The organism is Streptomyces sp. NPDC088194, assembly GCF_040702025.1.
Classification (GTDB): Bacteria; Actinomycetota; Actinomycetes; order Streptomycetales; family Streptomycetaceae; genus Actinacidiphila.
The window spans coordinates 1-44,374 of sequence record NZ_JBFBIV010000072.1; the positions used below are offsets into that span (position 1 = coordinate 1).

The window sequence follows — 44,374 nt, forward strand, 5'->3', positions numbered from 1 at the left end:
CCCACACGGATCCATCTGCCCTGTCGACGAAGACGGGATCGTCGTTCACCTTGCCCAGGCAGAACCAGTTGTCGCGCTCGAGACCCTCGCGGGCCGGTCCGGGCCACCGCCGGTTGCCGGTGCCGGGGCGCGCACGCAGCCGGAGGTCACCCGATCCAGGGTGCGAGGCCGGCCTGGACGGCGTCCGCGGTGGCCGGGCCGGCCCAGGCGACGTAGCCGTCGGGGCGGACCAGGACGGCATCCGTCGCCGCGCCGCCGTTGCCGTCACCGCCGCCATCGGTGGGAGGGGTGCGACGGGCCACCACCAGGCGGTCCTTGCGGTCGGCGAGGCCCGCCAGCAGGTCGGCCGGGTCGTCGTCGGCCGGGCGGGTGTCCGCGGCGGCGCCGGCTGCCGCGGCTGCGGGAAGGGCCAGGACGAACCGCCCCTCGCGCAGCAGTTCGTAGAGCCGGCCCGCGTCCAGCTCCAGATCCGGGGCGCGCCTGCCGACGTCGCGACCGGCGCCGCGGGGGGCGGGATACGAGTAGCCGATGCCGGTGATCTCGCCGACGGCCTGCCGCGTCACCGGCCGGACGTGGGTGACCACGAGTTTCCGCAGCGTGCGCAGCGCGACCTCCAGCGGATTGTGCGCCATCGCCAGCCGCAGGTTCAGGCCGCTGGTGCGCAGGACGGCCCGGCCGATCGGGTGGCGCTCGCTGTGGTAGCTGTCCAGGAGGGTGTCGTCGCCCCAGCCGCCGAGCACCGCGGCGAGTTTCCAGCCGAGGTTGGCGGCGTCCTGAAGGCCGGTGTTCATGCCCTGGCCGCCGGCCGGCGAGTGCTGGTGGGCGGCGTCCCCCGCGAGGAACACCCGGCCCACCCGGTACCGCGGCACCTGGCGTTCGTCGCTGTGGAACCGGGAGAGCCAGCGCGGGTCGTGCATGCCGTAGTCGCTGCCGAAGGCCCGCTCGATGATCGACCGCAGCTCCTCGAACTCCAGCGGGGAGTCGTCCGGTTGGCCCCGGTGGGCGCGGTCCCAGCCGCCGACCCGCCACCAGCCGTCGCCGAACGGGGCGATGAAGCCGAACGCGTCGCCGGTGCCGTGCACGCGGACCACCAGTTCGGGCTCCTCGGTGAACTTCACGTCGGCGAGCGCGACCGACCGTATGACGACCTTGCCGGGGAAGGGCAGCCCCAACGCCTCGCGCACCGCGCTGCGTACGCCGTCGGCGCCCACGAGGTAGGCGGCGCGCACCGTCGTCTCCCCGCGGGCCCCGCCGGTGCCGGTGTCGCGGCCGGGGTCGGCATCGGCATCGGTGTCGGCATCGGTGTCGGTGTCGGTGTCGCGCACCGAGACGGTCACCCCGTCGGCGTCCTGCGTCAGGCCGTGGACCTCGGTGCCGTAGCGGATCGTGGCGCCCTGCTCCAACGCCCGGCGCAGCAGCAGCTTTTCCACCTCGTACTGCGGGGTGACCAGCAGGAACGGGAACCGCGAGGGCAGTTGGCCGATGTCGAACGGTATGGCGCCGAACAGCCGCAGCTCCCGGATGACCTGTCCGGTGGGGACCAGCTCGTCCGCCAGGCCCCGGGCGTCGAGGAGTTCGAGGGTACGGGCGTGGACGCCGAAGGCCCGGGTGAGGTTGCTGACGCCTTCCGGGCGCCGTTCGAGGACCACCACGTGCACGCCGGCAGCCGCGAGGTCGCCCGCGAGCAGCAGCCCGCTCGGGCCGGCGCCGGCCACCACGACCGTGCGGGAGGGCGGTTCGGCCGCACCCGTGCCGGTGCGGTGCCGAGGTTCCTGGGACATGCGCGACTCGCTTCCTGAAGAGAAGACGGGGCAACGCGTGCCGGCCCGGAGTCGGCGGTGCGGCGGGAGCGCGGCGGGCACCGCGGGCTCCGCGGAACAGGGGGCGCGGGGCCGGCTCGCGACACGTCTCATCCTGCTCCGCGTCTGTGAACCCCGTGCTGCGACGGCATGTCAGCCCCCGGGCTCCGGGTACGGGCCACCACGGGCTGCCGGTCTCGGCGCGGGTCCCTTCGCAGCCGCCTACCGTGCCGCCCGGCGGGCCGCGGCCAAGTCGGTGACCAGGAGCTCCTCGACGGGGACCGAAGGGTCCGAGTACTGGCCCGACAGGCAGACCGGCCCGTGGTAACCGAGCTCGGCCAGTACCTCCAGCGCGGTGGCCCAGTTGGCGAGCCCCTCCTCGCCGGGAACGAACCAGGTGCGCCAGCGGTCGCCGGTGGAGGAGCGGCCGGCTTCCATCGGGGCGTAAATGGCGTTCTTGAGGTTGACGATGCCCAGCCGGTCGGCCGCAAGCGGCAGGGTGACCCTCGGGTCGTCGCCGGCCAGCGCGTCGTGCGCGGCGTCCCAGACCAGCCTGAAGTGCGCGGAGGGCAGGCCGTCGAGGAGGGCCAGCACCCCGAGCGTGGACGAGACGTAGCTCCCGTGGTGAGGCTGCACACCGACCTGCACGGAATACCGCTCGGCGAGCGGCGCCGCCGCTTCGAGCCAGGCGCGTGCGCGGTGTGCGGACGCCGCGTAGCCGTCCGGGCCGAGTGCTGCCATCACCCGGATCATGGGGACTCCCGCGGCGGCGCACGCCGCGAAGAAGGACTCGTCGAGTTCACCGGCGACGCTGATCACTTCGACGCCGTCGTCCTTCAACCGCTGGGTGAGCCTGGGCAGTTCCCGCTCGGCCACGGCGGGCGTCACATACGAGGTGTCCCGCACGGGTACCTCGGCGCCGGCGAAGCCCAGGCCGGCGACGAGGGGTCCGAGCCGGTCGCCGGGGAGTTCGGACCAGGGTTTGGTGAAGACGGACCACAGGAATGTCATGGTTCAGCGGCCTCCGAGTCCGCTCATGGTGATGCTCGTCGTGGGAGGGACCTGCGCCGTCGCCGGCCCGGAAGGCGGCCCTGTTCGGCCCGGACGGCGGTCCCGTTCGGCCGGGACGGCGGCCCTGTTCGGCCCGGACGGCGGTCCCGTTCGGCCGGGACGGCGGCCCTGTTCGGCCCGGACGGCGGTCCGGGCCGGGTCACCCGCGGCTCAGGCTTTCGCTTCGGCGCGGATGCGCTCCTCGTCGACCTCCACGCCGAGCCCGGGCGTGGTGGGCACGGTCGCTGTGGCCGCGGTGACGGACAGCCCTTCGACGTAGAGGTCGGCGAGCAGTTCCGGGCCGTTCAGCTCGGCCGGCAGGGCCAGCTCCAGCTGGCTGAACAGGTGCAGCGCCGCGGCGAACCCGATGCCGCAGTCGGTCAGACCGCTGCCGAGCACTTCGAGCCCGTTGGCCGCGGCGAGTTGCGCGGTCTTGAGGGCGTTGCGGATGCCGCCGGACTTGCAGATCTTGACCACCACCAGATCCGCGGCATCCAGGCGCAGGCACCTGGCCAGGTCCCGTGCGGTGAAGCACCCCTCGTCGATGGCGACCGGCAGAGCGGTCATCTGCCGCAGCCGCCGCATGCCGAGCGTGTCCGTGCTCGGCACGGGCTGCTCCACGCAGTGCAGGGTCGAGATGTCCCGGAGCCGGTCCAGGAGACGCAGCAGCGCGGTGGGACGGTAGGACTGGTTGGCATCCAGCCAGATCGGCTTGTCGCCGGCCACGCCCGCCACGGCCGTGACCGCCGCGGCGTCGGCGACGGGGTCGCCGGCGATCTTCACCTTGTACGCGCCGTAGGCGCGGGATTCCTGGGCGTGGGAGCGGACGGCGGCGGGTTCACCGACTCCGATGGCCGAGCAGAGCGGTATCTCGTCCCGCACCTTGCCCCCCAGCAGCGCGTGGACCGGTTGGCCGGCCAGTTTGCCCGCGGCGTCGTGCAGGGCGATGTCCACCGCGGCCCGCGCGAAGGGGAAGCCGTTGGACACCGACGGGCTGAGCCGGCGTGCGGCCCGGGCGTGGAACAACTCCACGTCGAAGGGCGTGAGTTCCAGCAGGATGGGGGTCAGCTCGCGCTCGATCACCGAGCGGATCGTCTCCGCCGTCTCGTAGCTCCAGCTCGGCAGGGCTCGCTGCTCGCCCCAGCCGCTGACGCCGTCCTCGGTCGTCAGTTTCACGAAGACGACCGAACCCGCCTGGCCGGTGCCGCCGACGGCTCCGCTGCCGAGCACGAAGGGGCGGGCGAAGGGGACGGCGACGGTGAAGACGTCAACCGCGGTGATTCGGGACATGGAGGTCGAACCTTTCGCATCGGGTGCCGGGCACGCGGATGTGCGGACGCGGTACGGTCCGGCGGCCGGCCGGGGACGACTCAGGCCGCGGTGGACCACGCCGCCGGGTCGACCCAGGACGGACCGCGGGCGCCGCTTTCCCACCACGCGGCGACATCGGCCATGACGTAGCCGGTCAGCGCGAGGTGGCCCTCCACCGTGTCGCCCGCGACGTGCGGGGTGAGCAGGAGGTTCGGGCAGCTCAGCGTGTCCGCGTCGAGCACCGGGGGCTCCGCGTCGTAGACATCGAGGGCGGCCAGCAGCCGGCCCGCGCGGGCCTGCTCGATCAGCGCGGACTGGTCGACGGCCGGGCCCCGGGAGGAGTTGACGACGATCGCGCCGTCGGGCATGGCTTCGATGAGCGTGCGGCTCACCATTCCCTCGGTCGCGGGCAGGTTCGGCACGTGGACGGAGACGACGGGACAACTCAGCGCCTCTTCGAGCGAGGTCGTGCGCACGCCGAGCCGCCGGGCCCGCTCCTCGTCGAGGTAGGGGTCGTACACCGCGATGTCGCACTGGAAGGGCGCCAGCAGGGTGATCAAGGCCCGGGCCGTCGAACTGGCGCCCAGGATGCCCACCCGGCGGTGGGCGAGTTCATGGCCCCGCAGCCGAGGCTGTGTCCAGCCGCCGGCCCGCACCGCGGCGTCCAGCTGCGGAAGCCGCCGGGCGAGGGTGAGCATGGCCCCGAGGCAGTATTCGCCCACCGACCACGCGATCCGGCTCGCCGCCGAGAAGACGGCGACGCCCTGGTCGAGGACCTCCCGGTCGAGGAGCTTCTTCACGGTGCCGGCCGCGTGGGCCACCACGCGCGGGCCGTCCGCGCCGGCCCAGATCGACCGGTCCAGGTGGGGCGTACCCCAACCCGTCAGCAGCACGTCGCTGCCGACGGCGAGCCGGGCGACCTCGGCACCGCTCATCCGCGCGCCGCCCCAGACCACTTCGTAGCTCCCCTCGATCTCGCGGCGGAGCTCCTGCCCGCACACGTCGTCAACGCGCTGCGGTGTCATGGCTACGGCCAGTTTCAGCAACCTGAACTCCTGGATGTGGGATGCCTCGTGCTACCGGGCACGAGCCTAGGAAGGCCCACTCATGCGTGTCCAAGGCCGATTTCGCATCGCCCGATACCGTGACGGTATGAACTACTCACTTCAGCAGCTCCGCGGCTTCGTCGCGGTGGCGGAGGAGCAGCACTTCGGCCGCGCCGCGGTTCGCCTCAACATGACCCAGCCGCCGCTGACCCGGCAGATACAGGCCCTCGAACGCACCCTGGGAGTCACCCTGTTCGAGCGCGGCGGCCGGGGCACGCGGCTGACGGCCGCCGGGGCGGTCTTCCTCGACCACTGCCGCCGGGTGCTCGCCCTGCTGGAGGCGGCGCCGGCCGCGACGCGGCGCGCCGCCGACGGGAGCGGCGGCACCCTCCGCCTGGCCTTCACCTCGATCGGCGCCTATGCCGTACTGGCCGACATGCTGAAGCTGGCGGACGCCCATCTTCCCGACGCGGCGGTCGAACTCACCGAACTCGCCAGCCCCGACCAGTTCACCGCCCTGTCGGAACTGCGCATCGACATGGGACTGGTACGCCCACCGATCCCGGAGCAGTACGAGTCGGTCCTGGTGCACACGGAGGACCTGGTGCTCGCGGTCCCCGCCGGCCACCCGCTCGCCGCGGCGGGACCGGTCCTCCTGGCCGACGTCACGCACGAGTACATCGGCTACAGCCCCGAGGGCTCCCGCTACCTCCACGACGTCTGCGCCGCGCTGATCGGCGTCGACCGTTATGCCGTCAGCCAGTTGACCTCACAGGTGCCGACCATGCTGGCGCTCGTGAGGGCGGGCCTCGGCTGCGCCCTGGTGCCGCGCTCGATCATGGCGATGGGCGTACACGGCGTCCGCTACCGCGACCTCGCCCCGGCCGACGCCCACTCCGTCACCTTGCACGCCTGCTGGAGCCCGGACAGCCCCAATCCCGTGCTGCGCCGCCTGGCCGACGTCCTGCGCGCCTCCGGCTCCGGCCTGCCGGCCCTGCCCGACGCGCGCGGCAGCGAGCGGACCGCGAGCGCGTAGCTGCCAGGACCGGGCAGCCGCACCCGGGCGATGCCGACCCGGGCGGCGGCGAGCAGTTCCCCGGCGTCGCCGAAGCGGGCCCGCGCCCTGCCCGGCTACAGCGCCCGGTGCGGGGAGCGGCGCACGGCGAGGACCGCGAGGTCGTCCTGCTGTACCCCCGCGGCGAAGGAGCGCGCGTCGTCGACGAGCGAGCTGGTGAGCCGATCGGCGGTGATGTCGGTGCGCCCGCTGAGGCGCGCCTCCAGCGGGTAGAAGGCGCCGTCGGGCGAACGGGCCTCGGTCAGACCGTCGGTGCACAGCAGCAGCGTCGCCCCGGCGGGGAAGGCGAACCAGGCCACCGTGCGCGGCTCGTCGACCAGCTTCGCCAGACCGAGCGGCACATGCTCCGTTCCCACGCCGACGGCGGTGACGTCGCCGGCGTGCAGCAGATACGGCGGGATGTGGCCGCACGAGACGACCTGGGTGTCGACGGCCCCGTCCACCCCCAGGACGAGCGCGGTGACGAACCGTTCCGGCTCGCCGCGCCCGAGCGCGTCGTCGTTGTGGCGGACCACCGCCCCTTCGAGGGCGTCGACGAGCGAGGTCACCGTCGGCTCGCGGTGCGCGGCCTCGCGGAAGGCGCCCACCACGTCGATGGCCATGCCGATGGCGGGCAGCCCCTTCCCCTGGACGTCCCCGATCAGCACCCGGGTGCCCCAAGGGGTGGCGGCCACGTCGTAGATGTCGCCCCCGACGAGCTTGTCCTGCTGCAGCGGCTCGTACACGCCGTCCACGAGGACGTCGTCGGTGAGCATGGGCAGCGGCCGCAGGATCTGCCGCTGCATCGCGGCCGCGGTCGACCGCAGCCGTACCAGTTCCGCCTCGCGGCTGATCCGCGCGCGGGAGGCGTAGACGGCCAGCGCGCCGAACGCGACGGCGAACAGCGAGAGGACCACCCGGTCGACGATCCGCCCCGTGGGTTGCAGGGCCACCGGGACGATGACGATGGCGCAGACCCAGGTGGAGACCATTGCGGTCTGGCGCGGGCTGCACCGCGCGGCGGCGAACGCCGGCAGGAACACCAGGAGGCCGAGAACGAGTACCGCGGTACCGGTCAGCAGGACGAGGGCGACCGCCACCGCCGTCGACACCACCGTCGTCAGTACGACATTGCGGGTGGGCGGGGTGCCGATGGGGAAGTCCTCGTCGCTGTCCGTCAGTCCTCGTGTCGAGGGCGGCGCTGCGCGGAGCAGACGGGACATGCGCGGTTCCTCCAGCGGCGATCGCGGCGAGCCGGTGGCGAGTCCCGCACCCGGCAGCAGACAGACCGCCCCGATCATTCCCTCCCGCCGACCGCCCGTCGGAAGGCTGGCCGCGACCGCGCCGAAATGGGCCCGTACGGGTGGCGGCACCGCTGTCCGGGTGGCGGGTACGCGCGCGGGCCGGCGCCATACCGCCGGGTCACCGGCCGCGTCATGCGCGCGCCCGCAGGCGTCCCGGACCCGCCCGCCTGCCGGGGGCGCGTCCGTGACACCTGCGGGACGGGGCCTATGCCGCGGGAGCCGCACCCCGGGGGATGCGGCCCACGCGAGCAGCGGTGGTCAGACCGTGCAGCCGGCGCACAGCGTCGTGTCGCAGCAGCTGAACGACCACTCCCAGCTCTGGGCGATCATGCCGCCGTGTGCGACGTCGGCGATGTCGATGGAGCTGACGGGGCTGGAGTCGGGCGTCCCGGTGGGGGTGTATTCCTTCCAGGAGCGCACGACGTCGTTGGCCATGTCCATGTGTCGACCCTTTCTGAGGCGGGCCACGCCGCGGGAGCCGCACCGTTGCGGTGCGGCCCCCGGCCGGCGGTGGTGATCCCGGCAGCGGTGATCAGTGGATGGAGCAGTCGGAGCAGAGCGTCGTGTCGCAGCAGCTGAACGACCACTGCCAGCTCTGGGCGATCATGCCGCCGTGTGCGACGTCGGCGATGTCGATGGAGCTGACGGGGCTGGAGTCGGGCGTCCCGGTGGGGGTGTATTCCTTCCAGGAGCGCACGACGTCGTTGGCCAAGTCCATGTGTCGACCCTTTCGTTCGATTCTCTGGTGGTGCCGGATGTGGTGCCGCAACATCGCCGGGAACTCCCGGCGGATGCGCGCTTGCCGAGCCGCGGGCCCAGGACGGGGACCGTCCGCGGATCTCAAACCGGTGGAGGAGGCGCCAACAGCAGGACGGGGGCCACCTGTTCGGGCGCGGCGATCCGCAGCAGCCCGTGGCCGATCCCGGCCAGACCGGTCATCAGCCCTGGCGTCGCGATGCCGCCCGGCGTTCCGCAGACCGGCCCGTCCCGCTCGATCTGCGCCACCGCGGCCGACGCCTCCCGGGACCAGGCGAGCTGAACCGCGGTGTGGTGTGCGCCATCCGCGCCGCCCGCGCCGCCCGCGCCGTCCGCGCCGTCCGCGCTGACCGACGCCCCCAACGTCCTTGCCGTGGAGAGCAGTTCGAGGTTCCCCAACGCGCCATGGCACAGGCTGTGGTTGCGGTGCCGGCCGAACCGGGCGCTGCTGTCCAGCGCCCGCCGCAGGTCCGCGAGGTTCGCCACGAAGCCGGGTGCCTCGGGGACCCGCGAGTACGCGTGCAGGACCGCGGCCCTGGCCAGGCCGACACCGGGCGCCCCGTGGCACCAGGAGTGCTGGCTGCTCGGCTCCGCCTTGCGGTGATCCGGCCAGTTGCCCGACCGCGCGTCGTACGCGCCGCGTTCGTAGCCGAACGCGCGCAGGCCCGTGGCGCGCGCACCCCCGTCACCGGTCCGCGCGGCGTACGACAGCAGGGCCCAGCCGGCGCCCGCGGCACCGTGGGAGAAACCGAGCAGCGGGCGGTGCGCCGTCCCCGGCCACCCGACACCGTCGCCGGCCGGCACCGCGCCGGCGACGAGCGCCTCGGCGCAGCGTTCGGCCAGCCGGTGCGCGGCCGGCCGGTACGCCGCCCATCCGTGATCGGCCGACAGGGCCTCGGCGACCGCGAGGCACCCCGCGGTGCCACTGATGACGTCGTGGGCGACGTCCTGCGACACGCGCTCCCGGGCCAGTTCGAGCAGCGGCGCGACAAGAGCGCGCGCGGACGCGTCGCCGAGCAGCGCGGAAGAGCAGGCGAGCGCGTACGCCACCCCGCTCATGCCGGTGAACGCCCCCACGATCGCCTCGGCTTCGTGCGCACCGCCGGCGTCGAGCACCTCCGCCGCGTAACCCGCGACCGGGCCGAGTGCTCCCCGGGCGAGGTCGGCGTGGCGGGGCTCGCCCGTGACGTGGGCGAGCTGCGCCAGGAACAGGGCGATGCCCGCGTAGCCGTTGTACAGATCGACGCCCAGCGGCCGCACCGACCAGCGCGACTCCTGCCACAGGTCGAGCCCGAGCCAGCCGAGCCGACCCCCGCTCGCGTACGCCGACGCTTCGAGGCGGTCCGCGACGGACCGCGCGGCGGCCAACGCCCGCTCGGACAGGTCCGGTGGCAGGAGGCCCTGCTCGGGCAGGGCCCGGCCGGACCCGGCGGCGTCGCCCGACGGTCCGGGCTCGGCGCCGCTCGTACGCGTGGCCAGGTGCGCCGAGACGATCCACCGCTGGTCGTCCAGGTCGCGCCCGCCCATCCCGGCCAGGGTGCGCCCGACCAGGGCCGCGCCGGATTCCGGCAGCAGGTCCGCGAGGACCGCGCCGCCGGCCGTGCGCACGTCACGGGAATCGGCGCGGGCGGTGAACAGCGGGACGTCGCCCGCCCACAGATCGGCCACCTCGTGCCGGACCAGCCGGGCGCGGGCCGGATCGGCCGCCGCCCTGGCCCACAGCACGCCGAACACCTGGTCCCGGTCGAGCGCGTCGCGCAGCACGTCCGGGTGCGTGGTCTCGGCGAGCAGCGTGGCGTACTCGTGGGTGGGCCGCGGGATGACACGCGCGAGGTCGCCCGCGAAGGGGGCCAACGGCCCGTCCGGCGCGAGCGGTTCGCCGGACGAGGCGGGCCCCTCGCGCGACGCGCGTGCCTCACGCGTCGGCAACGGCCTTCCTGGGTACAGCAGTTCGCCGCGTCCCGCGGCGATCGCCGCGTATCCCTCGCGGTAACCGTCCAGCAGCGGGCCCGCGTACCGCACCGCGTCCAGGTCCGCGCCGTCCAGCTTGGGCCGGTTGTGGACGCTGCCGAGGACGGGCTGGACCCGGTCCAGGCGCATCGCGTCGGTGCCCGCCCCGGTCCAGTCCACCACCCGGTACGGCAGCGCCGCGTCCTCGTCGCCCCCCATGCCGCCCGCGTCGAACGCCTGCCCGTCGGCGCCGACCACGACGGAGGGCAGCAGGCCGACCCGGCCCACCGACTCGCGGTACGCCGTCACCGCCGGGTCGCCGTCCAGGGTCGCGCTGCCGTAGGAGCGGGGCAGGTCGGCGCAGAACAGCGATTCGAGGTCGATCGGGACGGGCTGGTCGCCGACGGCGATCAGGTTCTCGAAGTGGAAGTCGACGCCGCCCAGGCTGTGCAGGAGCGCGAGCAGCGCGCCCTGGCGGTGGAAGTAGCGGGTCGCGGCGGCACCGTCCGCGCAGGGCGCCGGCGCGACGAACTCGACCCAGCCGTGCTCCCCGCGGTCGACGACGGTCAGGGTCCGCAGCCGGGACGGGCCCGGCAGCCGCCTGTTGTACCAGTCGATCACGTCGTTGAAGTGGCGGTGCATGCTCAGCGGCCGGGGCTTGTAGACCGCCCGGGCGCCCGAGGCGAAGGTGGCGACGCCCACCGAACGGCCGCCACTGTGCGTGTCGCCCTTGGCCAGTTCGACGCGGGCGAGGGGGCCCGGGTCGGCGCCGCCGAACAGCCGGCGCACCAGCTCCGGCCGGTCCTGGACGAGCCGCTGGAGGAACTCCGCGTGGACGGCGGCCACTTGCCCGGCCGTGGCGATCATCAGACGGGCCAGCACGGCGTACTCGTCGAGCAGTTCGGCGAGCGGCGCGGGGCGGCGGAAGTGCCGGACGAAGGACCAGAAGCGCTCCTCGGGCGCGTCGCCGTCGAGCCGGCCGGTGACGCGCAGGACGTTCAGTTCGAGCACGAGCACCCGGCTGGCGAGGCGTACGAGACGGCGGGTGACCTCGCCGCGCGCGGCGTCCCTGACCGCCGCGCGGTCCGCGGCGCTTGACGGGCCGATGTTGTCGGTCGCGGCGTCGAACCGGCGCAGCGACTCGTGCACGAACGGCTCGACGACGAGGGCGAAGCCGCGCTGCCAGCCGCCGAGTTGGCCTGTTTCCTGTTGGCCTGCTCCGTGTTGGCTTCCGCCGTGTCGGGTTCCGCCGTGTCGGCTTCCGTCGGGGGCCGGAGGGCCGGCCGGTGCCTTCGCGCCGTGGTCTCCCGTCACCGACGCCGCCACCCGTTCGACGTCCAGGGCCCACGCGGGCTTGGCCACGCGCTGCGCGAGGCGCTCGGGCGGTTCGGCCAGCAGTGTCCTGAGCTGCCGGGGCGTACCGCCGTACTCGCCCGTCTGGCGGTCGAGCGCGTCCGCGGCGAGGTCGGCGAAGGCGTCGCGCCAGCGCCGCAGCCGGATGTCGGCCACGGCCGCGGCGTCGTCGCTCTCGGCGTCCCCGTCCTCGGCCGGACCCGCGTCGTCGGCCTCCGGCCACCCGGTGGCGGAGCGCTCGTCGAGGCGGAGCGCCCGGACCCACCAGGCCCCGGTCAGGGCCGGCCGGCCGCGACGCTCCCAGGGCATGGCGAGCGGGCGGGCAGCGGTCGGCCGGGTCTTCGACGCCATGGGGGCCTCCCTCGTCGCGATCGGGTAGCTGCCATGAGTCGACCGCGGCTGCCGTCGCACCGCATGCGCGTTCACCACCCACATTCGCGCGTGCGCGCCGGGGCGCGGTCCGGCCGCCGCCGGTCGCGGCCGTCAAGTGCGCCGGGCGGGGCGGAACTTGGGTGCTCAGCACGCATGTCCGTGCCGCGGGCCGCTGCGATCGTCGATCTCGGTCGCGCCGGTCCGGCGCCGGTCCGGTGCCGGTCCGGTACCCGGCCGGAACCGACGTGCCGCGCCGCGACCCACCCGCACGAACGGACGTCGCCGGGTTCACGCGACGAGGGAGGAGGGCCTGGTGACGACAGTCGACGAGAACGGGCGGAAGCTCCTCGCCCCCGCCCGCCCGGCACCGACCGCCGGCCGGTCGAGCGGTGGTCTGCCGAGTCGTGCCCTGCCGAGCGGTGCCCTGCCGGTTCGTCGAAGGCCGCCGGTCGCTGGACGGCCACTGGTCCTCGAACGGCCGCCGGTTCTCGAACGGCCTCTGGCGACAGGGCAGTTGACGGTGCCGGCCCGGGTCGGCACCGCTCCGCGGCCCGCCGACGCGCGGTACGGGGCGCCGCTCCTTCGCGCCGCGCCGGAAAGCGTCACGTCCGCCCTTCCCCTGGAGGAACAGCCATGAGCCTCCCCCCGTTCGCGCGTCGCCTCCTTCCGGCCCGGCGGGTCCCGCTGCGCGTCCAGCTGACCAGGACCGAGTGCGGCGCCGCGTGCCTGGCGATGGTGCTCAGCTTCCACGGCCGGCAGACGTCGGTGCCCGAGAGCCGCGCCCGCCTGGAGATGGGGCGCGACGGGGTCTCCGCCGGCGAGATCGCGCGCGCCGCCGAGACGTTCGGGCTGCGGGTGACGGTGGACACCTCCGACGACGCGTGGGCGCGACCGCAGAGCGGGCCGACGATCGCGTACCTGTCCCGCCACCACTTCGTCGTGGTGGCGAAGGTGTCGCGCTCGCACGTCTGGATCGCCGACCCCGGCGCCGGGCGGCGCCGGCTGCCCCGCGCCGAGTTCGCCGAGGGCTACGGCGGGGTGCTGCTCCGCTTCGTACCGGGCCCGGACTTCGCCCACCGCCGGTCGGCGGTCCGGGACCTGCCGATGGTGCGCTACCTGCGGCAGTTCGTCGCCATGCCGGGCGGGCGGCGCCGGCTCGCGCTCGCCGCGCTGCTCGCCGCCGGCCTGCAGGGGCTGGGGCTGGCCGCGCCTATGGCGACCAGGGCCATCGTGGACTCGGTCATCCCCGGCCACCGCGTGGGCTCGCTCGGCTTCTTCCTCGTGGCCGCGGTGGGCGTCGCGGTGCTCTGCGGGGTGCTCGCCGCGGCCCGCGGCCTGGCGATGCTTGCCCTGCGGGTGCGCGGGGACCAGCGGCTGAGCCGGGAGTTCGTGACGCATCTGTTCGCCCTGCCGCTCGGCTTCTTCGGCGACCGGGGGCGGGGCGACCTGCTGATGCGCCTGGCGAGCGTGTCGTCGACCCGGGAGGCGCTGACCCAGCAACTGCTCACCACCGTCCTCGACGGCTGCCTGCTCTCCGGGTACGTCATCGGCCTGCTGGTGACCGCGCCGCTGTTCGCCGTGGCCGTGGTCCCGCTGTTCGTGCTCCAACTCGCCGTCGTCACGGGCAGCTACCGCAAGACGCGGATTCTCGCGCAGCGCGAGCTGGCGGCCAAGACCGAGGAGCAGGGCTACCTCGTGGAGGCCCTCGAAGCGATCAGCGCGCTGAAGGCCAACGGCGTGGAGCGGCGCGCCACCGCCCGCTGGGAGCGGCTGTTCACGACGTACCAGACGGCCAGCGCGCACCGCGGCCGATGGACCGCCTGGCTGACCGGCGCCCAGAAGGGCCTGAGCATGTTCGGGCCGCTGGCGCTGCTCTGGCTGGGGGCGTGGCTGGTGCTCACCCACCGGATGAGCGTCGGCACCATGCTCGCCGACAACGCGATCGCGCTGTCCGTCCTCAGCCCCATCGAGACGTTCGCCAACTCCGGCCAGATGTACCAGGGCATCAGGGCGCAGGTCGAGCGGGTCTTCGACGTCCTGGACGCCCCGCGCGAGCGGTCCGGCACCGTCCGGCTGCCCGCGGCGGCGTCCTCGGCCATCTCCCTGAGCGACGTCGCGTTCCGCTACCCGGGAGGCCGCCGCCCGACGCTGGAGGACATCACCTTCACCGTCGCCGCCGGGCGGAAGACGGCGATCGTCGGCCGGACCGGCTCGGGCAAGAGCACGCTCGGCGGGCTGCTGCTCGGCCTGCACCTGCCCGAGCGCGGCGAGATCCGGCACGACGGTGTCGCGCTGGCCGACCTGGACCTGCCGGACCTGCGCGCGCACTGCGGCGCCGTCCTGCAGGACCTGACCCTGTTCGACGGTTCGATCCGGGACAACCTGGTGCTCAGCAGACCGGACGCCGGACTCGACGAGATCGTCAGGGCGGCGCGGCTGGCCGGGCTGCACGACGACGTCGCCGCCCTGCCGATGGGCTACGACACGGCGGTGGGCGAGGGCGGCACCGGGCTGTCGGCGGGCCAGCGCCAGCGGGTCGCGCTCGCCCGCGCGCTGATCCACCGGCCGCGGCTGCTGCTGCTCGACGAGGCGACCAGCCACCTCGACCCCGAGACCGAGCGCCGGGTCGACGCGGCGCTCAGCGAACTGTCCATCACCCGCGTCGTCATCTCGCACCGGATCAACGCGGTCCGCAACGCCGACCAGATCATCGCGCTGGAGCGCGGCCGGATCGTCCAGCGCGGCGACCACCGCCGGCTGATCGCGCAACCGGGCGTCTACCGGGATCTGTTCGGCCACGACGAGGCGGCCGGCGCGGACCCCGGCCCGCACCCTGACCTTGCGGTGCCCGCGGGCGGTGCGGCCCCCGACCTGGCGGTGCCCGCTGCTGGTACGGCCCTCGACTTGGCCGCGCCCGCTGCTGGTGCGGCCCCCGATCTGGCGGCGCCCGCCGCCGACCGCCGCGTGGAGGTCACCTCATGAGCGTCGACGTGTTCACCTTCGCCGATCCCGACTTCTACCTGCCGCCGTCCGCGGTCGCGGACCGAGCGCCCCACCTGCGGCCGGGGACCGTACCGCCGGACTGGACCGCCGCCAGGACCGGGTGGTGGACCCAGTGGACGCCCGACGGCGGGCGGCGGTTCGAGGCGAGCGACCTGCGCGTCCACGCCTCCGCGCACCCCGAACAGCTCCAGCCCGTGCTGGACGCCTTCGCCGCGGCCTGCTTCGCGCGCGGCATCCCCTTCCGGCACGTCGCGAACCGTAGCGTCCACCGCCATCTGAACCACCCGCGCGGCTCGCGGGCGCAGGCGGGCAGGTTCTGCGTCGCCGCCCCCGCCGACGCGGCCGCCTCGGAGGACCTGCTGCGGGCGCTGCGCACGGCGGCGGTCTTCGAGGCCGGGCCGGGCGGGGCGGCCGAGGCGCAGTACCAGGGCCCGTTGTTCGTACGGTCCGGCCGTGTCCCCTCCCCGGCCGCGTCCGCGATCCGCCCGGACGGCACGCGGGCCACCGAGGACTACCTGATGGACGGCCCCGCGCCCACCCCCGTGCCGCCCGAGGGCTTCGAGGTACGGCGGCTCAAGGCGGCCTCCACCGCCGGATACTCCTACACGGCGCGCAACGTGCTCGACGGCTCCGAGATCTTCGTCAAGCAGGCGTTCCCGCACGCCGGGCCGACCGAGAACGGGGGCACGGCGACCGATCGGCTGCGTGCGGAGTGGCGGGCCCTGACCCTGATCCACAAGGAGGCGCCCGGCCTGTGCCCGCGCCCGCTGGTCTTCGTCGCGGGGCGTCAATACCCTTACCTGCTGGCCGAGTTGGTGGAGGGCGTGCCGCTGACCTCCTGGGTGGTCGCGAACAGCCCGCTGGCCGACCCGGCCGCGTCGGCGGCCGACTGGGCGCGCTACCACCGGCGGGCCGCGGACCTGATGGCCCGGATCGAGCGCGACCTGCACCGCCTGTGGCTCCTCGGCCGGCCGGTGGACCGCGTCCAGGCGCGCGACGTCCTCGTCGACGGTGACGACGGCATCCGGTTGACCGGCGGTTTCGTCGGCGCGGGCATCGGCAGCGGCCCGGACGCCGATAGCGATAGCGATAGCGACGCCGGTTCCGGTTCCGGTTCCGGTACCGGTACCGGTTCCGCCCGACGGGGGAGCACGGACGGTCCGGCCGCGACCGCCGCCCGCCTGGGGCTGCTCCTGCTGACGCCGCTGGCGCCCTCGGCCGAGCGGAACCCGGGCGCCTTGGCGCACCTCCTGCGCGACCTCACCGAACGCGGCCCGGTGCCGCCGGAGCTGTGGCGCCGGGCGACCCGCTCGGCCGGATCGTCCGTGACCGCGGCGGCCACCGCCGCGCTCCCCACCCCCGAACAGGTCGACGCCGACGAGCGCAAGGCCCTCACCGAACTGCGCGACCGCGTCGCGGCGGGCATCGTGGACGCGGCGGCCGACCGTCCCTGGGGCGTCTTCCCCACCGTCCCGCAGGGCTACGAGACCAACACGCTCGGCGTGGCCTACGGCACCGCCGGCGTGGTGCACGCCCTGCGCAGGTCCGGGGTGGACGTCCCCGACCGGATCACCCGGCGGCTGCGCGAGGACGCGCTGGCGCAGGCCGACTCCCTTCCGCCCGGGCTCTGTTCGGGCCTGGCCGGCATCGCCTGGGTGCTGGCCGACCTCGGGTACCTCGACGAGGCGGGCGCCCTGCTCGGCGCGGCGGACCGCCATCCGCTGACCCGCGACTCGGCCACCCTCGCGTGGGGCGCCGCGGGCGTCGCCATGGCGCACCTGGCCCTGTACGGGCACAGCCGCGACGAGCACCACCTCGACCGGGCCCTGGAGTTGACCAGCCTGCCCGAGCGGCCGGCCGCGCTGAGCGCACGGCTCGGCCCGCACGACATGACCGGCCTGTGCTACGGACGCACCGGGATCGCCCACGCGCTCCAGCAGGTGGCGGCCGTCACCGGCGAGGACCGCCTGCGGCGTGACGGCGTCCGGCTGCTGCACGCGGAACTCGACCGGGCCCGGGAGTCGGGGACCGGCGAACTCGTCTTCCCGGTCTCCGCGAAGGACCGCAGGGGCATGTACTACCTGCACTGCGGCACCGCCGGCTTCCTCACCGTGGCCGCCCGCCACCTGGCCGCCGCACCGGACGAGCGGCTGGCGCTGGCCGTACCGAAGCTCGTGGCGAAGTCGTCGATCACGTACGTGGCGCACGCCGGGCTCTTCCAGGGGCTGGCGGGACTGGGGTTCGCCCTGGCCGAGTGCGGCCGGCTGCTCGACGACGAGCGGGCGCGGGCCGCCTCGTGGAAGTCGGCGCGCACCCTGTTCGCCCACGCGCGGCCCAGCGGCGACGGCGTCCGCTTCCTCGGGGACCTGCGGCTGCGCCACAGCTGCGAGTTGTGGAGCGGCGCGTCCGGTGTCCTGCTCTTCCTCTCGCACCTGCTCGACCAGCGCCCCGACCCGCTCTTCAGCGTCGACTCCCTCGCGCGCGGCGCCGGTTCACCGTCCCCCGCCCGCCGCGCCGGCCGCCCGGCCCCCGCCGCCCGCCGCGCCGTCACGCCGGCCCCGGCGCGCACCCCCCAGATGTCCGCCCGTCACCCGACGGCGCGGAGACCGTGAAGACCCGACAGATCAGGAGAGACCCATGAGCCAGGTGCTGGACCTCCAGGAGATGGAAATCCCGGCCCCCGACCAGCAGCAGGAGGTAGAGGGCAGCTACTTCATCTGCAGCGACGCCAGCTGGTTCCTCTGCGCGTGAGGCACTGCGCGTGAGGCACTGCCGGGGCGGCGCGTCCGTGACACGCGTCGCCCCGGCCCCCCCGCGGGGCGGCCGGCCGCCCGGCCCCCGCGGGGCGGCCCCCTGCTCACCCACGTCCGGGAAACGCGAGGCAGCGATGATCGAACAGACCTATGCGATGGCCGACCCCGACTACTACCGGCCCGTCGAGACGCTCGCGGACCGCGGCCGGGAGTACGCCCCGTCGAAGGTCCCGGACGGCTGGCAGTCCTTCGACCACTACCTGTGGCGGTCCTGGGGGCGCAAGGGCCGGCCGATGCCCGACCAGGGCTGGAAGGTGCACGTCTCGGCCCGCGCCGACCGGATCGCCGACGTCCTCGACGTGGTCGCCGACGAGTGCTTCGCGCGCGGCATCCCCTTCAAGCACGTCGCGGCGACGCGTTTCGTGCTGCTGCTCCAGCACAAGCACGCCTCCCGCACGCAGAGCGGCAAACTCGTGGTCGCCTACCCGGCCGACGAACGGGCCGCCCGGACGCTGATGAGCGCGCTCGCCACGCGACTGGAGTCCGAGCAGGGGCAGTTCATCCTCACCGACCGCCGCTTCGGCGACTCCCAGGTGGTCCACTACCGCTACGGCTCCTTCACGCCCCGGCGCCGGCTCCAGCCGGACGGCACCGGCACGCCGGTGCTGCGGGACGGTCGCGGCCGGATCGTCACCGACCGCCGCGAGCCGAGGTTCCACCTGCCCGAGGGGATCACCGACCCGTTCGCGCCGGACAGCGCGCCCGACGACACGGGGACCGACTTCCACGGCTTCGCCTTCGACCACGCCGTCCGGCACAGCAACGGCGGCGGGACCTACGCCGGCCGCGAACTCGCCACCGGCCGGAAGGTCTTCATCAAGGAGGCCCGCGACCACACCGGGCTCTCCTGGGACGGCCTGACCGCCGTCGAGCGCACCCGCCGCGAGTGGGACACCCTGCGGGCGCTGCACGACGCGCACCCCGGGATCTGCCCCGAGCCGATCGCGTACTTCCGCGAGTGGGAACACGAGTTCCTGGTCACCGAGTTCATCGAGGGCATGACGCTCAACTCCTGGGTGGTCGCCCGCAGCCCGGTGACCCAGGTGGAGGCGCGGCGGCCGGACTTCGACCGGTACACCGCCGACTGCCAGGCGGTCGTCGCGTCGCTCGCGGAGCAGGTGCAGGTCCTGCACGCGCTGGGGTACCTCTTCGGCGACGTCAGCCCCGGCAACGTCCTGGTCGGCGACGGCGACCAGCCGCGCCTGGTGGACTTCGAGGCGGCGCGCGGGCTGCGGGACAAGGGCGTCTCGGTGGCCACCGACGGATACGCGCCCCCCGCCCACCTGGTGCGGGACGACCCGGCGGTCCAGGACGACTACGGCATCTCGGCGCTGGTCCGGCTGATGCTCGGCCCGACCTTCGCCACGGCCGACCGCTACCCCCGCTCGCTGGAGCACCTGCGGGCCGACCTCCAGGACCGGATGACCGTGCCCCCGGCGCTGTGGGAGCGCGCGGTCCGCTACCACCCGGCCGACGGCCCGGAACTGCTGCCGGGCCCGCGGGAGGTGGCGGCCGACCCGGTACGCCACCTCCGCGACCTGCGCGACAAGGTCGTGGAAGCCCTGACCTCGATGGCCGACCCGGACCGCGCGGACACCCTCTTCCCGACCATCCCCGACGGGTACGCCAGCAACACCGTGTGCGTCGCCTACGGTTCCGCGGGCGTCCTGCACGCGCTGCGGCACAGCGGCGTCACCGTGCACGAGGACCTCGTCGCACGCTTCCGCCGCGACGCGCTGGCCACCGCCGGCAGCCTGCCGCCGGGGCTGCACGTCGGGCTGGCCGGCGTCGCCTGGGTGCTGGCCGACCACGGGTACCTCGACGAGGCGCGCGACCTGCTCGCCGCCGCGACCGAGCACCCGCTGACCGCCCGGCGGGCCGGCTTCGCCGAAGGCGCGGCCGGGGTGGCGATGACCCACCTGTCGCTCTTCGAGCACACCGGCGACCATCGGCACGTCGACACCGCCGAGCGCCTGCTGTCCGCACTGCCGGCGGACGGGGAACTGGCCGGACTGCTGGCGCCCGACGACCCGACCGGATGGCTGCACGGCAGGTGCGGCATCGCCTGGGCGCTCCACCCGCTCGCCGCGGTCACCGGGGACACCGGCCATCTCGACCGCGGGGTGCGGCTGCTGCACCACGAGTTGGACCGGGCGATGCCCGCCGGCTCGGCGTCGCCGCACTTCCCGCTCTCCGCCACCGACCGCCGGTCGATGCCGTACCTGTTCAGCGGCACCGCCGGAATCCTGCGCGCGGTCTGCCGCTACACCACCGTCTGCGACGACGAGCGCCTCGCCGCCGTCGAGAGCGACCTCCTGCCGCGGCTGCGCACCACCTACACGGTCATGCCGGGCCTGTACCAGGGCCTGGCCGGGCTGGGCTTCGCGCTCGCCGACCACGCGGCCGTCAGCGGCGACGAGGCGTCCGCCCGCTCCGCGCTGCGCACCGCCCGGGCCCTGTTCAAGTACGCCGTCCCCGGCGCCACCGGCGTCCGGTTCCACGGCGAGAAGCTCAAGCGGTTCAGCGCGGACCTGTGGAGCGGCGGCGCGGGCGTCCTGCTCTTCCTCGACCAGGTGCTCGGCGCGGGCCAGGACCGGCTGTTCAGCCTCGACCGGCTGAGCGCGCGCCACTGCGCGGCCGCTACGGCACCGGCCGCCACCGACGCCCGCGCCGCCGACGGCACGGGACACCACCGACCCGACCCCTCCCACGGAAAGAGCGGACCATGGACCAAGTGATCGCCTTGCAGAGCCTCCCCGACGCACCCCGGCACGACCCCGCCCCCGAGAACGGGGAGATCGCGATCTCCGAGCTGAGCTTCGCGATCTGCGGACCGTTCCCCAGCGAGTTCAGCCTCAGCGTCTGCATCTGAGCCCGCGCCCGCGCCCGGGCCCGCGCCCCCATCGCGGGCCCGGTCGGACGGCCGGCGGACCCTGTGCGGCACCGGAGGCTCGGCCACTTGGCGGGTGGACCCCGTTCGCGTGAATCGCGGGGCCGGATCGCTTGAGGATCGGCGGGGGAGCGTAATTCTCCTGGGAACGCAACCCCCGGACGTTCGTCCGCCGACCGGAAGGCGCCCCCGTGCGTATTCTCCGTCCCGCCACGGGCGCTGCCGCGCTCGTGCTCGCCGCCTGCACCACGCTCACCGCCACGTCGGCGGCCCACGCCACCGCGGTCGACCTGGCCTGCACGAGCACCATCGCCCCGCAGTACACCCCCGGGCTGACCCTCACCCCCGCGGCCGTCACCCTGAACGGGCCCGGCACCCTGGACAACTGCGTCGGGAAGCCGGGAGTGACCTCCGGGACCATCGCCGCCCAGGGCTCCAGCGACTCCTTCTCCTGCACCGCCGGGAGCCTGAAGGTCGAGGGCGACATCAGCTGGAACGACAAGACCACCTCGCACTTCACCTTCACGGCGCTGCGCGTGCTCCAGACCAACGGCTCCCTGGTCAGCGTGAACAGCGGCACCATCACCTCGGGCCCCTTCACCGGGGACACCATCACCGCCTCCTACACCCTCAGCAACCTCCCCTCCGCCTGCGCGCTCCCGGGCGGGGTGACCACCGCGACCGGCACCGGCGTGTACACGCTGTCGAACTGACCCCCGAGGTAATTCCGACAGCCACGGGACTTTTGACGCCGCGGATGTTGACGCTGTCGGCGACAGTTGAGGGGCCGCCGGCGGCGGGCCGCGGGAGGGGCGGTTCGGCAGGCATCGAGGGCTGATCCGGAAGCATGGGTCCGGCGAGGGTGTGCCGCCGTGGTGGCTGCGGTTGCGGCGTACGTGTCGTACGAGCACCAGCGGGCGTTCGCCCTGCGTGGCGGGGCGGATCGGATGGGCGCGTCGCTGTCGCCGTTGTCGCTCGACAGCCTGCTGGTGCTGGCTACTATCGGACCACTGAAACCTTCTGCTCAGTGCGGTCGGCGAGCACGGCTCGCGGTTCGAGCGTCCTTGTGCGTTGGGTCGTACGCCGACGGGTGCGGACCTCGACCGTGCCGCTGGCACCGACAACTACAGCCGGGCGGTCCTGGCCCAGTGACGCCGCACCGGCCGCGTCCCGAATGGCCCCGAGCCGGGGCGCAGGCACACCGGCTGACGGGGGGAGAGCGCCTGTGTTCCCCCGCTTCCGCGAAACCGTCCAACCTTGTGCATGGCGGAACACCCCCGCGCTGGCGGGGCGGACGCACGATGCGCATGATCGAACGCGAGCTGAGCCGGAACACCCCCGCGCTGGCGGGGCGGACACTTGCTGACCTGGGGCTCAGACGGGGCTTTGCAATTGCTTTGCTCTGCTGCTGGGCTGTGGTGCGGTCATGGCAGCACGCTACAACGCTGAGCGGTCGCGGGTAGGCGTTGTCTCGGGTCCGGCGAGGATCGGCTGTTGCAAAAACGCGCGGGTTTGCCGTGGTTGGCTGCCCGCCGTCGATGGGGTGGATTGCAACGGGGCAGGCAGGCGCAGACTCACTCACGCGGATCGGTCACGGCCCCAGGACTGCTTCGCGCGCGGCGCGGGACCAGATGGACTGCTGCCGGGTGGTGAAGCCCATGCGGTTCCAGTGGAAGAGGACATGGCGGGCGAGGACACCGCGGAGGCCGAGAGCCAGCTGGCCCTCGCCCGCAGCGTTCGCGAGGGCTGCGCCACTTCGTTGCAGAGCATCGAGCCAGGGCCGTATCGATGTGAGGGGGCCGTGGGTCAGTAGAGGGTCGGCGTCGGTGAGGAGAAGGCGGCGCAATGGTGCGCGCATGTTCTCGATGCCGTCCAGGGGCACGTTCGCCGTCAAGGGCCGGTGTTGTTCGACCTGTGCCCAGACGTCGCCTTGCTCGCCGAACTCCAGGCGGGCGGCGCGCATCAAGAGCGTCATGGCCAGGAGCGAGGTGGTCTTGGCGCCAGGCAGTCCCGGTTGTTCTTGGGCGGTGCGGTGTTCGTAGTCGAGGATGCCGGCGCTGTCGACGTGGAACAGGTCGTGGGCCAGCGCCATGCCGGCCGGGCCGCCGAAGGCGGTGGTCTCCGGCTCGTACGGTCCGTGGCGCCAGTTCTTGACCGCGCCTCGCGTGACGGCACGGTCGAGGGCTTTCGCGAGGTGGGTGGCGGCGTCCTCCGTTGCCGCGTCCGCGGCGGGGTGGACGCGGAGGCGCCACTGGGGGTGCTTCCGCAGGAACCACCAGCTGCTGACGGGTGCTGTGGTCAGGGCGGGGAGGAGGTGGACGTGGAAGGAGGCGGCAGCTGTGGGGTAGTGGGTGAACTGGATGTTCAGCTGGTGCCAGCCGCGGGGGTGGGTCTCCAGCGCTGCGCGGCCGGCGGCTCGGTAGCGCTCCAGGTTTTCCGCGAGGTGAGTGGTGGGGATGCCGGTATGGCGGGCGGCGTCCTCGATCGTTGTCCCGGCGAGGACGGCCAGGACAGCTTCTTCGGCCTGGTCGACGTCACGAGCGGCGGCTGACTCTGTCATGACAGCAGGAGGCAGGCGTCCCACTGCCCTTGGAGCGGGGCGGTCGAGCCGCCGGGTTCGGCGTCCTGGAAGGCCAGGGCGGCTCCCGTTCTCCCTTCGAGGAACCCGCTGTCCTCGGGTGGGCCTGCGGTGAGGAACCTGTTGGCGAGCAGGCCGGTTCGGGCGGTGAACGCGGCAGGGTTGGCGGAGTCCTCGGCGACACGCAGCACCGTGCGCAGGATGCCGCCGTATCCGTGGCACAGGCCTCGGTGGGCGATGCGGTCGAGCGTGGTGGGGTCGGTGATGCAGTGGAGCAGGGCGCGTTCGGCCATTCGCTTGCGGTCGTGGTCTTCGGTGACGATGGCGGCGAGTTGCTGGGCGCGGGCCAGGCCGGGTGTGCCGTAGCACCAGGAGGGCGCGGCGGGGTGGGCCGGTGCGGAGCCGTGCTCGTTGATCCAGCGGGGCCAGTGGGTGCCCTGGTGGTCGTGGGTCCGCATTTCGTCGAGCCAGCGGCAGATGCGCAGGATGGCGGTCTCGTGGTGGTCGACGGTGGTCCCGGCGCGCAGGGCGAGGGCCAGGAGCGCAAGCGGGCCGGTGATGCCGTGGGCGAGGCCGGCGTTGGCGTGGCCGCCGGGCATGGTGGCCTGGTTGGTGGTCGGGGCGTGGTGGACCCACCACCCCGGTATCGGTGTGCCGTGGGCGGTGATCGGTTCGGTGAGGCGGACGAGGTAGTCCAGGACGGCTTTCGTCTCCGGGCCGCTGGGTTGTCGTTGCAGGAGCAGGGCGCCGATTCCGGTGAGGCCGCGGAAGAGGTCGTACTCGGCGAAGGTGGTGGCGCGGCCGGCATTGATGCGGGCGTGTGCGTCGGTGAGACGCCGGCGGGTGTGGGCGGCCACGATGCCGTCGAGCGTGTGGAGCGCTCCGGCGTACCGTTCGGTCCCGCCTGCGGCCTGGTGGAGGACGAAGGTCATGGCGGGGGCGCCGAGGTAGAGGCCGGCGTCCGGGCCTTCGATCAGGGGGCCGAGGCCGGACAGGGCGCGGTGCACGTTCTCCCAGGTCTCGGTGCCGCGCCGGGCCCGTTCGATGCTGAGCAGGGTGGTTCCGAGGGGGCCGTGGGCGAGGGACTGCCGGACCGATAAAGCACTTTCGGTGAGAGGGGCTGTGGTCACCACGGGGCTCCTTTCAGGCGGACGGTCCAGGACAGGGCTGCCGCGCGGGCGGTGCGGCGGCAGGTGGCTTCGGCTGCGGGGTCGATACCCGCGGCGCGGTTGTGGTGCATGTGGAGGAGGGAGGGCAGCACGTCGGCCGGATCGGTTCCGGAAGCCTCAAGTGCCAAGCGGTACTGCGCAAGCGCGTGCTGTCGCGCTTCCCACGCGTCTGTCAAGCCCAGCTCGATGAGCCCGGAACGGGCGTCTCGGCCGATGAGTCGGACGGCGATGGCCTGGGTGTGCCGGGGTGGGGCCTGGCCGTCGGTGCGCGGCAGGTTCCTGATCATCCAGCCGAGGCCGGCTTGCCGGGAGCCGAGGAGGCTGGTGGCGATGTCCACGAACGAGGCTGCTGCGGCGGCCGGTTGGTGGTCAGCGGGGTCGAGCAGCATCTGTGCGCGAGCGGCGGCGGAGTCGGCTGCGAAGTACGCCTCGGCGGCGTCCAGCACGGCGCCGGTGCCGTAGCGGCCGGTCTCCGGTTGGTCGGTGTCCCAGGCGATGCGCTGGATCAGGCCCTCCTCAAGGAGCTCGGCTGCCCATGCCGCCACGCGCTGTGCTGCTGCGCCGAACCCTTCGGGGCCGGGAAGGAGCAGCCGCAGACGGACGTGCGGTTCGGGGTCTGCGTAGCGGACGAACCACGCGGCCGGCTCGGTATCCCAAGCCGCGAGCAGGCCGGGCAGGTGCGTGGTCAGCAGTTCCGGGACGCGGGCCGGGTTGCCGTAGAGCTTGAGGAAGGCGCGGCCAGATCCGCCGGGCAGGCGTACGGCCCCGCGCTCCACCATGCGGTCGGCACGAAGTGCGGGAGCCGGGGCGGGTGGCTGGTCGGAGGCGCAGGGTAGGACCACTTCGTGGGTGTGGCCGATCCAGCCGAAGGCGCTTTCGTCCGGTGCCTCGTGCAGGACGACGGCGCGGTGGCGGTTCAGTTCGTGCCGCAGGAGATGGCGGTGGGCGGCCAGGTCGAGGTCGAGCCGGAGGAGTTGGTCACTGGAGCCGACGTAGACGGTGCGCGGGACGCCGTACTGGACGCGCCAGTTGGTGAACCTGAGAATCCATTCCTTCCCGTCGCCGAGGTCTTCCGCGCGCAGCCGCCAGCACGCGGCGGACAGGATGGTCCGGCCGTAGCGGACCTCGGGCAGGAAGGGCAGGCGGGCCGCGGCACCCCAGGCGAAGGGGATGAGGATCGCGGCGTGCGAACGGTGCACCTCGCACAGGAACCGCACCAGGGGATGCGTGGCGTGGCTCAACTCGACGGCGTTCATCACCGACGGTTCGATGACGCGCCCCGTGGACAGGGACACCAGGTACAGGCGGCGAGCGTCCGCGACGACACCGAGGTCGTTCAAGTCGAGGGTGGCGGCGGGGTTGTGCTCCCCGAGGGCCAGCACCTCGGGAGCGACCACGGGGGCCCGGGCGACGTTGTACGTCTGCCGCTTCATCGGGGGAGCGGAGATCTGGGGCCGGACCGCGCCGGCGGTCAGCGTCGGCAGGGACTCGTACACCCTGGTGTGTCGGGTCAGTTCGTCGGGCGGCAGCATCGACAGGAACCGTCCGATGGTCGTGCCGGCGGCCGGCGACAGGCCCACGGTGGACAGTGCGAACCGGCCCTGGTCGACGTCGTCCAGGGAGCTGGCGCGTACGGTGAAGCACAGCTCGACGTGGGCGGGCAGCTGGGTCGGTTCGCCGGCGGACAGGGCCTGGATGTCCGCGTCGGTGAGCGTGACCTCGCGCCGGCCGGTGAGCGCCGCGTTCTGGGCGAGCGCGAGGAGGTGTTCGTCGCGCGGTGTCGTGGCGAGGACGGGCCGCGGCAGCACGCTGCCTCGGAAGCCGACAGGAAGACCGAGCCCGGTGTCCGGATTGGTGAGCTCCCGCAGCGGTACGACGGTGCCCACGCTGTACCGCTCCAGGAACCGCGCCCGGTAGTCCTTCCAGGCCAGTGAGCCGTTCGGATACGGCGTGATGCGCGCCATGGCCGTCAGCGCCCGCTCGGCCTCACGAGCGACCAGCTCCGGCAGCACGATCTCGGCATCGAGGCGGACGTTCACCGCCAGGGTGAGTTCCGCGGCCGGAGCGAGAGCCGTCATTGCCTCGGCGGCCTGTGCGCGCAGGGCAGGCTGGCTATCGGGGTCGGCTTCGTCGTGACTCTGGAGGGCGCGGTGGATCTGGCGCAGCCGCGTGACCGCAGGCAGGTCCTCTGCGGCCTGTTCGAGCTGGTGGATCAGGTGGCCGAGCCCGTCGCCCGTGGTCGTCGGCGGCTGGAGATCGGTCAGCAGAACACGGTGTCCGACCAGGCTGGTGACCATCGCGTCGATGGTGGCAGCGGGCGTGCTGGGGTAGCCCGCTCGGAGCTTGGCTGTGAGGTCGCGGACCCGGATCGGGGTGGCGGCCAACGTCAGCGCCTTCTCGGCGGCCGGGGTACGGCGCAGGCTGGTGCTGGTCGGGCCGTCGGTGCCCGGCTGGTAGGGGACCACGATGCGCGGGCGCGCGGTCCATGTCGGGTCCGCCATGACCGTCAGGTGCGGCAGCACGGCTCGGTCGCGCTCCAGCGCCGTCATGATCTCGTGCAGCCACCTGGCGTCGACCCCGGCGAACGCCCGGTGCTCTCTTCCCCAACGGGCTTGAGCGCTTTGCCCACACCGCACCGTGGTGACCCCGGCGAACAGGCCGAACGGGGTGGCGCGATGCTGCATCCGCAATAGGTAGCGGGCCAAGGAGCGCGCGGTGCTCTCGACGCGCGGTGGGTGGGCGGTGCCGTTGAGCGTTTTGCGGACGGCCCGCGCGAGCGTGGGCGCGGCATGTGTGACGGCCTCGGCCCGAAGTGCGTCCGCCCAGACCTCCCCCATCCATTCGCGCAGTCGCGCGCGATCGGTGAAGTCCTCGGGCCAGGAGGGCACCGGAGCCGCTGTCGGGATGACGGATGCTCTGATGACGCCGGCGTCGAGCGCGTGATACATCGTGCCTCCTTCCCTCTCGGGGTGCCCGGGGCCGAGCGGGCGGGTGCCGCTCGGCCCCGGGACAGGGGTAGGGATCAGCCGCCGATGCAGGTGCTGTTGGAACAGGCGGACTGGCAGGTGGAGGTGCAGTTGTCGCTCGTGTCATTCAGCAGCGAACCCAGAACGGGAGCCGCGCTGACGGTCTGGACGTCAAGGTCGAAGTCGGCGTCGCCTCGGTAGTCCGTCGCCGCCTTGAGGACGACGGACGCGTTCTGCTGTGCCATGACATGCCTCCCGAAGAAGTGGGCGGGGATGTGCCTTGTGCCGCCTGACCGTCGGCCCGGAAAGGGCTTACGGCCAGGTGATCGTGACCCGCGTGTGGCGCCGTTCGATGCGGCGGCCCGCGGGGAGTTGGTGATCCGGGGTGCCCGCCGGGTGGACCTCGATGCGGGCCTGGTCACCGCGGTGCTCGCGGTCCCAGGTCCGGATCTCGGAGACCAGCCGCTCGGCGAGGACGTGCCCGCGCGGGCCGTGCCCGATCGCCCCCAGCTCGTAGCGGTCCTCGACGTCCGTGGCCCGTACGGTCCGGTAGGCGAAGCTGCTCCCTTCCACAAGGGTCGGGATACCGAGCGGCGAGGCGGAGGCGACCAACCCGCGCTCGCGGGCGCCCGGCTCCGCCGCCATCAGCGGAAGGTTGTCCAAGGCAGTCGTCAACCAGAGGTCCAGGTGCTCGTTGGACTCCGTGCCGCCCAGGGTGACCCCCGACCACACCGTCGCCCGCGGTGTGAACAGCGATCTGGCGAGCGCTGCGGTGTCCGGCTCGGGGTGACCGTCGAGGCGCAGGGCGACCTGTTCGCCCTCCGTGTCGTGGAGGACGGCGAGCCGGACCCGGTTCTCGCCGGCGCCCTGCATCGGGACGAAGCCGCACAGTTCGAACCCGTCGCTGACCAGGTGGTCGCCGGCGCGGACGAAGGCGACGGTGCGGGTCATGCCGCGCATCCGCAGCGGGACGACGAGCCTGCCGCCCTCCTTGAGCTGGTGAATCCACGCGGGGGGAATGTCGGCGGCCTGCACCGTGACGACGATCCGGTCGAAGGGCCCGTGGCCGGGCGCGCCGTCCTCCGCGTCGGCGGTGAGGACGGTGACGTTCGGGTAGCCGGCCGCCGTGAGGAACGCCGATGCGCGGGCCGTCACGTCGGAGTCGATGTCCATGGTGAGCACCCGGCCGTCTTCCTCGACCATCTCCGCGAGGTAGGCGGCGTTGGGACCGCCGGACCCGATCTCCAGCACCGTCATCCCCGGCTCGATCCGGGCCTGCTCGATCTGTAGCGCCTGGACCCTCGGGGCCGACACCGAGCTGATGTCCACGCCCGTCGCGTCCGTTTTGGTCACGGCCGCGAACTCCGCGTCGTACGACTTCGCCCTATCGACGTCGGGAGTCGCCAAGTGCCGCGGTACGGACCGGAACGCGGCAACGACCCGGGAGTCCCGAGCGGTGCCGAGTCCGATGAGGCGCTGCACCATGGCATCGCGCAACTCCCTCTCGACGGCGTCGTCGGGTCCGCCGGTCGTATCGGTCATGCGGGTGGTTCCTTTGCTCGTATGGGTCGGCGCGCTCGGCTGGACGCAGTAGCCATGCCGGACAGGGCCGTTGAGGGCAGCGGTAGGCGGCCTCAGCCGTAGGAAGCGGTACGGGCGGTGCTCGGCGAAGGGGGCCACGCGTATGTCCTCCGGAGCGTGACGGATGGGCTGAACCCTTCGAGCCTGGCCCTCTTCCACCCTGTCGGGAATGAACGGCCGTTGCACCGTTGTGGCACTTCCGTGGCCCCTCGCACACCGTCCGTGATTCCATGACGGCACGAGGGAGGCGGTTTGTGACGAGCGTGAGACGTTGGACCGGCCGCGAGGCCGGCCTGCTGCGGCAGGCGCTGCGGATGAGTGTGCGGGGCTACGCAGCCCATCTCGGTGTCGGTATCCGCACCGTCTCCAAGTGGGAGAAGCTGGGCACGGGCACCTGCCCGTGGCCGGACACCCAGGCCATCCTCGATACGGCCCTCACCCGGGCTGATGCCGCCGCCCAAACCCGCTTCGAGCAACTCCTCGCCGGTCCCCGGCGACCACGGCCGAGCAGGACCCCCGTGTCCGCGGTCGACGACCATGAGACGTGGGCGGAGGACCTGGAGCGGATCGTGGTGTGCCTCGACCGCCAGGACTTCGACTTCGCCGCCACGCTCCTGGAACGCCGGCTCGGCCGCGCCCAGGTGCGTGACCTCGACGACCGCGGACTGTACCTGTACGGACGCTCGTTGACGCTCTCCGGCGATCTGCGCCGTCTGCAAGGGACCCTTCAGGACCTCTTGACCGCCAGGCGGCTCTACACCGACGCGCACGACCTGTTCACCGAACTCGGCATCCCCCGCCGGGCCGCGCAGCTCGAACTCTCCCTCGCCGTGGTCACGGAAATGAGCGGACGCCTCACCCCCGCGGCCACCCGCTACCAGCAGCTCACCGACGACGAACGGCTCGGCTCCGCCGACCGTGCCCGCGCCCTCCTGTGGATCGGCACCGCGCTGGCCAAGGACGGCCGCAACACGTTCGCCATCCAGGTCATGGGACAGGCAGCCGAGCGGTTCGTGGAACTGGACGAACCGGAGGACTGGGCGACCGCCCAGCAGAAGCTGGCACTGGCCCACCGCGGGGCCGGGGACCTGACCCGGGCCTTGGCCTACATCGACACCGCCCGCAGCAACGGCCGCTTCGAGTCCCCGCTTCAGCGCGTCCAGATCGATACCGCGCACGGCCACATCCTGCTCACCGACCGGGCCACCCGCAGCGCGGGGAACGACGTGCTCGACCGGGCCTCGGAGATCGCCCGCCAGTACGGACTGAATCACCAACTGCGAAGCATCAAGAGCGTGCGCAACAGCGGGGAGTACGTGTGACCGGCCAGGCCACGATCAGCGACGCAGACCGGGCCGACGCCCGAATCATCTGGGACTTCCACCAGATGGGCCACGAGCCGAGGCCCTGCTCTGCCGCGATCGCTCTCGGCAGCCTCGATCTCGGCGTGGCCACCACCACCGCCGGCCTCTACCACGGCGGTATGTTCCCGGCGGTGGTCTTCACCGGCGACACCAGCGTCGCCACCCAGGAGAGGTTTCCCCGAGGCGAGGCCACCCACTACCGGGAGCACGCGCTCTCCCTGGGGGTGCCGGACCAGGCGATCCTGCTGGAGCCCAAGGCCACCAACACCGGCCAGAACATCGCCTTCTCCCGCGAGGTGCTGGAGAACGCGGGTGTCGCCGTCACCACCCTGCTCCTGATCTCCATGCCATACATGCAGCGACGCGCCTACGCGACGTGCCGCAAGCTGTGGCCCGAGGTGGACCCGGTCTGTGTCTCGCAGCCGTTGTCGTACGACGAGTACGCCACGACGCACGACGACGAGAAGCAGTTCATCGACATGCTCATGGGTGACATGGAGCGGGTGATGGAGTACCCCAAGCGCGGCTTCGCGATCGAGCAGCACGTCCCGGAAGGGGTCCGCGATGCCTTCGACCGCCTCCGCGCCCGCGGCTACGACAGCTGGCTCCTCCCTTCCTGACCACGTGAGCCGCCAGAACACGCCACTGGCGCGTTCGTGTGCGATCCACCAGCCCAACCTGCTGCCCCGCCTGTCCACCCTGGCGAAGATCCACGCGGCCGACGTCTGGGTGGTCCTCGACGACGTCCAGTTCGCCCGCCGCGACTACCAGCACCGGGCCCGCCTCGCCGCACTCGCCGACCCCCAGCACCGCAAGTGGCTCTCCATCGAAACCCATCTCCCCGACGGGCGAGCGACGTTGATCCGCGATGCGCGACTCGCCGACCCGCACCGCACGGCCCGCCGCCTCGGCCAGCTACCCGCGCAGTTCTACCGCACCAGCCCCCACTGGCCGCGGCTCCGCAGCGCACTCGAACCTGTCCTCCGCTCCCTCACCGAGACCACCCCTACAGCGGCCGTCGCCGAGGCCACCACTCTCGCCCTGCTCAGTCTCCTCGGCTGGCGCGGCTCCGTCGTCCGCAGCAGTGACCTCTCCGCTTCCTCAGACCGATCGGCACGTTTGGCCGACCTGACCACCGCGGTCAGCGCCGACACCTACCTCTGCGGCACCGGCGGCCTGCGATACCTCGACCCTCGCCCGTTCGCCGAACAACACCTCAACGTCCGCGCGTTTCGGCCGCCGGCCGCCGACGGCCTGTGGACCGGCGCGGCGCAGATCTCCGCTCTCTGGGCACTCGCCGCCTACGGCCCAACCGACGTGCGAGCCGCGATCGAGCACCAGCGCGCAGCCCCCTGACCGTCGCACCCGCTTTTCCCCACATGTTCGCCGCGGCCGCGCCGACCTTCCCGCCCAGTGCCGCGCGGACTTTCATCCTGGCCGAGCGTGCCACCGCAGGCTGGAACGCCCCGCGCTGGCGGGACGGCCTACGGGGCAAGTGCCTAATTAGGCGCTACGCGGAACACCCCCGCGCTGGCGGGACGGACCCTTTCTGGCCTGCGGCTCAGCAAGAGGTCTGCAATCTCTTTGCGCGCACGCGCTCTCTGCGCGGTGGCCCGGGCGAACCGCCGCAGTGTGCGCTGCGTTTGCGCCGTGCGGCCGGTGGGATTCGGCCAATTCGACGTTCTATCGGAGAAGTTGGTTCGCTGGTGCGCCCGCGCACTCCTTGCAGAGAGTGCGGGGGCGGGCGATAGACGTGGTGCTTGTTCACGACAGCGGGTTGTCCGTGTCGGTAGCGAGGTGCTGCGTCAGTGGAGACAACGGCGAGGAGTGGGCGTGCCCCGCGGGTGGCCGGACTGCCCTGGTGGGAGGTGTAAGCCTGGCGCTGGGCATGGTGATGCTGGTTGCGTGCAGTCCTTCGGGCGGGTCCGGTGGGTCCGGGCCGCGGCCGACAGGTAGTGTGCCGGAGCACCCATCGATCCGGCCGAGCGCTGTGGCGACGTCCACCGGAAGCGCAGAGCGGGCAGCTCGATCGGCTGCCACCGCCGCGTACTTGGGGATGTGGCGGGATATGGCACAGGCAGCGACGGCTTCGGATTGGAAGTCCCCTCGGCTCGCCGACCACGCGTCAGGGGACGCGCTGTCCATGATCTCGCGGGGAATGTACGCGGATCACGTCAACGGGCTGGTGATGAAGGGGGCGCCCAAGAACGATCCGAAAGTGACCTCTGCCATTCCTTCGACGGCCCCCACCACGGTGCTGATCTCCGATTGCGGTGACTCGTCGCACTGGCTGAAATACCGGGCGGACAGCGGCAAGTTGGCCGACTCCGATCCCGGTGGGCGTCAGTCGATCACCGCCGAGGTGAAGCGGCAGTCCGATGGGACCGGGAAGGTCGACCGGAAAGGACCATGCCCAGCACCTATGCGCCGTCGTCCAACCGTGACGACGGCCGTTGTGTCGTGGCTGTAGGTACCCCCGAGGGGCCGCGGACGCCGCGTCACTGCTGGGCCTGGGCGGCCCATGCCGCGATGTGGGAGCGCGAGCGCAGGCCGAGGGTGCCGCGGATGTTGCGGACGTGGGTCTCCACCGTGCGCACCGACACGTGAATCCGCGACGCGATCTGACGGTTCGTCAATCCCTGTATCAGCAAGGCGGCCACGGCCCACTGGCGCGGGCTGAGCGGGCCGTGCCGGGCCTCGTCCCGCGCCGGGGGCGCCGCCGGTGCGTCGCCCAGCGCGTACGCCACCACCTCGTCCGGGCGGAGTGAACGGCCCAGGGCCAGCTCGCGGTCCGCCCGGGAGGTCAGGCCGTTGATGCCGGCGGCCCTGGCGGCCTCGACCCGCTGACGCCACCATGGGTGGGACCGCAGCCCGCAGGTGACCGACTCGGCCATCTCCTCGGCGGCCGAGATCAGGTGGAGCCCGCGCTCGAACTGGAAGCGCCGGACGGCCACCACGGCCAGCCCCTCGATCAGCCCGGCCGCGTCGCCGGGGCCCTTTGCCGGCGACCGCAGCGGCGCGGTGAAGTGCCGCTCCGCCGTCGAGAGGTCGTCACACTCGACGGCGAGTGCCCCCGCCACGTGCATGATGTCGCACTGCCACTCCGGCGGGACGGCGGGTACGGCGGGGAGCGCCCGGTCGATCAACCGGGCCGCCGAGGCGGGCTCGCCGCGGACCAGCTCGTGCCTGGCGAGGTGGCCCACGCACACCGCGAAGGTCGGCTCGTCCGCCAGTTGTTCGCCCGCGCGGACGCTCGCCGTGAGGTCTTCGAGGGCGCCGGAACGGTCGCCGGCGTGCTCCTTCAGCAGGCTGAGCCGGAGCAGCAGGCGGCACAGCAGGGGGCTCGGCGCGCTCGCGCGTTCCCGGTCGACCGCCTCCTGCATGGTGTGCAGCGCCTCGCGGTGCGCGCCCCGCCGAGCGGCCAGCATCGCCGCTGCCTCCAGGGCGATCGCCCGGTAGCGCGCCTCGGGCTTCGCGGCGCGCAAGGCGCCGTGGACGAGGCGGGTCGTATCCGTACCGGCCTCCGGGTCCGGGTCCGTTTCCAGGGTGACCAGCCCGCCCACCAGCAGCAGCCGGCGCTCGTCATCGTCGGCGGTCGGCCCTTCGAGGGCGTGCCGCAGGTTGGCGAGTTCGGCCCCCGCCGTGCGCACCGTCTCCCGGGAGGCGATCCCCGTTCGCCACAAAGGACTCACCAGGGCCGCCAGCCACCGGGTGAGTCCTTCGTACGCCTGCTCCTCCTCGTGCAGATCGCGGAGTTGCTGGTGGGCGTAACATCGGACCGGTTCCAGCATGTGGAACCTGCCGGCCCCCGCCTCCTCGCGACCCAGGCCGGCCGGGGACCGGATGACGGACTTCGATTCGAGCGCCGTCAACAGCCCGGGCACCGACGACGCCGGGACCTCGTCGGTGACCACGGCGACCGCGGCGTCCACGCCGAAGCCGCCCGGGAAGACCGAGAGCCGCCGGAACAGCAACTGCTCCATCGGCTTGAGCAGGTCGTAGCTCCAGGTGAGCGCCGCCCGCCAACTCCGGTGCCGGGTGGACGCCGTCCGCCACCCGCCGACCAGGAGGGAGAGCGGGTCGTCCAGCCGCTTCCGCAGCTCGGCCACCGAGAAGGTCCGGATCAGCTGTGCGGCGAGTTCGATGGGGAGCGGCAGGCCGCCCAGCCGCTCGCAGACCGCCCCGGTGTCCGCGGCGTTCTCCTGGGTGAGTGCGAAGTCCGGCACCACGGCGCGCGCCCGGTCGGCGAACAGCCGGACCGCGTCCGATCGCAGGTATTCGCCGGCCGAGGGCCTGCCGTCAGGGTCCGGCAGCGGCAGCCCGTTCACCGGGTAGACGGTCTCACCGGGTATCCGCAGCGCCTCGCGGCTGGTGGCGAGGATCTGGAGCCCCGGATACCGGGCCAGCAGCCGGCCCACCAGGAGCCCGCACTCGCCGATCACGTGCTCGCAGTTGTCGATCACCACCAGCCAGCCGGACAGCTTGACGCCAGGCCCCTTCGCCTCCGCGAAGAGCGTGTCGGCGTCGATACGGCCGTGCAGCGCGGCGAAGACGCGACTGGCCACGGACTCCGGTCCGGCGCACGCCCCGAGTTCGACCACCACGATCGCCTGGCGCCCGCCGCGCTGCTCCTTCCTGGCCACTTCGAGGGCCAGCCGGGTCTTCCCGGTGCCCGCGGTTCCGGTCAGCGTGAGCAGCCGGGTGCCCCGCAGCAGTCTGCTCGCCTCCACCATCTCGTCCACCCGGCCGACGAAGCTGCTCAGCGGGGTCAGCAGGTCACCGGACGTCTCCGTCGCCAGAGACTCGCTCTTCATACGCCGTCGATAGGCGCGCTGCCGGCACGCGTTCGAGCAGTACCGAGCGGACGTGCCTTCCGTTCTCAATCCTTTTTCCAGCGGGGTGCCACAGGAATTGCAGGAATGCGGCATGGAATTCGGATGAACCATGAAAAAAACTCCACGACACTAATGGGGGGAAGTCTCGCGCGGTGGACATGGCGGATCTCATGGATGGTGACGAGGTGTCAGACGCTGTGATCGTAGGGCCCGTTGACCGGGGTTTCAAGGCTTCATCTTTCGTCATATTATGACAGCGTTCCGGCTTGTCGGGAGGTCAGGCGGGTATACGCTCGCGGGTTTCCGTCCGCGTGCGGGGCTGAACACACCGCCGAGTGAGGCTGATTTCGGTCATCCGGAAAAGAGGATGGCGGATAAACTCCGGTCGGTCGCGCGGCCGGTGAGGACCGTACGCCGCCGGTCCGGGTGGCACGCGGCGCAGGTCACGAGGTGGGCGCATCGCCTTCCCGCCGTCCGTACGGGTCCGGGGCCGGCGCCAGGGGACCTGCGCCGGCCGCCGCGCACTTCCTGTTGCCGCCTCTGAGCGATTTCTCCGGTGGGAAATGACGCACATTCTTCATTTGAATCACGAGTCTGCGCGGATTTCATGGGTGAGGTTGCCGACGCGGGCTTCGGCGGTCGGTGGTACGGGCCCCGGCGGCGGGAACCGGCGTAACTGCGGGCATCACCGATACCCGAAGTGTTCGATGTCTGGAACCTTCGGGGCATGAACCCCTTTGACGAACCGGACGGCGAGTTCCTGGTGCTGGTCAACGACGAAGGACAGCACTCCCTCTGGCCCGCGTCCTTCGACGTGCCCGACGGCTGGCGCGTGGGCCTCGACCGGGCCGGCCGCACCCGTGCCCTTGCCCACATCGAGGAGAACTGGACGGACATGCGGCCCAAGAGCCTGGTCGAGGCCATGGACGGGTGAGTTGCGGCTCCCGTCGCGCGCGCCCGCTCGACCGGGCACCGATCCCAGGCGGTGCACCGATCGAGAAGTGCCGCGCGGCGGGTCACCCGGCCGGCACGCGCGCCCCGGTGCCAGGGCGCTCTCCGCGTCGCGAGCCGGCCGGCCGGTCGGTCGGTGGCGGTCCGCCAAGCCGTCGGCCACCAAGCCGGGGCGGGGGCCCTTCCGCCCCGGCGCACCCGGCGCACCCGGCATGCCCGGCGCACCCCGCACGTCCGGCGCACCCGGCACGTCCGGAGCGCCCGGCGCACCCGGCACCTCCGCGAGCGGTTCGGTCCGCGCCCGCGGGCCCACCCCGCCGCCCGGTCCGCAGGAGCCGGGCGGGGAAAGCGGGTTACGCAACCGTGCGGACTGCGCCGATGAGGCCCGCGGACCACTCGGCGTACTCCGGCGACGTGCGCCGAGTCCCGGAGACCGGTCGGACGGCCCCGTGGTGCCACGTCCACGGGGCCCTTCCGCCGGTCCCGACTGGAGGTTGATCAGCCCATGAACACGCTGAGTGCCGCGACCGCCGAGACGGGGGCCGCCCGCGTCCCCCGACCGGGCGGCACCCCCCTTCCCCGCCGTGCCGGACCGACCTTTCTCGGCGTGGGCACCGCGGTCCCGACCCGTTCCTACACGCAGGAGGAAGTCCTCGACTTCTTCGGGATCACCGACGCACGCGTCCGCTCGGTCTTCGCCAACAGCGCGATCGACCGCCGCTGCCTCACCCTCCCGCCCCGTGACCGGCTGGGGCGCCCGCACGTCGAGACCCAGGGCGAACTGCTGCGCAAGCACGCCGCCCAGGGGATCGCCATGGGCGCCGACGCGCTGCGCCGCTGCCTGACGGCCGCGGGGCTGTCGCAGGACGACGTCGGCTACCTGTGCTGCGTGTCGAGCACCGGCCTGCTGACGCCGGGACTCAGCGCCCTGCTGATGAAGGAGCTCGGTCTCGCCGTCGACACCGGCCGGCTCGACGTCGTGGGCATGGGCTGCAACGCCGGCCTCAACGCGCTGAACGCCGTGGCCGGTTGGAGCAGCGCGAACCCCGGACGGGTGGCCGTCATGGTGTGCGTGGAGGTCTGCTCGGCCGCCTATGTCATCGACGGCACGATGCGCACGTCCGTGGTCAACAGCCTCTTCGGCGACGGCGCGGCGGCCGTCGCGCTCAGCACCGGCCCGGCGGACGCCACAGGACCGCGACCGGGACCGGGACCGGGACCGCGACCGGGACCGGCACCGCGACCAGGACCCCGGCCAGGACCGCGACCCCGGCCGGGACTCCGGCCAGGACCCGAAATCCTCAAGTTCGCCAGCCACCTCATCCCCGAGGCGTGCCCGGCGATGCGTTACGACTGGGACGACACCGCGGGGAAGTTCAGCTTCTTCCTCGACCGGGACGTGCCCTACGTCGTCGGGGCGCACGCCGAGACCGCGGTCGACCGGCTGCTGGCCGGCACCGGTCTGCGGCGCAGCGACCTCGCGCACTGGGTGGTGCACTCGGGCGGCAAGAAGGTCATCGACTCCGTGCGGGTCAACCTCGGCCTGTCCCGGCACGACCTGCGCCACACGACCGGTGTCCTGCGGGACTTCGGCAACGTGTCCAGCGGGTCGTTCCTCTTCTCGTACGACCGCCTGGTGCGTGAGGGCGTGCCCCGGCCCGGCGATCACGGCGTGCTCATGACGATGGGCCCGGGTTCGACCATCGAGACCGCCCTCGTCCGCTTCTGAGCCGGCGCCCCGCACCGACGCCCGGTACCGACCCCGCAGGAGGAGTCCGCAGTATGCACGCCACCATTTCGCAGACGGTCGTGGAAGCCGACATCGACGTGGCCCGCCCCCTGACACCCGGCCTCGTGGCGGAACTCGCCGACGCCTGCGACCGGGTGGAGGACGCCGGGGGCGGCCGGGTCCTGGTGGTGCGGCTGACCGGGTCGAAGGACGCGCCCGCCGCATGGCCGGGACCGGCGCAGGTGCACCTGGTCGGCAAGTGGGAGAACGCGCTGCGCAGACTGGAACGGCTCGACGCGCTGACCGTCGGGATCGTCGCGGGCCGGTGCAACCAGGCCTGCCTGGAGGTCCTGCTGGCCACCGATCACCGCGTCGCGGGACCCGGTACGACGCTGGACGCGGGCACCAGGACCGACGGCATGTGGCCGGGGACCGCCCTGTACCGGCTGGTGCAGCAGGTGGGCCTGGCGACGGCCCGTCGGCTCGTGCTGTTCCCGGGCGAGACCGGCGTACCGGCCCTGCACGCCGCCGGAGTGCTCGACGAGGTGACCCAGGACGCCGGCGCCGCGCTGGCCGCCGTCCTGAAGCGGGCCGCCGACTCCGCCGGGACCGAGCCGGCCCTGCGCCGCCGGCTCCTGCTCGACGCCGGCACGGTCTCCTTCGAGGAGGCGCTGGGAAGCCATCTGGCCGCCTGCGACCGGGCCCTGCGCCGTACCGACCTGACGGAGGACGGCAAGTGACCGCGGCCACCGCCGCCGAGGACCGGCAGCCCCCGGCCGCCCCCGTGCCGCTCACCGGCGTCTTCGACACCGACCGTGAACGCGCCACCGCCCGCCTGCGGAACGCGACCGGGCAACTGGCGGCGATGCCCCCGCGGGCGCGAAGGAGCCTGGCGGACACCACCCGGGCGCAGCACCTCCACGACGCGGCACGCCAACTGCGGACCGCCTTCCTGGAGCTGCACGCCGAGCGGGTGTACGACACGCTGACCGCCGGCCGGACGGCACACCTGCGCCTGGCGGAAGTGGCCCACGCGGCCGGCCGGGACTTCCCCGGCCTGGCGCCCTCCGCGCGGCAGATGACCGAGGAGGCGGCGCGCCCCCAGTCCGAGAAGGAGGGGTGGGAGATCGACCAGGGAATCCTCTTCCGCGCCCTGCTGCGCGCTCCCGGCCCGGGCGCCCACCTCATGGAGTCGATGCTGCGCCCGACCCCCCGCGCGCTGGAGCTGCTGCCCGGCTTTCGGGACACCGGCGAGGTGGTCCTCAAGGCGGCGCGGCTCGAACGCCGGTGCGGCGCGGGCTTCGTGACCCTCACCAACACGCACTGCCTCAACGCGGAGGACAACCAGCACGTCGCCGACCTGGAGACCCTGGTCGACCTCGTCCTGCTCGACCCCCAGGTGCGCGTCGGCGTGCTCAGGGGCGGCGTCATGACCCATCCCCGGTACGCCGGCCGGCGGGTCTTCAGCGCGGGCATCAACCTCAAGGAGCTGCGCGCGGGCGCCATCTCCTTCGTGGACTTCCTGCTCGGCCGCGAGCTGGGCTACCTCAGCAAGATGATGCGCGGACTCGTGCGGGCGGACCGGCCCTGGCCGGGCACGGACGCGCAGAAGCCCTGGCTCGGCGTGGTGGACGGGTTCGCCATCGGCGGAGGCGCCCAGATCCTGCTCGCCTGCGACCGGGTACTGGCCGCGAGCGACGCCTACTTCAGCCTCCCCGCCGCCCAGGAGGGCATCGTGCCGGGCGTGGCCAACCTGCGGCTGACCCGGTTCCTCGGCGCCCGCCAGGCCCGCCAGGTCGTCCTGTGGGGCCGCCGGATCGAGGCGGGCGAGCCGGCCGCGCGCCTGGTCTTCGACGAGGTCGCGGCCCCGGACGCGCTCGATGCCGCGGTCGCCGGATCGGTGGACCGGCTGGCCAACCCGGCCGTGGCGGCCAACCGGGCCATGCTGAACATGGCGGATGAGCCCGCCGAGCAACTGCGCGCCTACCTCGCCGAGTTCGCGCTCCAGCAGGCGTTACGCGCCTACAGCCCCGACGTCCTCGCCAAACTGCACCGGTGACCGGTCCGGCGCGCCCGGGGGCACCGCGTCCCCGAGCCGGGCCGCCACCGGTTCCCCGGCGGCCCCGCGCGCACGTAACGGCGGCGATCGCGGATGGTCCGGGGCGTGCGACCGGACCGAGAGTGGGCCGTATGGAACTTGCGGATTCGGACGCCACGTCGGTGACGGTGCCACAGGGGGTCAAGCCGTCCACATCCTGGCTCTCGGCCGGAGGGGACGCCGAGGTCCCGGCCTCGCGCGAGGCGGGGCATCCCGCCCGGACGGACGGCGGGATCGCGGACGGCGGGTTCGCGGACGGCGGGTTCGCGGACGGCGGGTTCGCGGACGGAGGAATCGCGGACGGCCGTGAACTTCCCACGCTGAGCGGCGCGTTCGGCACGGACCGGCAGCGGGTGTCCCGTTGCCTGGTGGAGCTCGTACGGGCGGTGGACGCGCTGCCGCCGAAGGCGAAGCGCTCGCAGGACCCGCGGCGGCGCGCCGACGGCCTGCACCAGCGGGCCCGCCTGCTGCGCCGGAGGTTCCTGGACCGCCATGCCGAGCGGCTCTACGAGGAGCTGACCGACGGACTCACCCGGTCGCTGCGGGTGGAGGAGATCGCCGTTCTCGCCGCCGAGCGCTGTCCTGGCCTGGTGCCGGGGCCCGAGCGCCTGGCGGCGGAGGCGCGGCTGCCGCAGTGGGAGAAGGAGGGGTGGGAGATCGACCAGGGCCTCCTGTTCCAGGCCCTGTTCGGCTCGGCTGTCGCGGGGCCGCACCTGTTGCGCGCGATGCTGCGGCCGACCCGGCGGTCACTGGCGGCGCTGCCCGGGTTCCGCGCCACCGGTCGCGCGGACCTGGGGACCGTCTCGGTGACCCGCAGGGAGGGCATCGCCCAGGTGGAGGTCTGCAACGACGCCTACCTGAACGCGGAGGACGACGCCCTCGTCGAAGCCCTGGAGACGGCGACGGACCTGGTGCTGCTCGACGACGGCAGCCGGGTGGGCGTCCTGCGCGGAGGGGTGATGACGCACCCCGCCCACCGGGGCCGGCGGGTGTTCAGCGCGGGCATCAACCTGACCCACCTGTTCCAGGGCAGGATCTCCCTGGTGGGCTTCATGCTGCGGCGCGAGGTCGGCTACCTCGCCAAGTTCGTGCACGGGCTGCACCACGGGGAGGACGGTCCGGGCGGGCTGCCCGCGCGCGTGGTCAAACCGTGGGTGGGCGCGGTGGATTCGTTCGCGATCGGCGGCGGCACGCAGATCCTGCTGGCGCTGGACCGGGTGGTGACCGCCGAGGACGCGTGGTTCAGCCTGCCCGCGATGGACGAGGGGCTGGTGCCCGGGGCCGCGAACCTGCGGCTGGTGCCCGCGACGGGGAGCCGGCTGAGCCGGCAGATGATCTTCTGGGGCCGGCGGCTGCGGGCCGGCGATCCGGCGGCGTCCTGGCTGTGCGACCAGGTCGTGCCGGCGGGGGAGTTGGACGCGGCGGTGGAGCGCGCGGCGGCGCACCTGGACAACCCGGCGGTCGCGGCGAACAAGCGGATGCTGGCGATCGGTGAGGAGCCGGAGGACGTCTTCCGCCGGTACATGGCCGCGTACGCGATCGAGCAGGCCGTCCGCATGTACAGCCCCGACCTCATCGCCAACCTGGAACGCACCTGGGTCAACCGGTCGCGCCGACACGCGGCCGGGGCCTGAGGTGCGCCGGGGTGGAGGCGCAGCCGTGAGCCGGGGTGGAGGCGCGCCGGTGAAGAACAGCGGGACCCCGTCGGGCAGGACCCCGTCGCCGGAAGGTCCCGCCCCTGCCGGTCCCGCCCCGGCCGGTCCCGAGCTGACCGGTCCCGAGCTGACCGGCCGGCCGGTACCGCCCTACCGGCGGGAGTGCCCCGCCGCGGCGGCACTGCTCCCCGACGAGCGGCCGTTTCGCGTCTTCGGCACGCCGGCCGAGGCCGCGGCCGATCCCGCGCTGCTGTTGCGGCTGTACGGCGGGCTGGTCCGGGGCCGCAGGTTCAACACGCAGGCCACGGCGCTGACCCGGCAGGGCCGGCTGGCGGTGTATCCGTCGAGCACCGGTCAGGAGGCGTGCCAGGTGGCGGCGGCGGCCGTCCTGGCCGAGCGCGACTGGCTGTTCCCCAGCTACCGCGACTCGCTGGCCGTGGTCGCGCGCGGCGTGGACCCGGTGGAGGCCCTGACGCTGCTGCGCGGTGACCGGCACACGGGTTACGACCCGTACCGGCACCGTGTCGCGCCGCTGTGCACTCCGCTCGCGACGCAGTTGCCGCACGCCGTGGGTCTCGCGCACGCCGCCCGTCTCAAGGGCGACGACGTGGTGGCGCTCGCCCTCGTCGGCGACGGCGGCACCAGCGAGGGCGACTTCCACGAGGCCCTGAACTTCGCGGCCGTGTGGCGGGCGCCCGTGGTCTTCCTCGTCCAGAACAACGGCTTCGCGATCTCCGTACCGCTGGCGAAGCAGAGCGCCGCTCCGACGCTGGCACACAAGGCCGTCGGGTACGGCATGCCGGGCCGGCTGGTCGACGGCAACGACGTGGCGGCCGTGCACATGGTCCTCGCCGAGGCGGTGGAGCGGGCGCGCGGCGGCGGGGGCCCGACGCTCGTCGAGGCCGTCACGTACCGCGTGGAGGCGCACACGAACGCGGACGACCCGGCGCGGTACCGAGCGGACGACGAGGTGGCCGCGTGGCGCGCGTACGACCCGGTGGACCTGCTGGCGGGCGTGCTACGGGGCCGGGGCCTGCTGGACGACGCGGTGGCGGCTCGTGCCGCGGGAGAGGCGGAGGAGATGGCGGCGCGCCTGCGGGAGCGGATGAACGCGGACCCGGTGCTCGACCCGATGGACCTGTTCGGGCAGGTGTACGCGCGGCGGACCGGCCAGTTGGAGGAGCAGGCGCGGGGGCTGCGGGCGGAACTGGACGCGGCGGCGGAAGCGGCGGAAGCGGCGGAGACGGACGCGGTGGCGGAAGCGGCCGGCGTGCCGGGGCGGGGCGGCGCCCGATGACCGCGCTCGCCGAGCAGCCGGCCGCGCTCGCGGCCCGACCGGCCACGATGGCCCAGGCGTTGCGGCGCGCCCTGCGCGACGCGATGGCCGAGGACTCCTCGGTCCACGTGTTCGGTGAGGACGTCGGCACGCTCGGCGGCGTCTTCCGGATCACGGACGGCCTGGCGCAGGAGTTCGGCGACGACCGGTGCACGGACACGCCGCTCGCCGAGGCCGGCATCCTCGGCACGGCGGTCGGCATGGCCATGTACGGGCTGCGGCCGGTGGTGGAGATGCAGTTCGACGCCTTCGCCTACCCGTCGTTCGAGCAACTGGCGAGCCATGCCGCGAAGATGCGCAACCGTACCGGCGGCGCGATGCGGATGCCGCTGACCGTACGCATCCCCTACGGCGGCGGGATCGGCGGCGTCGAGCACCACAGCGACTCGTCGGAGGTCTACTACATGGCCACGCCGGGCCTGCACGTCGTCACCCCGGCGACCGTGGAGGACGCCTACGGGCTGCTGCGGGCCGCCATCGCCTCCGACGACCCGGTGGTGTTCCTGGAGCCGAAGCGGCTCTACTGGTCGAAGGCGCCGTGGTCGCCGGAGGCGCCGGCGGCCGTGGGACCGATCGGCCGGGCCGCGGTGCGGTGTTCGGGTTCCAGCGCCACGCTGATCACGTACGGGCCGAGCGTGCCGGTGTGCCTGGAGGCGGCGGAGGCGGCGCGCGCCGAGGGCTGGGACCTGGAGGTGGTGGACCTCAGGTCGCTGGTGCCCTTCGACGACGAGACGGTGGCGCGGTCGGTGCGGCGCACCGGGCGCGCGGTGGTGGTGCACGAGGCGGCGGGTTTCGCCGGTCCCGGCGGGGAGATCGCCGCGCGGGTGAGCGAGCGGTGCTTCCACCATCTGGAGGCGCCGGTGCTGCGGGTGACGGGGTTCGACATCCCGTATCCGCCGCCGATGCTGGAGCGGCACCATCTGCCCGGCGTGGACCGGGTGCTGGACGCGGTCGCCCGGCTCCAGTGGGAGGTGGAGCGCTGATGGCCCCCCGGGTGCGTGAGGTCCGGCTGCCCGATCTCGGCGAGGGGCTGACCGGGGCGGAGGTCGTGGGCTGGCTGGTGGCGGTCGGCGACGTCGTCGTGGTGGACCAGCCGGTGGTGGAGGTGGAGACGGCGAAGTCGCGGGTGGAGGTGCCCTGTCCGTACGGCGGGGTGGTGACGGCGTGCTTCGGTGAGGAGGGCAGCGAACTGCCGGTCGGGGCGCCGTTGCTGACGGTCGCCGTGGACGGGGAGAGCGCGGCGCCGGTGCCTGGCGAGGTGCCGCCGGCCGGGACCGCGCCCGGCCTGTCCGGCTCCCCGGGCCCCGGGGCGGGCGCGAGCGGCTCGGGCAGCGTGCTGGTCGGATACGGTACGGCGGCGCCCTCCGCGCGCCGCCGCCGGGTGGTGGCCGGCGGCCCACGGGCCCACGGC

34 protein-coding genes are annotated in these 44,374 nt (G+C 73.4%); 20 read left to right on the forward strand and 14 right to left on the reverse strand.

Going from position 1 to position 44,374, the window contains the following annotated elements; genetic code table 11:
- Positions 1-146 precede the first annotated feature (146 nt).
- The 4 genes from AB0399_RS30175 to AB0399_RS30190 form a co-directional block, all read right to left on the reverse strand.
- Positions 147-1,781, reverse strand: a complete 1,635-nt coding sequence (locus tag AB0399_RS30175; RefSeq protein ID WP_366413497.1) for an FAD-dependent monooxygenase — start codon at positions 1,779-1,781, stop codon at positions 147-149.
- Between the two features lie 240 nt (positions 1,782-2,021).
- The gene (locus AB0399_RS30180) at positions 2,022-2,810 is read right to left on the reverse strand and encodes a sugar phosphate isomerase/epimerase family protein (protein WP_366413498.1); all 789 of its coding nucleotides are present in this window, start codon (positions 2,808-2,810) and stop codon (positions 2,022-2,024) included.
- 210 nt (positions 2,811-3,020) lie between these two features.
- The gene (locus AB0399_RS30185; protein WP_366413499.1) at positions 3,021-4,139 is read right to left on the reverse strand and encodes an enolase C-terminal domain-like protein; all 1,119 of its coding nucleotides are present in this window, start codon (positions 4,137-4,139) and stop codon (positions 3,021-3,023) included.
- An 80-nt stretch (positions 4,140-4,219) separates the two neighbouring features.
- Entirely contained in the window at positions 4,220-5,185 is a 966-nt protein-coding gene (locus AB0399_RS30190) for a hydroxyacid dehydrogenase (protein WP_366413500.1), read from the reverse strand.
- A 127-nt stretch (positions 5,186-5,312) separates the two neighbouring features.
- Here AB0399_RS30190 and AB0399_RS30195 point away from each other — a divergent pair, with 127 nt between their 5' ends.
- Complete coding sequence (locus AB0399_RS30195) at positions 5,313-6,242, forward strand: LysR family transcriptional regulator (RefSeq protein ID WP_366413501.1); 930 nt, start codon at positions 5,313-5,315, stop codon at positions 6,240-6,242.
- Between the two features lie 95 nt (positions 6,243-6,337).
- Here AB0399_RS30195 and AB0399_RS30200 read toward each other — a convergent pair whose 3' ends face one another.
- From AB0399_RS30200 to AB0399_RS30215, 4 genes are all read right to left on the reverse strand, one after another.
- The gene (locus tag AB0399_RS30200) at positions 6,338-7,483 is read right to left on the reverse strand and encodes a PP2C family protein-serine/threonine phosphatase (protein WP_366413502.1); all 1,146 of its coding nucleotides are present in this window, start codon (positions 7,481-7,483) and stop codon (positions 6,338-6,340) included.
- A gap of 339 nt (positions 7,484-7,822) precedes the next feature.
- Positions 7,823-8,005 (reverse strand): hypothetical protein, encoded by a 183-nt coding sequence (locus AB0399_RS30205; protein ID WP_366413503.1) that lies wholly within the window; start codon positions 8,003-8,005, stop codon positions 7,823-7,825.
- 91 nt (positions 8,006-8,096) lie between these two features.
- On the reverse strand, positions 8,097-8,282 hold the full coding sequence (locus AB0399_RS30210) for a hypothetical protein (RefSeq protein ID WP_329361961.1): 186 nt from the start codon (positions 8,280-8,282) through the stop codon (positions 8,097-8,099).
- 122 nt (positions 8,283-8,404) lie between these two features.
- Positions 8,405-11,974 carry a type 2 lanthipeptide synthetase LanM family protein gene (locus AB0399_RS30215; protein WP_366413504.1) on the reverse strand — a complete coding sequence of 1,190 codons (3,570 nt, stop codon included), beginning with the start codon at positions 11,972-11,974 and terminating at the stop codon, positions 8,405-8,407.
- Positions 11,975-12,628: 654 nt separating this feature from the next.
- Here AB0399_RS30215 and AB0399_RS30220 point away from each other — a divergent pair.
- From AB0399_RS30220 to AB0399_RS30250, 7 genes are all read left to right on the forward strand, one after another.
- Positions 12,629-14,977, forward strand: coding sequence for a peptidase domain-containing ABC transporter (locus AB0399_RS30220; RefSeq protein WP_366413505.1), 2,349 nt, complete (start codon positions 12,629-12,631; stop codon positions 14,975-14,977).
- Positions 14,974-17,610 (forward strand): lanthionine synthetase C family protein, encoded by a 2,637-nt coding sequence (locus tag AB0399_RS30225; protein WP_366413506.1) that lies wholly within the window; start codon positions 14,974-14,976, stop codon positions 17,608-17,610. The genes AB0399_RS30220 and AB0399_RS30225 overlap by 4 nt, the downstream gene beginning before the upstream one ends.
- 25 nt (positions 17,611-17,635) lie before the next feature.
- Positions 17,636-17,749, forward strand: coding sequence for a SapB/AmfS family lanthipeptide (locus tag AB0399_RS30230; protein WP_329361953.1), 114 nt, complete (start codon positions 17,636-17,638; stop codon positions 17,747-17,749).
- A 136-nt stretch (positions 17,750-17,885) separates the two neighbouring features.
- Positions 17,886-20,549 (forward strand): class III lanthionine synthetase LanKC, encoded by a 2,664-nt coding sequence (lanKC, locus tag AB0399_RS30235; protein WP_366413507.1) that lies wholly within the window; start codon positions 17,886-17,888, stop codon positions 20,547-20,549.
- Entirely contained in the window at positions 20,537-20,683 is a 147-nt protein-coding gene (locus AB0399_RS30240; protein WP_329361949.1) for a hypothetical protein, read from the forward strand. Before lanKC ends, AB0399_RS30240 begins: the two co-directional genes overlap by 13 nt.
- 209 nt (positions 20,684-20,892) lie before the next feature.
- Complete coding sequence (locus tag AB0399_RS30245) at positions 20,893-21,414, forward strand: hypothetical protein (protein WP_329361947.1); 522 nt, start codon at positions 20,893-20,895, stop codon at positions 21,412-21,414.
- 183 nt (positions 21,415-21,597) lie between these two features.
- Positions 21,598-22,164 carry a hypothetical protein gene (locus AB0399_RS30250; RefSeq protein ID WP_366413521.1) on the forward strand — a complete coding sequence of 189 codons (567 nt, stop codon included), beginning with the start codon at positions 21,598-21,600 and terminating at the stop codon, positions 22,162-22,164.
- A gap of 128 nt (positions 22,165-22,292) precedes the next feature.
- Here AB0399_RS30250 and AB0399_RS30255 read toward each other — a convergent pair whose 3' ends face one another.
- The 5 genes from AB0399_RS30255 to fxlM form a co-directional block, all read right to left on the reverse strand.
- Positions 22,293-23,261: a thiopeptide-type bacteriocin biosynthesis protein gene (locus AB0399_RS30255; RefSeq protein ID WP_366413508.1), complete on the reverse strand. Its 969-nt coding sequence runs from the start codon at positions 23,259-23,261 to the stop codon at positions 22,293-22,295.
- The gene (locus AB0399_RS30260; protein ID WP_366413509.1) at positions 23,258-24,409 is read right to left on the reverse strand and encodes a lanthionine synthetase C family protein; all 1,152 of its coding nucleotides are present in this window, start codon (positions 24,407-24,409) and stop codon (positions 23,258-23,260) included. The genes AB0399_RS30255 and AB0399_RS30260 overlap by 4 nt, the downstream gene beginning before the upstream one ends.
- Positions 24,406-27,396: a lantibiotic dehydratase gene (locus AB0399_RS30265; protein WP_366413510.1), complete on the reverse strand. Its 2,991-nt coding sequence runs from the start codon at positions 27,394-27,396 to the stop codon at positions 24,406-24,408. Before AB0399_RS30265 ends, AB0399_RS30260 begins: the two co-directional genes overlap by 4 nt.
- A 74-nt stretch (positions 27,397-27,470) precedes the next feature.
- Positions 27,471-27,659 carry an FxLD family lanthipeptide gene (locus tag AB0399_RS30270; RefSeq protein WP_366413511.1) on the reverse strand — a complete coding sequence of 63 codons (189 nt, stop codon included), beginning with the start codon at positions 27,657-27,659 and terminating at the stop codon, positions 27,471-27,473.
- A gap of 67 nt (positions 27,660-27,726) precedes the next feature.
- Complete coding sequence (fxlM, locus tag AB0399_RS30275; RefSeq protein ID WP_366413512.1) at positions 27,727-28,956, reverse strand: methyltransferase, FxLD system; 1,230 nt, start codon at positions 28,954-28,956, stop codon at positions 27,727-27,729.
- 293 nt (positions 28,957-29,249) lie between these two features.
- Between fxlM and AB0399_RS30280 the strand changes: the two genes are divergently transcribed.
- From AB0399_RS30280 to AB0399_RS30295, 4 genes are all read left to right on the forward strand, one after another.
- Positions 29,250-30,317, forward strand: a complete 1,068-nt coding sequence (locus AB0399_RS30280) for a hypothetical protein (protein WP_329361935.1) — start codon at positions 29,250-29,252, stop codon at positions 30,315-30,317.
- Between the two features lie 65 nt (positions 30,318-30,382).
- The gene (locus tag AB0399_RS30285) at positions 30,383-30,979 is read left to right on the forward strand and encodes a YdcF family protein (RefSeq protein ID WP_366413522.1); all 597 of its coding nucleotides are present in this window, start codon (positions 30,383-30,385) and stop codon (positions 30,977-30,979) included.
- 4 nt (positions 30,980-30,983) lie between these two features.
- Entirely contained in the window at positions 30,984-31,715 is a 732-nt protein-coding gene (locus AB0399_RS30290) for a WbqC family protein (RefSeq protein ID WP_366413513.1), read from the forward strand.
- A gap of 802 nt (positions 31,716-32,517) precedes the next feature.
- Complete coding sequence (locus AB0399_RS30295) at positions 32,518-32,829, forward strand: hypothetical protein (RefSeq protein ID WP_366413514.1); 312 nt, start codon at positions 32,518-32,520, stop codon at positions 32,827-32,829.
- A 28-nt stretch (positions 32,830-32,857) separates the two neighbouring features.
- Here AB0399_RS30295 and AB0399_RS30300 read toward each other — a convergent pair whose 3' ends face one another.
- Positions 32,858-35,173 (reverse strand): LuxR C-terminal-related transcriptional regulator, encoded by a 2,316-nt coding sequence (locus AB0399_RS30300; RefSeq protein WP_366413515.1) that lies wholly within the window; start codon positions 35,171-35,173, stop codon positions 32,858-32,860.
- Positions 35,174-35,921: 748 nt separating this feature from the next.
- Between AB0399_RS30300 and AB0399_RS30305 the strand changes: the two genes are divergently transcribed.
- From AB0399_RS30305 to AB0399_RS30340, 8 genes are all read left to right on the forward strand, one after another.
- Positions 35,922-36,128: an MbtH family NRPS accessory protein gene (locus tag AB0399_RS30305; protein WP_329361926.1), complete on the forward strand. Its 207-nt coding sequence runs from the start codon at positions 35,922-35,924 to the stop codon at positions 36,126-36,128.
- A 522-nt stretch (positions 36,129-36,650) separates the two neighbouring features.
- A complete protein-coding gene (gene dpgA, locus AB0399_RS30310; RefSeq protein WP_366413516.1) occupies positions 36,651-37,874 on the forward strand; it encodes a 3,5-dihydroxyphenylacetyl-CoA synthase DpgA in 1,224 nt (407 codons plus the stop codon).
- Between the two features lie 53 nt (positions 37,875-37,927).
- Positions 37,928-38,614, forward strand: a complete 687-nt coding sequence (gene dpgB / locus AB0399_RS30315; protein ID WP_366413517.1) for an enoyl-CoA-hydratase DpgB — start codon at positions 37,928-37,930, stop codon at positions 38,612-38,614.
- Positions 38,611-39,933 (forward strand): (3,5-dihydroxyphenyl)acetyl-CoA 1,2-dioxygenase DpgC, encoded by a 1,323-nt coding sequence (dpgC, locus tag AB0399_RS30320; RefSeq protein ID WP_366413518.1) that lies wholly within the window; start codon positions 38,611-38,613, stop codon positions 39,931-39,933. Before dpgB ends, dpgC begins: the two co-directional genes overlap by 4 nt.
- 131 nt (positions 39,934-40,064) lie before the next feature.
- Complete coding sequence (locus AB0399_RS30325) at positions 40,065-41,606, forward strand: enoyl-CoA hydratase/isomerase family protein (protein ID WP_366413519.1); 1,542 nt, start codon at positions 40,065-40,067, stop codon at positions 41,604-41,606.
- Positions 41,607-41,754: 148 nt separating this feature from the next.
- On the forward strand, positions 41,755-42,924 hold the full coding sequence (locus AB0399_RS30330) for a thiamine pyrophosphate-dependent dehydrogenase E1 component subunit alpha (protein ID WP_366413523.1): 1,170 nt from the start codon (positions 41,755-41,757) through the stop codon (positions 42,922-42,924).
- Positions 42,921-43,946 carry an alpha-ketoacid dehydrogenase subunit beta gene (locus AB0399_RS30335; RefSeq protein ID WP_329361917.1) on the forward strand — a complete coding sequence of 342 codons (1,026 nt, stop codon included), beginning with the start codon at positions 42,921-42,923 and terminating at the stop codon, positions 43,944-43,946. The genes AB0399_RS30330 and AB0399_RS30335 overlap by 4 nt, the downstream gene beginning before the upstream one ends.
- On the forward strand, positions 43,946-44,374 hold a 429-nt coding region (locus AB0399_RS30340), incomplete at its 3' end, for a biotin/lipoyl-containing protein (RefSeq protein ID WP_366413520.1). The genes AB0399_RS30335 and AB0399_RS30340, both read left to right, overlap by 1 nt.

Excerpts from the sequence above, each read along its gene's own strand:
- AB0399_RS30175 (WP_366413497.1), bottom strand. The coding sequence starts at position 1,781 with ATGTCCCAGGAACCTCGGCACCGCACCGGCACGGGTGCGGCCGAACCG.
- AB0399_RS30180 (WP_366413498.1), bottom strand. The coding sequence starts at position 2,810 with ATGACATTCCTGTGGTCCGTCTTCACCAAACCCTGGTCCGAACTCCCC.
- AB0399_RS30185 (WP_366413499.1), bottom strand. The coding sequence starts at position 4,139 with ATGTCCCGAATCACCGCGGTTGACGTCTTCACCGTCGCCGTCCCCTTC.
- AB0399_RS30190 (WP_366413500.1), bottom strand. The coding sequence starts at position 5,185 with ATGACACCGCAGCGCGTTGACGACGTGTGCGGGCAGGAGCTCCGCCGC.
- AB0399_RS30195 (WP_366413501.1), top strand. The coding sequence starts at position 5,313 with ATGAACTACTCACTTCAGCAGCTCCGCGGCTTCGTCGCGGTGGCGGAG.
- AB0399_RS30200 (WP_366413502.1), bottom strand. The coding sequence starts at position 7,483 with ATGTCCCGTCTGCTCCGCGCAGCGCCGCCCTCGACACGAGGACTGACG.
- AB0399_RS30205 (WP_366413503.1), bottom strand. The coding sequence starts at position 8,005 with ATGGACATGGCCAACGACGTCGTGCGCTCCTGGAAGGAATACACCCCC.
- AB0399_RS30210 (WP_329361961.1), bottom strand. The coding sequence starts at position 8,282 with ATGGACTTGGCCAACGACGTCGTGCGCTCCTGGAAGGAATACACCCCC.
- AB0399_RS30215 (WP_366413504.1), bottom strand. The coding sequence starts at position 11,974 with ATGGCGTCGAAGACCCGGCCGACCGCTGCCCGCCCGCTCGCCATGCCC.
- AB0399_RS30220 (WP_366413505.1), top strand. The coding sequence starts at position 12,629 with ATGAGCCTCCCCCCGTTCGCGCGTCGCCTCCTTCCGGCCCGGCGGGTC.
- AB0399_RS30225 (WP_366413506.1), top strand. The coding sequence starts at position 14,974 with ATGAGCGTCGACGTGTTCACCTTCGCCGATCCCGACTTCTACCTGCCG.
- AB0399_RS30230 (WP_329361953.1), top strand. The coding sequence starts at position 17,636 with ATGAGCCAGGTGCTGGACCTCCAGGAGATGGAAATCCCGGCCCCCGAC.
- lanKC (WP_366413507.1), top strand. The coding sequence starts at position 17,886 with ATGATCGAACAGACCTATGCGATGGCCGACCCCGACTACTACCGGCCC.
- AB0399_RS30240 (WP_329361949.1), top strand. The coding sequence starts at position 20,537 with ATGGACCAAGTGATCGCCTTGCAGAGCCTCCCCGACGCACCCCGGCAC.
- AB0399_RS30255 (WP_366413508.1), bottom strand. The coding sequence starts at position 23,261 with ATGACAGAGTCAGCCGCCGCTCGTGACGTCGACCAGGCCGAAGAAGCT.
- AB0399_RS30265 (WP_366413510.1), bottom strand. The coding sequence starts at position 27,396 with ATGTATCACGCGCTCGACGCCGGCGTCATCAGAGCATCCGTCATCCCG.
- AB0399_RS30270 (WP_366413511.1), bottom strand. The coding sequence starts at position 27,659 with ATGGCACAGCAGAACGCGTCCGTCGTCCTCAAGGCGGCGACGGACTAC.
- fxlM (WP_366413512.1), bottom strand. The coding sequence starts at position 28,956 with ATGACCGATACGACCGGCGGACCCGACGACGCCGTCGAGAGGGAGTTG.
- AB0399_RS30285 (WP_366413522.1), top strand. The coding sequence starts at position 30,383 with ATGGGCCACGAGCCGAGGCCCTGCTCTGCCGCGATCGCTCTCGGCAGC.
- AB0399_RS30295 (WP_366413514.1), top strand. The coding sequence starts at position 32,518 with ATGTACGCGGATCACGTCAACGGGCTGGTGATGAAGGGGGCGCCCAAG.
- AB0399_RS30300 (WP_366413515.1), bottom strand. The coding sequence starts at position 35,173 with ATGAAGAGCGAGTCTCTGGCGACGGAGACGTCCGGTGACCTGCTGACC.
- AB0399_RS30305 (WP_329361926.1), top strand. The coding sequence starts at position 35,922 with ATGAACCCCTTTGACGAACCGGACGGCGAGTTCCTGGTGCTGGTCAAC.
- dpgA (WP_366413516.1), top strand. The coding sequence starts at position 36,651 with ATGAACACGCTGAGTGCCGCGACCGCCGAGACGGGGGCCGCCCGCGTC.
- dpgB (WP_366413517.1), top strand. The coding sequence starts at position 37,928 with ATGCACGCCACCATTTCGCAGACGGTCGTGGAAGCCGACATCGACGTG.
- AB0399_RS30325 (WP_366413519.1), top strand. The coding sequence starts at position 40,065 with ATGGAACTTGCGGATTCGGACGCCACGTCGGTGACGGTGCCACAGGGG.
- AB0399_RS30335 (WP_329361917.1), top strand. The coding sequence starts at position 42,921 with ATGACCGCGCTCGCCGAGCAGCCGGCCGCGCTCGCGGCCCGACCGGCC.